The following is a 44,499-nucleotide window of genomic DNA, read 5'->3' as shown; positions in this document are numbered from 1 at the left end:
TCAAAAATATATAAGTGAAAATTTAAGATTAGGAGTGGGATATAATTTTTCTAAGTTTGATGATGACTTAAGAAGAGATGATTATGACTCTCAAGGATGGTTTATAAATATAGTAGGTGTATTTTAAAAAGAAAAATCCTTCAGAAATATTTCTGAAGGATTTTTGTATTTATGATAGAGAAAATAAACGAGGTTGACTAGTTGCCTTGGCTCTAGAATTATTTATAATGTTGTAAATATATTTATCTAAACTTTCATCATTACAAATTTTATAAAGATCTTTTTCAAAATCTATTTCCTCTTCAAGTTTGTCATCATTTTCCATATAAGTTTTTATTCTTGTTTTAATTAAAGCTCGAAACATTGAATTTATTTCCTCTTCAGTATAAGTTCCTTGCTTTAATCCTTTGTAAATAAGTTTTATTTCTTTTCTCAGTTCTTTTTTAGCTCTAAGAACAAGCTCTAAATATTTTCCATTTTTAATATAACCATACTTTTCTAAAAAATATTCTTCAATACAAATAACTCCCACAGTGAAAATATATTTAGCTCCATTTAGATTATTTAGAGTATTAAAAAATTCATTTTTTCTTAGGGTATCTTTATTATAATAAAGCATATTATGAATCATATCCTCTAAAATGTTTTTCAAAATAATTTCCAAATTAAAATTATCCTCATTGTATTTTTCCAAATGTTCACTAATATAGTTTTTCATTTTATGAGTTTCTCTTTTGTCATTTTTACCTTTAAATATTAGAGATATCTTTTGGATGTTAAATTGATTACCACTATTAATGTTTTCATCTAAATCTTTTAAAACTATAGGTATAATTTTTCCAATTCTATAGGTTAAAATTTTAGAGATATCATCTAAATCAAAATCAGTTATATTAATTTTAGGAATGGTAATATTATATTTTTCAAATGCATTTTTCATATTTTCCCTCTAATCAAATATAAGTTTATTTCCTGTGTTATTAGAAATATAATTTAAATTTTGTTTTTTTAATTCATTTATAAAATTTGCTCCAGTACAATGGGATGTACCTAAAAATTTAATATTATTTTCTTTAAAATAATCAATGGTTTTATTTATTCTATCTAAATTAGCTCTAGATAAATGAAGACCTCCAACTATTCCGTAAATATTTTTATGAGTTTTTTCTTTGATTTTTTCCACAATGTTTCCTATTCCTATATGGGAGCATCCGCAAACAATTAAATATCCCTTTGAAGTATCAATACCTATTGCAACTTCATCTTCCATTTTATCTACAATATTTTCATTGTTATTTTTTAAAATATATCTTTCATTATCAGGCTCAAAATTTGTAACATTTTTAAAGTTTGTAAATAATGTTGTTTTTTCAGAAAGTTTTAAGGTATCCTCTTTCATTTCCACAACATTTATATTATTTTCTATTAAATATTCTTTATTGAAATTATTACCAATAAAGGTTTCAACATTATTTTCAAGTTTATATTTTTCTTTGAAAAAATTAGGGTTAATATATAGATTAAAATCTTTATTAACTGTTTCAATTAATGATTTTAATCCTCCAGTATGATCAAAATGACTGTGACTAAGAACCACAGTTTTTAGATCCTTTAAATTAACATTTAATTTTTCTGCATTTTTTAAGAAAAGACCAGTTTGTCCAGTATCCAAAAGAAGTTGAATTTCTCCATCATCTATGTATAATGATAATCCAAACTCATTATCTAAATTAGAATTTATTTTTTTCTCATTTTCTATAATGATAGTTATTGTTATACTCATAGTCACTCCCTTATCTTTCTTTAATTACAAAAGATTTTCCTAATTTTGATTTTAGTAAATTTAAAAATTTCACTTTTTTAGTCATCATTAATGGGATTATAATTTGTTTTTTATCCTTTGTAATAATATCTAAAACTGTTTGCAATCTATTTCTTTTACCTAGAGATTGCTCTTTTAAAGTACAAGATTTTATATTTGAAAAGGATACATTTATTCCTTTGCTAATTAGGGAATTTTTATTAAAATCCAATATTATATGATAACTAAAATACATTTTAATATGTCTAAATCCTATAAATAATAGGACTATTCCAAAAATCATATTTTTTGTAGATGGTGTTTCACTTAAAGTAGAAATATATAATTCTATTAAACCTATAATAAAAAATGGTATTCCAGTTCCTAGCCAAATTAAGGTTTTGTTTGCTTCAAGAAAAAATCTTTCTCTTCCTTGAGCTTCAATATTTCCATCAATTTTTTTTATTAGTTCCTCATAAAATAACATAGAATACCCTCCTAAAATTTTTATTTTATAATCGCTTGTAAATGTTCATCTTTAAATTCAATGTTATGTATAGAGTTGATATATCTTATAGTTTTACTGCTTCCTCTAACTAATAAAGTTTGAGTTCTAGCAATATTTCCTTTTCTTTTTACACCAGTTAATAAATCTCCATCAGTAATTCCAGTTCCAGAGAAAACAATTTTATCAGTACTTACAAGTTCTTCTAAAATTAATTTTTTATTAACTTCAACTCCAGCTTCAGTACATCTTCTAAGTTCATCTTCAGATATTTTATCATTCTTGTCATCAGAACCTTTAACGTCGCTTCTTAGGATAAGTTTAGCTTGCATGTCTCCACCTAAAGCTCTTATAACAGCAGCTGATACTACACCTTCAGGAGCTCCTCCTATACCATACATCATATCAACATCAGAATCAACCATACAAGTTAAAATTGAAGTTGCCACGTCTCCATCAGGGAAAACATACATTTTAGCCCCTAAATCTCTGATTCTTTCTATAATTTTTTTGTGTCTAGGTTTTTCCAAAACAGCTATCATTAAATCTTCTATATTTTTTCCAAGAGCCTTTGCTACGTTTCTAATATTATTTTCTAGAGAGTCATCAATATCAATACACCCCTTTGCATCAGGTCCAACAACTATTTTTTCCATGTACATATCTGGAGCTTTTAGGAAATGTCCCTTTTGAGCTGCAGCAAGTACTGCAACAGCATTTGGTTGTCCAAGAGCAGTCATTCTAGTTCCTTCAATAGGGTCAACAGCAATATCAACTGGTTCTAAGTCAACATCTCTAAATTCTTCTATTTTTTTTGAATTATATTTTAAACCTACTTTTTCACCAATGTATAGCATAGGAGCTTCATCAATTTCCCCTTCACCTATAACTATTTCCCCATCGATTTTCAATCTGTTTAAAACATTTCTCATAGCTTGGACAGCTGCATCATCAGCTAAATTTTTATCCCCTCTTCCAACCCATTTTTGAGCGGCTAAAGCTGCTGCTTCTGTTACTCTAGCAAAATCTAGTGCTAATTCTCTCTTCATTAATCTATATCCTCCTTGAATTATTTAATAACCTTGTATATTTGTTCTCCTGGTTTAACCATTTTAAGCTGATTCCTAGCTATTTCTTCTTTATAATATTCTATTTTCAATTTTTTAATATCATCATTACATGTATTTATAGAGTCTAAAAGTTCTCTTTTTTCTTTTTTTAAACAGGCTAAACTTTTATTTAACTTTTGTATTTTTATGTAACTTCTATGTATTTTAGGAATAAAACTTGAATTTACACCGCAAAATATTAATATAATTAAAATTTTAGTATAATTATTTTTCATAGATTATCATCCCTTGTGCATTTATTTTTTAGTGCTGTTTTTAACTCTAGCTTTCTTCATAAGTTGTAATTTTTTAGATATCATTCTTCTAGATATTGGAGAGATTCTTTCAATAAAGAGAACACCATTTAAATGATCATTTTCATGTTGGAAAGCCTTTGCTAAAAATCCTTCCATTTCCTCTTCCACAATCTCTTTATTTTCATTTAAGTATCTAACTTTTATTCTATTGGCTCTTTTAACTTTTTTATAAATTCCAGGTACACTTAAACATCCTTCATCAGATTCATTACAGTCATCAGACATTTCAATGATTTCAGGATTAATAACCTTTCTAGGGCCGTTACCAATATCAATTACAAATAATTGTTTATTAACTCCAATTTGAGGTGCAGCAAGTCCAACACCACTTGTATCATACATTGTTTCTAGCATATCATCTAATAATTTTTTTGTTTCATCATCAACGTCTACAACTAATTGATTTAAATCAATTAAGCATGGATCTCCATAAGTTCTAATTTCGTATATCACTTTTAACACTCCTTTGTTATATAAGATTTATAGGGTCAACATCCACAATTATTCTACAGTCTTTACTATCAAAGGCCTTTAGAATAACCTTTAGTTCACATTTAAAATGTGTAATATCTTCTTTCTTTCCTTTAACGAAAATATTTTGTCGATACCTATCTTTAACTTTATAAACTAAACTTTTATTGGGACCATAAATTTCCACATAGTCTCTTTTAATTTTATTATATAATTTTTTTGATATGATATCTAAATTTTTTTCATCCTTAGAGGATATTCCAATATTTATAATTTTTGAAAATGGTGGGTATTCTAGAAGTTCTCTACTTTCAATCTCTTCATTATAAAATCCCTCATAATCATTATTTTTTATTTTGTCCATAACATAGTTTTCAGGCTGATAAGTTTGAATAACAACCTTACCCTTTTTACTTCCTCTACCAGCTCTTCCAGAAACTTGTGTTATTAATTGATAGGTTTTTTCAGTGGCCCTAAAATCAGGAAAACTTAAAATAACATCAGAATTAATTACTCCAACTAGGGTAACATTGGGAAAATGTAGCCCTTTAGCAATCATCTGCGTACCTATCATTATATCATATTTTTTATCTAAAAAATCAAAATAAGTTTTTTTATAGAAATTTTTTTCTTTGGAACTTTCAGAATCTACCCTTATCATAGGCACAGAAAAATATTCTTTTAATTTTTCTTCAACTTGTTCAGTACCCTTTCCACCAAAATTTAAATTTTTACTTCCACAATTACTGCAAACTCCACTAAATGTTTTTTCCCTTCCGCAATAATTGCATTTTAATTTATTAGTACTATTATAGTAACTTAATTTAATAGAACAGTGTTCACATTCTTCCACATGGCCACATTCTTTACATTGAATCATAGTGGAATATCCCTTTCTATTTAAAAGGATGATCACTTGTTCCCCTCGTATCAATGTATCTTTTATATTTTTTAGTAGTTTTTTACTAAAGAAATTATCCTCTTCTTCCTTCATATCAACAATTTCAATTTCAGGAAGGGTTGCGTTATTATATCTTTTTTCCAAAGTTATAAGTTTAAAATTTTTAATTTTAGAATAAAAATAATTTTCAATAGATGGAGTAGCAGAACCTAGGATAACCTTGCATTTTTCAATGTATCCTCTTCTTAGGGCAACTAACTTAGCGTTGTATCTAGGGTTTGTATCTTGTTTATAACTAGCTTCGTGCTCCTCATCAATTATTATATATTTTAAATTTTTAACAGGGGCAAAGATTGCAGATCTAACTCCTAAAACAATTCTCTTATCTCCCTTATTTATAGATAGCCATTCCTCTTCCCTTTCCTTATCACTTAATTTACTGTGTAAAATAGCAACTTCTTGGTTAAATTCCCTTTGAAATCTACTAACCATTTGAGGGGTTAAAGAAATTTCAGGAACTAAGAAAATACTTCCATAATTTTCAAGTAGGGCTTCTCTAACTAATTTTATATATATTTCAGTTTTTCCACTTCCTGTTATTCCTTTGATTAAATAATATAAATCTTTAGAATTGGAAATTTCTTCAATAGCCTTTTTTTGTTCATCATTTAAAACAACATCTTCAATAGTATCTTTCTTTTCTATATTGCTTACACTATTTTCCCTTGTTTTTATTAATTTTAAAAGTTCTATGGTTTTTTCTTTAACAGCTTGCTCAATTTCTTTTTTAGAGAACTTACCTTCCAAATGTTTCTTTGAAATTTTTAGTTTATCAGAAAAATAAACCTTAAGCCTATTATAAATAATTTTTTCTTCATCATTTAAAATTAAATTATTTTCATTTATTTTAAAATCAAAATAAATTTTTTTTTCAGGATTAACTACTAACACATTTTTTTCTATAAATAGATTAACTTCATTATTTTTAAAATATTTTCTCAAAGTAGCCTTAGTAACAATTTCCTTTTTTTTAAAATATTTTAAAATATTATTTTCAATGGAAATAAGGTTACAATGCTCAACTAATCTATAAAATTCATAATATTGAATTTTAATATTACCAGGAAGAGCAGCTAGAAAAACCTGCTGAAAAGTACATAAGTAATAGTCTTTAATCCATAAAAGTAGTTCAATATATTTTTCATCAAAGGAAATTTCATTTTCCAATTTTCTTTTAATAGGGAGAACCTTAAAGGGAAATTTATCTTTAATATCCTCTTTAATAATTATAGCTCCCCTTTCTTTATTTCTAAAGTTAACAGCAACTCTATCACCAATTTTAAAAGTTTCATCTTCATCAACATAGGTAAAAAAATCATTGGTACCGTCTACATATAAATTATAGTATTTCACTTTTTACCCCCTAATATTAAATGGATGGTCTTAGTATCTTTTAAGTTAGTTCCCTCTTTAGGATAAAAGTCCTCAATTAATCCAGTTCCTTTAATATCAAAATCAATGTCTTTACTTTCAAATAGAATAATTGCTTCCCTTGCTGTAAGACCTTTTAAATTAGGCATAGAAACAATATCAATTTTTTTGTGTTCAATTAAACTTGGAAAGTTTGTTTTGTTGATTTTTATTTTTTCAATTTGGTTAGACAAAATTTCCTTCTTCATGGTTATTCTTTTAACTACCTCTTTAAATACAGGAGCAGCAACAATACCACCATATTTCTTTTCAACCTCAGGTTTGTAAAAGGTTATAAAGGCAACATATTCAGGCTTATTTGCAGGGAAAACTCCAACAAAGGAAGTTAAAAAATCCTTCTTAATATATCCAGATTTACCTCCACTTATTTGAGCAGTTCCAGTTTTTCCACCAATTCTATATCCATTTAATTTAGCATGTTTTCCTCCACCATTATTAACAACATTTTCTAATAATTCTCTCATATAAGTTGAAGTTTCTTCACTTATAGGATGCCCTATAACTTTAGGAAGGTTTCTTCTAATAACAATGCCATCTTCATCAACAATTTTTTTAACTAAAAAAGGTCTATACAAAGTACCACCATTAACAATTGCTGAAAAGGCAGTGACCATTTGAACAGGGGTTACTGCAACACCTTGTCCAAAGGCAATTGTATTTTTCTTAAGCCCATCCCATTTATAACTAGGAGTGGTATAAGGTTTTTTTTCAAAGGGGAAATCAACGTTGGTTTTATTATAAAGACCATAATTGATTAAATACTCTTCCATTTTTTCATTTGAAAATAGATCACTAATCATTACCATGGCTACGTTACTAGATTTAGCTAGAATTTCTTTTAAAGTTAAAACTCCCTTTGTGCTTCTACTAGCCTCTTTAATAGTGTGATTATATTTAGTTATTTTTCCATCTTTAATGTCAAACTTACTTTTTTTATTTATAAATCCATCATTTAGAGCAGCAGACATAACTATTGGTTTAAATATTGACCCTGGTTCAAGTTGATTTTGAAACACACCATTTCTTAGAACCTTCATATTTTTTCTTAAATTAGAAAGGGCTAAAATTTCTCCATTGTTTGGATTTATTATAATAGCATAGGCCTCTTCTGATTTTGTTTCTTTAAATTTTTTTCTCATTTCATCATTTAGAATGTATTGAATATCATTGTCAATGGTTAAAAATAAGCTTTTACCATCTAAGTTAATATTCATTTCCTCTTTGGCCATTGGTAAAATCAGTTTTCTATTTTTGGCAAAGATACTTTTTTTAATAATTTTCTTTTCATTTAAATAGCTGTTATAATATTTTTCCAAACCAAAAACTCCAATATATTTCCCACTTTTATTGGAATATCCAAGCCTACCAATTGTTTCTTGGTAATTATTAATATTATAATATTTTCTCACACTGTTTTCTTTTATGAAAATTTCATTTCTATAAATTTTATATTTTTTTAAAATTTTATCCAATTTAATTTTTTCATTTTCATTTAGACCTTTGGTTATATTTTTGTATCTTCTTCCATTTTTTCCATCCTTTAAAACTGTTTTCATAAAATAGTTATAATTTTTATTAATTTTAAAAGTTTCGAAAATTTCACCAATTGCTTTTTTAGAAGGTGGATTAGAAATCACTCTTTTTGGATCTAAATAAAGATTGTAGGTTTTTAAACTGTAGGCCAATTCAGTTCCATTTCTATCTAATATTTTTCCTCTTTTACCTTTTAACTCATAATATCCCTCTATTTGTTCATTAACAACTTTTCTATATTTATCAACATCAATTATTTGAATTTTAATTAATCTTAAGCCTAAGATTAAAATAAAAAAAAGAATAATATCAGTACTAGCTAGGGTTTTTAATTTAAAATTGTCAGTTGTTTTAATTTTCTTCCACTTATGGAAAAGCCATAGAAAATATATGAAAAATACAAGGGCACTTACAGCAAAAAAGCTATTTTTAAAATGTAAAGCTATAAAAAATAACAAAGCATTTATAATAAGTAATGGTATTTTTAAAATTCTTTTTTTAGTCAATTTATTATTCTCCTTTTAGTTTTCATATATATTATATCAAATTTTAGCTATATTGAAAGATTTTTTATTAAATTTTTATTAAAAACTACACTAGCATATTTTTTTCAAATATTATATAATAAGTTGTATTGAAGGAGGGAACATGAAAAAATTAACACTTTTTATTATGATTCTAATGGGGACGCTAAGTTATTCTAAAGAGTTATTTAAAGTTATTGATACAGACTATGTATTGGAAAACTATTATAAATCCAAAAGTTACAATAATAGTATAAAAAAAGATTATAATAATTTATCAAAAAAATATAAAATAGATGTTTTTAATTTAGATTATAAAAAGATAAAGGATTCAGAATTAAAAAAAGAAATAATTAAATTAAGGAAAAATCAAAGGGAATATATAGACGAAATCAATGAAGATTTAGTAACTGCTATTTATATTAACTTTCCAAATGATACAGTTTTTCCAGTTGAAGCAATATTAACAGGGAAAACAATAAATATATCTGATAAAATATTGGATTTTTTAAATGATATGTATACTCCAGTGGTTCAATTAAAAAGGAAAGATAATCACTTAAATGATTATGTTGCAAATTAAAAAAAGAGGAAATTTCCTCTTTTTTTTTAATCTATAATATATCCAAGACTTAATTGGTATATAAATTCTTTTCTTTCATCATTGTGAGAAATTGAAAGGCTAATAGGCCCAACAGGGGACAAATAACCTAAACTAACTCCAAATCCTTGAAGATAGTCATCCCACAGTTCATTTACATTCTCTGAACTTTCAGATGAATAGTTATATTCTTTAAAAGTGGTGATATTGTATTCTCCAGTAAGATATAAATTTGAAATAAGTTCATATTGTATTCCTAATTTAAATAAAACTAAATCTTCCAAAAGTTTTTCTTGAGGAGCAAAACCTGCAAAGGAGAATTCTTTTTTATTTACATTGCTGAAATTTCCTCCAAGTTTTAAATATTCGTCAATTGGAATATTTGTTCCCTCAATTTTAGATATTGAAAGGGAAGATAAAATTGAAATCTTTTTAGTTACTGGAATAAAATTATCCATATTTAAAGTACTACCAAAAAATTCTGAAGAAGTTTTTTCAAAGGCCCCGCCCCAAAAATAGTTAGCAGTACCAATGAATCCTTTTTTAGGATAATAAATAGCATCTGCTTTATCCCAAAGAAATTTCAAATATCCTTGACCATAATTTTTTACATTTGAATTAAGTGTATCATCATAATCGTAACTACCTACACTTGTGGATAGTTTTTTATTTTTCATGGAAATTCCATAGGAAACTAAAATCTCATTTTTTAAATGTGTATTAACATTCATATCAAAATTAATAGTACTGTTTTTAAATGTAGCTTCCCTTTGATTGTTGTTATATAGAAATAAAGGGGACTCATCATAACTTAATCCAACACTAAGTCCAAATTTATTATTAAGACCATAGTAAAATAAGTTTCTAATTCCTACACCTAAATAGTCTCCTCCCTTTAAATAAATATTTGAATTAGATCCAAATTTACCAAAGGATTTTAAATCAGTGGCTATTTTCAACTGTGTATAGTAATTACTTCTATAATTAAAGGCAATACCAAGTGTGTTACTGGGACTTTCTTCAATATATAAATTAAGAGTATTTTTATCCATAGAATAAAATACCTTATCAACAAAGTCAAGACCATAGAGTCTCATTGACAATCTATTTAAATCTGAAGTATTAATATCCCTATCCTTATATGCTAATAAAATGTTATTAATGATAGCTGTTTTATAAGGATTGGTAATTCCGTGTATATAGGATTTTTTAACTACTATAGAATTAGTTTTAATTACAACTTTTTCTTTTGTTTTCTTAGGAAGAAGATTTAAAGCTTCAAGTTTTTTTTCAGTAGCTTCAATTCCAAGTTCTTCAATTTTTTTAGCCTCTTTATAGTCAATACTAGAATAATTTTCAAGATTTGGCTCTATTAAAATAGTGGCTAATTTTTTTTGAAAATCTGTACTAGCAGCACTTTGAATAGATAATATCTGTTCTGCTGTAGTAACAATATTGTATTTATCTCTGTTTTTTTTGCTAATATAAGCTCCAACATTAACACCAATTATCTTAGTAGCTCCCATTTCAATAGCATTTTCCACAGGAAAATTTCTAGTAACAAGACTATCCACATAGTGATAGCCGTCAATATTAACAGAAGGAAATATTGATGGAATAGCTGTACTAGCTAAAACTACCTTTGCTAAATCTCCCTTTTTAAAGGCTGTGGTATTTCCTGTATCTAAATTTGTAGCAACTATTCTAATTGGAATAGGTAGTTTATCAAAATCTGTAATATTGTTAACTCTTTTAAATATTTTCTTTAACTGAAGATAGTTTTTTTGACTATTTTTTAAACTTTTAGGAAAAGAAAAATTAAAATCTGAATCATATTTTAAAGAAAAAGCATATTTATTATTAGCTAGTCTTTCCTCTAGGGGAATGTCAGTTCTATTTGGATTGTCCTTGTTAAAGGAATCGTTCCAATCAAAGTTCAATAGGTAATTTTCAATTTCATCAGGGGTATAGCCTATTGAGTACATGGAACCAATAATAGCTCCAATACTAGAACCAACTATGTAATCAATTTTAATATTATTTTTTTCTAAAACCTTTAAAGCTCCTATATGTGCAAAACCTTTAGCTCCCCCACCACTTAAAACTAAAGCTATCTTAGCATTGGTTTTAACATTTTTTATTTCTTTTGTTTTTTTCAATATTTTTATTTTATTATTTAATAATTTTATTTGCTTTTCAAGTTTTAGTATTTCAACATCTTCCTTAGACAGTTGTTCACTGGCAAAGGAAGACCCAAAGGAGAACAAGCAAATACAAATAATAAAAAATTTATTCATTTACTCCTCCAGTATATAAATTTTCAAATACCTTAAAAAATGCAGGGAATGTTTTGTTAACACAAGTTGCATTTGTTATGATAATATCAGGAATTCTTAGTCCTGCAAGGGTGAAACTCATAGCTATTCTATGATCGTTATAAGTTTCAATAGAGCATCCTGTATAATTTTTAGTCTCCTTTGGAATTATTTTTAAACCATCTTTAAATTCAGTGGCACTACCGTTTATATTTTTAATTTCAGTTCTTATTGAGAATAATCTATCAGATTCTTTAATTCTAAGATTAGCTACATTATAGATTTCTGATGGAGTATTTGCAAAAAGAGCAACAGTGGCAAGGGTTGGAACTAAATCAGGTGTTGAATTTAAATCCAAAGAGAACCCAGGATAAGCTTCACAACCTTTAACAGTTACAGAATTATCATCCCTGTCAATTACTTCTAATCCAATGTCTTGCAATATATTTAAAATTCTAGAATCCCCTTGTATACTATCTTCAAAAAAATTATTTAATTTTATTGTACTGTTAGTAATAAGAGCAGCAGCTAGGAAGTAAGAAGCAGAAGACATATCCCCTTCTATAACATAGCCCTTAACATTGTTATATTTACCTTTTTTTATAAAATATCCATTTTCAGTTTTTTCAACATGAGCTCCAAAATCTTCAATCATATTTATTGTTGTATCCACATAGGATTTTGAAATAATTTTATTTGTAGTGATAATTTCAGTGTCATGATTATAGCAAGTAGCTGCAAGTAATATAGCAGAAAGGTATTGACTACTATTAGCTCCAGAAACTTTTACAACACTTTTTTTAGTTTTAGTTGAAATAATTCTTAAAGGAGGAAACCCAGATGCTTTAAGATATTCAATTTTTATTCCAAGATCTCTTAAACTATCTGCAAGTTCTTGTATAGGTCTTAAATTCATTCTAGAAGAACCTTCTAAAACCACTTCTCCAGTACCAGTTGCAATATAGGCTAATAAAAACCTCATAACAGTACCAGCATTTCCTACATATAGAGTTTTCTTTCCAAATTCTCTTTTTTTGTTACCGATTATTTTTATGAAACGTTTATCATCAGAAATCATAATTTTATTTCCTAATTTAATTAAGCACTCGATCATATGTAGAGTATCATCACTAAAAAGTGGGTTTTTTAAGATTACTGGATTTTCAGAAAGAGAGGCTAATATTAAAGCTCTACTAGTTATAGATTTAGAACCTGGTATATCAACTTCAGCAGAAAAATTATAATTTGGTTTTACTAAATATTCCTTCATTTTTTATTCAACTCCTCTGTATTATTTTGCTTCACATTATATTATATCATTTTTTGGTGTTTAGTTAAAGGTAGACTTACAAAAATCTTTTAAAGTTAGTAAAAATTTGATATTTTTCTTGGAAAGATTGAAGTATTTTAAAACTTCTTGGATTTTTTCATTATCATTTTCCATAAAAAATAGAAATAATAGGATTTTTTCCTTTTCTATCTGTTTAATATTTCTACAAAAAAAAGTATTTTTTAAGTTAAAAATATTATTAAAAGTTTTTAAAATATTTTCATAGGTATTTATTTCAATACTTTTTGTATTAAAACATGAAAAGACCCTGTATTTAATTATATTTAAAATTATATTTTCTAGGTTTTCTTCTTCAAAAAGATGAAATAGTTCGTTTTTAAACCTATCAGATGAAATATTGAGAATAAGATTTTTTGAAATAGCATCCTTTAAAAGAAATTCTGTTCTAGATTCTAAAGTATAGTTATATCTACTTAAAAATTTAATAGCTCTTAAAATTCTAGTGGGATCTTCAAAAAAACTTTTTTCATGTAAAATTTTAATTTTCTTCTCTGAAATATCACATAGTCCCTTAGCATAATCAATTAATGACAGTTCATTATCTAGTTTAATGTAAAGGGAATTAATGGTGAAATCTCTTCTACAATAATCCTTTTCTAGTATTGATCTTTCAACAATAGGCAAAGCTCCAGAGAAAGGATAGGTTTCAGTTCTAGGAGCAGCAATGTCAATGTTAATATTATTTGTTAGAAGAATATTAAAAGTTAGAAATTTTTCATTGAATCTAGAATATTTAACTTCAAATAAATTACATATGGATTCTCCTAATTTGTAAATATCCCCTGTATAAACAATATCAATGTCACAGGTATCTTGTTCTATAATTATATCCCTAACAATTCCTCCAACTAAAAAAATATTTTTATTTTCTTCTAGTGAAATGGTGTATAATATATCTAAAGTGTGCAGAATATTTTTAGATAAAAAACTTTCAAGATTCTTATTAAACTTTTTTAATTTATTTGTTATTTTCATAATGGGACCACCTAAATAAAATTTATACTTAAATTATATCATTTTTAATTAAATCTTGAAAGTAAAGATAAAAAGGAGGGAAATATTATGGACAGTATTGATAGTTTAGTAAAGATAGTTGAAGAAAGTAAATACATAGTTTTCTTCGGTGGAGCAGGAACCTCAACAGATTCAGGAATAAAAGATTTCAGAGGTAAAGAGGGTCTATACAAAACTTTATATAAAGGTTATAAACCAGAAGAAATTTTGAGCATTGATTTTTTTAACTGTCACAGGGAAATTTTTAGTGAATATGTTAAGGAAAAAATGTCTATAGAAAATATAAAACCAAACAAGGGGCATTACGCTCTATTGGAACTTGAAAAAATGGGAAAATTAAAGGCAATTATTACCCAAAACATTGATAATTTACATCAAGAGTCAGGAAGCAAAAATGTTATAGAATTACATGGAACACTTAAAGATTGGTATTGTTTAAAATGTGGAAAGAGAGATACTAAAGAGTTTAAATGTGAATGTGGAGGAGTTGTGAGACCAAAAGTAACTCTTTACGGGGAAATGTTAGATGAAACTGTAACATACAGAGCTATTGGGGAAATAGAAAAGGCAGATACCCTAATAGTATCAGGAACTAGCTTAACAGTTTATCCTGCTGCAAATTATATAACTTATTTTAAAGGTAAAAATTTAGTTATAATAAATGAGGATTTTACTGGTTATGATGCCCATGCAACACTTGCAATAAAAGGTAATTTTTCAGAAGTTTTAGATAAACTAGTAAAAAAATTAAAAAAAAATTAAATTTAAAAAATAGCAATTAAAACTTTTAGGAGGATATATGAAATATAAATTAGAACATGCTTGTATAAGGGTGATGGATCTTGAAAAGTCACTTGAATTTTACAAAGGAGCTTTAGAGCTAAAAGAAACAAGAAGGAAAGATTTTCCAAAATGGAAATTTACATTGGTATATTTAACAGATGCAGATGAAAATTTTGAGATAGAATTAACATATAATTACAGTCCTGAAAAACCATATGAAATGGGAAATGGATTTAGTCATTTTGCTTTAGTGGTAAAGGATTTGGAAAAATCCTATGATGTACATAAAAAATCAGGATATGAGGTAACAGATCTTAAGGGACTTCCAGGGGAACAACCTAGCTATTACTTTATTACAGATCCAGATGGATATAAAATTGAAATAATTAGAGCTAAATAATTTAATGTGGAGGTAGATTATGGAAAAGGTAACTTTAAACAATGGTGTTCAAATTCCTATTATTGGACTTGGAACATATAGAGCAAAGGACAAAGATGTATATAACGCTGTAAAAATAGCTTTAAGATCAGGATATAGACATATTGATACTGCTATGATCTATGAAAATGAATTGGAAATTGGAAGGGCAATTAAAGATAGTGGAATTCCAAGGGAAACACTTTTTATAACATCTAAATTATGGAACTCAGACCAAGGTTATGAAAGTACAAAAAAAGCATTTGAAGAATCATTGAAAAAATTAGGAACAGATTATCTTGATATGTATTTAATACATTGGTTCAAGGGTGAAAAAAAAGCTGCTGATTCATGGAGAGCAATGGAAGAGTTATATGAAGCTGGGAAAATAAAAGCAATAGGAGTTTCAAACTTTACTGAAACTCACATTAAAACACTTTTAAAAACAGCTAGGATAAACCCTGTAGTAAATCAAGTTGAAATTCATGTGGGACTTCCCCAATATAATTTACAAAAATATTGTGATTCAAAGAATATAAAATTAGAAGCCTATGCTCCTATGCAATCAGGGGGAATATTTTCCAATGAAGATATGAAAAAAATTGCCATTAAACATAATAAAACAGTGGCTAATATAGGATTAAAATTTTTAGTTCATAGGGGAATTATTGTTCTTCCAAAATCTGTAACAGAAGAAAGAATAATATCTAATAAAGATATTTTTGATTTTTCATTGGATGATGAAGATTTGAAACTTTTAAAAAAACAATGTAATGGAATGAGGTTATTTCCTGATCCAGATAATTGTTCATTTTAATTTAATAAAAATAGGGGGAAATATGATAGTAGTAGTTGCAAAAAACGTTGTAAAAAATAATAAGGTGGAAGAATTTAAAAGTCTAGCAAAGGAGCTTATAGGACATACATTAAAAGAAAATGGATGTATAGAATACTGTGCATATGAGGATTCTAAAAATAAGAATATTCTAACATTTATTGAAAAATGGGAAAATATGGAAGTTTTAAAAGCACATTTTGAAACAGCTCATTTTAAAAGAATTGTACCTCAAATTGATGGAATAACAAAAGATGGAGATATTAATATATATAATAAGATCTAAAAATATTAAAGCATAAAAGAAAAGAGACAATTCCTATATTTTATAGGAATTGTCTCTTTTTAATTTCTATTAATTATTTTACACTTTATATTTTTTAATTTTAGAAAGGAATAAAGTTATAGAAACAACTGCAAGTATTAAACCAGAGCAGTTACCAACTATTTCAGGTAATCTAAATCCTTCAGGGGCAATTAAAATATAAGAAGTAACTACAACTGTCATGAAAGTAGCAGGTATTGCTGCAATCCAGTAATTCTTATGTTCACCTGCAAGATAAGTAGCTCCAGCCCAAAGAGCAATAGTAGCAAGAGTTTGGTTAGACCAAGCAAAATATCTCCAAATAATTGTAAAGTCCATGAAACAAAGACCAATACCAATTGCAAATAAAGGAAGAGCTATTAAAAATCTATTTTTAATAGGACCTTGTTTAAAGTGAATAGCATCAGCTATTGCAAGTCTAGCACTTCTAAAAGCAGTATCTCCTGAAGTAATAGGACAAGCTACAACACCTAATATTGCTAAAATTCCTCCAAATTTACCAAGCATAGAATTTGATATAACATTAACAACAACAGCAGGGGAACCAGCCTTTGCAAGTCCTTCAGTTCCACCAAAGAAACTCATAGCAGCAGCAGCCCATATAAGAGCAATAACACCCTCTGCAATCATAGAACCATAAAATACTTTTCTACCTTCTTTTTGATTCTTTAAACATCTAGCCATAAGTGGTGATTGAGTTGCATGGAATCCAGAAATTGCTCCACATGCAATTGTTATAAATAGGTAAGGGAAAACTGAAGTTCCTTTAGGATGCATATTTGTAAAAGAAATTTCAGGGATATTATATCCATTTACTATTAATGATACTCCAATTCCAACACCCATAATAAGAAGACAAGCTCCAAATAAAGGATAAATTCTACCAATTAATTTATCAACAGGAAGAACAGTTGCAAGAATATAATAAACAATAATGATACTAACCCAAACTAAAGATTTTACACCAGTCATATTAGCTAAAATACCAGCAGGTCCTTTAACAAAAACAACTCCAACCAATACTAGTAAAACCACTGAGAAAACTCTCATAATATTTCTAGGTACTTCTCCTAAATATTTACCAACAATTTCTGCTATAGTTGCTCCGTCGTTTTTAACAGATAACATTCCAGATAGGTAATCGTGTACACCACCAGCAAAAATACATCCAAATACAATCCATAAAAAAGCAACTGGTCCCCAAAGTGCTCCAAGAATAGCACCAAAAATAGGTCCAAGTCCAGCAATATTTAAGAATTGGATTAAGAATACTTTTTTCCAATCCATTTCAATATAATCTACCCCATCTGCAAGTTTAACTGCTGGAGTCGGTACATTTTCATCAATACCAAAAATTCTTTCTACAACTTTACCATAAGTCATGTAACCAATAACCAAAGCGATTAAAGCTACTATAAAACTAATCATACAAAACCTCCCTAAAAATTTATTAAAATTATTAATACGATAGTATTATAGAATACTTTAGAGATTAATTGTTGTAAAATGATGTGAAATGTATTTTATTGGTTCTAAAATGCAAAAAATAAGTGTGAATAACTTATGTTCAAATTAATATAATTTACCTTAGAAGAAATATATGTTAAAATATTTAAAAGATAAATTTAAAAAGGAGAAGGAATGTTTAATTTAGGTAGGGCGTTGGTAAACAATTTAGGATATATAATAGTTATCTCATTTTTTTTTGCAAGATTTACAAAGTCTAGATCTTTGTTTTCAAAGGAAAAATACAAAAAAAAAGAGATAATATTTTTGTCTTTATTTTTTGGATGTCTGGCAATATTAGGGACTTATTCAGGGGTAGATTATAAAGGTGCCATTGCCAACACAAGAAACATAGGAGTAATAGTTGGAGGTATATTAATTTCTCCAACAGTTGGGATAATTTCAGGGATAATAGCAGGGACCCATAGATATTTTATAAATGCAGGGGAGGTTACAAGTTTAGCTTGTACAATTTCTACTATTTTTGGAGGCTTTCTTTCAGCTTATATATATAAGTACAAAAACGAAAAGAATATATATTTTTATGGATTTTTAAATGGATTTATAGTTGAAAATTTAAGTATGTTTCTTATTTTGGTTTTAGCAAAGGACCAGGCAGTTGCAAAGGAAATAGTTGAAAAAATATATTTTCCAATGATATTATCCAACTCCCTAGGAATTCCAATAGTGATTTATATTATAAAAAATATTATAGATGAAAGGGAGTCATTAGCAGGGAAACAAGCAATGTTGTCCTTGGAAATAGCTAATAAAACCTTGCCGTATTTTATGAAGGGAAACAACTTAAATGAGGTTTGTAAAATAATTATGGAGAGCCTAGGAGCAAAGACGGTTATTTTATCTAATAAAAAAGAAATAATATCAAGCTATTGTTATAATGATTCCTATAGAATAGAACATTCAGAAATAAAAAGTGATGTTGTAAAGAAGGTTATGGAAAGTGATAGACTTTTTATTTCCAATAGAATTTTCAATAAAAATGAATTTCTATGTGTTAATGGAGATGTTAAATCTTGTATAATAGCTCCTCTTCATAGGGGAAAAAAGGTTTCAGGTACTATAAAAATTTATTTTGATAAGTTTGAAGGGATTACAGAAAGTAATAGGTTATTGGTGCTAGGTCTTTCTCAACTTATTTCAACTCAGCTAGAACTATCTAAAATAGAAAAACTAGAAGCCATGGCAAAGGATGCAAATTTAAAAATGTTACAAACTCAAATAAATCCGCATTTTTTATTCAATGCTTTAAATACAATTTCTTCCTTTGTTAGAATGAATCCTGAAAGAGCTAGAAAAATAATTTTAGATCTTTCTGTATTTTTGAGATTTAATTTAGATGAGTTAAATACAGAGGTTACTGTTATAAAGGAATTAGAACAAGTTAAGGCATATGTAAATATTGAAAAGGCAAGATTTGGAAATAAGATAAATATTGAGTATAATATAGATAAAGCTTCCTTTAATTTAAAAATTCCTAGTTTAATAATACAGCCTCTAGTGGAAAATAGCATAAAACATGGAATCCTGAAAAATCCCCAAGGGGGAACAGTTATAATTGAAATAAATTTCTTTGACAAAAAGTTATTAAATATAAAGATAAAGGATGATGGAGTTGGAATTGATGAGGATGTTGTAAAGAAAATAAATGATGATAAACAAGGGAAGGGTATAGGACTTAAAAATGTTCATAATAGACTGAAATTAATTTACGGAAAAGGTCTTGAAATAAAGAAATTAAATCAAGGAACTGAAATATCCTTTCAAATAAAATGTGAATAAATAAGGAGAAAAAATGTTGAATTATATAATAGTTGAAGATGAAATGCCAGCTAGGGAAGAATTAAAATATTTCTTGAAAAAATGGGAAGAACTAAGCTTAAAAAAGGAATTTGATAATCCATTGGAGGCCTTAAAATATTTTCAAAATAAAAATGAAGTGGATGTTATATTTTTAGATATAAATATGCCAAGTATTGATGGGGTTAGTTTAGCTAAATTATTAATTAAGTTAAAAAGTGATATAAAAATTATTTTTATAACAGCATATAAAGAGCATGCTATAGATGCTTTTGAAATAAAAGCCTTTGATTATATATTAAAACCCTATTCAGAGGAAAGAATTGATAAGGTTATATTGGATCTACTTTGGGAGAAAAAGGAAAAGCTAGGAAACAATAATTTTACAGTGAAAAAAATAGCTGTACATGACGGGGATAAATTAAAAATTATTTTTCTAAATGAAATTTACTTTATTGAAGTTTTAGATAAGGAATGTATAATTCATACAGAGGAAAAATCCTATGTTTCCAAATTAAAATTATCAAAATTTGAGGAAATTTTACCTGGGGATAAGTTTTATAGATGTCATAGATCATATATAGTGAATTTAAACAAAATAGTGGAAATTGATGCGTGGTTCAATGGTAGCTATTATATAAAGCTAGAAATATTAGACGATAAGATACCAATTAGTAGGGGAAATATGAAAAAATTAAAAGAAATATTTGTAATAAAATAAAAAATTTTTATTCCAAAGTTGATTTTTTTTGAAAATATGATATACTAATTTAAAAAGATTTTAAGTTCAACAAAAAATAATTAAAGTTTTATTTAAATGTGTTTGGAGGTTAGATATGGCTGGAGCGAAAGGGAGAAGTGGAAGAAAAAGTCAAGGAAAGATAAAGAAGATGTTTGGATACAGGTATACTGAGGAAGAATATGCTTATTTAAATGACATACTATTTAAAGCTAGGTTCACCTATAAGACAACATCTAGATCTATTTTGGAAATATTTAAATATTATGATGAAGAAATGAGCAAAAAAAGAATTGACAAAATATAAAATTTTTAGTAGAATTATTTCAACTTATATATGCTTGTAATTGGACAAGCGTTTCTACGACTAACCGTAAATTAGTTACTATAAGTGGATTCTATTTTATATATTTAAAAATTTATCCAAAATACTTAAGGTGTAGGGATTATTTTTATTAGAATATAATTGTCCTCTTAAAGTAATTAGTTTTGTGTTAGCAATAAAACTTTAATTATTTTTAGGAGGACTTTTTGTATGAGAAACTATTCACCCTATGAGCTGGATGGAAAACCGAGATTATTAGACGCAATACCATTAGGATTACAACATGTACTTGCAATGTTTGTAAGTAACATAACTCCAGTTATTATTGTTCTTGGAGTTTTAAATGTTCCCTTGGAAACAAAAACATCTCTTATTCAAGCTTGTATGTTTGTTGCTGGAATAAATACTTTAATTCAAAATTATACACTAGGACCATTTGGATCTAAGCTACCTGTGGTTATGGGTTCTAACTTTGCTTTTGTTCCTGTATGTATATCTGTTGGATTGAAATATGGGTTAGAGGGAGTTTTAGGAGCTGTCCTTGTGGGAGGATTATTTGAAATAGTTGTTGGAATATTTATTAAAAGAATTAGAAAATATTTCCCACCAATTGTAACAGGGGTAGTTGTTCTATCAATAGGTCTTTCTTTAATACCTATTGGAATAAATTCCTTTGCAGGAGGATTTGGAGCAAGTGATTTTGGAAGTTACTCAAACTTATTTATAGGAGCTTTAGTTTTAATATTGGTAATAGTATTTAAACAGTTTGGGAAAGGTATGTGGTCCACAGCATCTATATTTGTAGCTACAGTTGTAGGTTATGGAGCAGCTTTATTTTTAGGGAAAGTCGATTTATCAGGTGTTGCTCAAGCAGGATTAGTAAATATTCCTAAACCCTTTGTTTATGGAATGAGCTTCCATATAGACGCTATTTTAGCTATGGTAGTTATGTTCATAGTTTCTGCAGTTGAGACTATGGGAGACATGTCAGGAATCACAATGGGTGGAGCAGACAGAGAGTTAACAGATAGAGAATTATCAGGTGGAATTATGGGAGATGGATTAGGATGTGTAATAGCTTCTTGCTTTTCTGTTTTACCAACTACTTCCTTCAGCCAAAATGTTGGAATTATAGCTATGACTAAAATCATGAGTAGATTTGTGGTTGTAGTGGGATCTTTAATATTAATGTGTGGAGCTTTTTTCCCTAAATTAGGAGTAATATTAGTGGCTATTCCTCAAAGTGTCATTGGTGGAAGTTTAGTTATGATATTTGCAATGATATTTATAAGTGGAGTTGAGCTAATTACAAAGGAACCTTTAGGAAATAAAAATTCTACAATATTAGCAGCTTCATTGGGAGTAGGTTTTGGTTTAGGAGCTGTCCCAGAAGCAATTCAATTTCTTCCAGAGGGTATCAAACTTCTATTTGGAGGATCTGGAATAGCAGTTTCAGCTGGAATAGCAGTTATTTTAAATATTGTATTACCAGATGATAAACCTCAAACTTCTAAGGTTAGAGATGCTAAGGAATTTGAACCTAAAGAAAAAAAATCTAAAAATTTACAAGGAGTTGTTGTAAATTCTCAAGTTAAATAACAGAAGTATAATTATAAAAAAAGGGCTTATATGAATTTTCATATAAGTCCTTTTTTTTGTTCAATTTCTAAATTTTTAATTTTAACATATTCTCTTCTAAGGAAATACATTGTGATGCTTAAAGCTAATATGTCAGCTGTTGGAGCAGAAAAGAATATTCCTTCTATTCCAAATATCATAGGAAGAAAAATAATCAAAGGTAATAAAAATAGGAATTGTCTAGTAATAGCTATAAATAAACCAATTTTTCCTCTTCCAATTGCACTGAAGAAATTACCTGCAAAAATTTGAATAAAGTTAGCAAAGGTAAAAAACATAAATATCTTAAAGAACTTTTCAGCAAAAAGAAAATATTCTTCAGTACCTGTTCCAAAGATGGAAATAATTTCCCTTGGAAAGGTTTGAAATAGTATAAAGGCAGTTATTGAAACCACTGAATCACATTTAAGTGCTAGCTTAATAGTTTTAATAACCCTATCATATTGCTTAGAACCAATGTTATAGCCTAGAATAGGTTGTGCCCCTTGGGATATACCAATTATAATATACAAGAATAGTATATTTATTTTTAAAATAATTCCTACACAAGCAAGGGGAATTTCAGCTCCATATATGGAACGGGACCCATAATAGGTAAGAACGTTATTCATGGTTATTTGCACAAGCATAAGTCCAAGTTGATTAGCTGACTGGGACATTCCCAATAAAAAAATATGTCTAATTATATTTAATTTAGGGAATATAAATGAAGCTAATGTTATTTTGAAACTTTTAAATCTTTTTGTTAAATAAAAAAGTGCTAAACATGCAGATAAGAACTGCCCTATAATAGTGGCCAAGGCTGCTCCAGCCATTCCTAAATCAAATCCAAAAATGAAAATAGGGTCCAATATAATATTTGTAATGGCTCCAGTTAAGGTTATTCCCATGGCAAATTTAGGACTTCCATCAGCTCTAACCCAGAAAGTAATAGCTGAAAAAAATATTAGAAATGGAATTCCCAAAGCTGTTATTTTAGTATAAGTCATAGCATAGGGGAGAATATCCTTTGTTGCACCAAAAATTAATAAGATTTTCTCTATGTTCAAGAGTAGAAATATGGTAAATGAAATAGAAAAAAAGATATTTAAGAACAATCCATTTCCAATAATTTCCTTTGTCTTTTGTGTGTTCTTTTCCCCAAGGGCAATACTAAAGCAAGCTGAAGTACCTATTCCTGTAAGTAAAACAATAGAGGTGCAAATACTAATAATAGGAAAGGTTATATTAGTTGCAGCATTTCCTAAAAACCCAACGCTATGCCCAATAAATATTTGGTCAGCTATGTTGTAAATTGCTGTTGTTATTAAAGCTATTATAGCAGGGATGGAAAATTTTAATAAAAGCATGGATATTTTGTTTTTTCCCAAAATGTTCTCTGTGTTTGAATCCAAAATTATACCTCCTAAAGGTGATCTCTACTTTTAAGTTTAGCTAATTTAATTAAGAAAGTCAATAAATAAAAATAAGCTGTCATACACTTACATATGACAGCTTTCCTTTTATTTGTTTTTTAAATGAATGATTCTTTGATTTCGTGATCCTCTAAATTTAAGAGTAATATCTTTTTCTTCCTCTATAAAGGGTCCGTCTATTAAAACATCTATGTAATGTAAAAGTTCATCAGTTACTTCACAATATTTTTTTCCATTTGGTATTAAATCTTTATCATATACATATCCTGTGTAAAACCATAGGTTTTTTTCTGGAAACTGAGATTTAACTTTTTTAATAAAGGGTAATAATCTTCTTTGATTTTCCTCTTCAAAGGGTTCTCCTCCTAAGACAGTTAATCCACTAATATATTTTTCCTTAAGTAATTCTAAAATATAGTTTTCAGTTTCTTGTGTAAATTCTTTTCCATATTTAAAATTTTGAGTCTCAGGATTAAAACAATTTTTACAACGATTTCTACAGCCAGAAACAAAGAGAGAAACCCTTACCCCTTTTCCATTGGCAATATCAACTTTTTTTATATTTCCATAGTACATAATAAACTTCCTTTTTATAAGTGTAGAACTCTCTCTTTAATTTCTTGAGTTCTTCCTTGATTCCAATATTGAGTTCCAATATATCCACAAGTTCTTCTAGCAACATTCATTGTAGTTTGATCAGTATTTCCACAGTGAGGACATTTCCAAATTAGTTTTCCATTTTCATCCTCTTGAATTTGAATTTCTCCTGTGTAACCACATTTTTGACAATAATCACTCTTTGTATTTATTTCAGCATACATAATATTATCATATATATGTTTAAGAACAGCCATAATTGCCTCTAAATTATCTTCCATATTTGGAGTTTCAATGTAACTTATTGCTCCACCAGGGGATAATTCTTGGAATTTTGCTTCAAAACTTAATTTAGAAAAAGCATCAATGTTTTCAGAAACATTAATATGATAGCTGTTAGTAATATAGTTTTTATCAGTGACACCTTCAATTATTCCAAATCTTTTCTTAAGTAATTTAGCAAATTTATAAGTTGTACTTTCAAGTGGAGTTCCATAAACAGAAAAATCTATATTATGTTTTTTCTTCCATGTGGCACAAGCGTCATTTAAGTGTTTCATTATTTCCAAAGCAAAAGGTGTAGCTTCAGGATCAGTATGAGATTTTCCAGTCATGTATTTAATACATTCATAAAGTCCAGCATAACCTAAAGAAATTGTAGAATATCCATTAAATAATAATTTGTCAATAGTTTCACCCTTTTCAAGTCTAGCTAGGGCTCCATTTTGCCATAAAATAGGAGCAACATCAGATATAGTTCCCTTTAAACGATTATGTCTAGCCATTAATCCTCTATAACAAAGATCTAAACGTTCATCAAAGATTTTCCAGAATTTATCTCTGTTCTTTTCTGAAGAACAAGCAATGTCAACTAAATTAATAGTTACAACCCCTTGATTAAATCTTCCATAAAACTTAGGCTTATCATTTTCATCATGATAAACTGTTAAAAAAGAACGACAACCCATGCAAGTATAACAATTACCATCTTTTAATTCTTTCATTTTCTTTTCTGAAATATAATCTGGAACCATACGTTTAGCAGTACATTTTCCAGCTTTTTCAGTTAAATAATAATATGGAGAATCCTCATTAATATTATTTTCTTGTAAAACATAGATTAATTTTGGGAAAGCAGGGGTAACCCATACTCCTTGTTCATTTTTAACTCCTTGATAACGTTGGTCTAAAACTTCCTCAATTATCATAGCTAAATCCTTTTCCTCTTGTTTGTTTTTAGCTTCTCCTAAGTACATAAATACTGTTACAAATGGAGATTGTCCATTTGTTGTCATAAGAGTTACAACTTGATATTGAATAGTTTGTACACCACGATTAACTTCATCTCTAACTCTTTTTTCAACTAATTGATTAAATTTTTCTTCAGTTATTTCAATGCCAATTTCATTAAAATTTTCCTTTAATTGTTTTTTTATTTTATTTCTACTAACTTCAACAAAGGGAGCCAAGTGAGCAAGGGAAATGCTTTGACCTCCATATTGAGAACTTGCAACTTGAGCAATTATTTGAGTTGCAATGTTACAAGCTGTTGAAAAAGAATGAGGCTTATCAATTCTAGTACCACTAATTACAGTTCCGTTTTGTAGCATATCCTCTAAATTTACCAAATCACAATTGTGCATATGTTGAGCAAAATAATCAGCATCATGAAAATGTATAATTCCCTTATCGTGAGCATCTACAATATCTTGATCTAGTAAAAAACGTTTTGTAATATCCTTACTAACTTCCCCAGCCATGTAATCCCTTTGAACACTTACAACTGTGGAATTTTTATTTGAATTTTCTTGTTTAATTTCTTCATTTGAACTATTAAGTAAACTTAAAATTTGAGCATCTGTAGAGTTAGATTTTCTAACTAAAGCCCTTTGATATCTGTAGGTAATATATTTTTTAGCCACAGAAAAGTGTTTACCTTTCATCAAATTTAATTCCACAAGATCTTGTATATCTTCAACATTTAACGAATGATCTGAATTTAAGCAAATGCTTTCAACAGTGCCAGCTAATTTCAAAATATCTTCTTTAGAAATTTTTTCAGTTTCTGGAACTTCTTTATTTGCCTTTCCAATAGCACTGATGATTTTGTTTATATTAAAATCAACTTCCATCCCACTTCTTTTAATTATTTTCATAAAATCGCACCCCTTAATATAAAATTGAATCTAAGGTATAATACCATATATGGCGTTTTTTTTCAAGAGAAACAACTATATATTGTGTTTATGTTAGCTGTGCACAGGTGGAATAGTTGTATTTATAGGGTTATATTTATATAAAATTTTATAAAAAAAAGGGGATATTTCCCCATTTTTTATAATTTTTGTCTTCCTTCAATAGCTTTACTAATTGTAGCACTATCTGTAAATTCTAAATTTCCACCCATTGGGATACCACTGGCTAATTTTGAAACTGTTAAACCAAAGGGTTTTATTAATTTTGTTAAATACATAACAGTTGTTTCCCCTTCTAAATCAGAACTTAAGGCGAAAATAACCTCTTCTATAGATTCATTTGCAATTCTATTTAAAAGAGATTTAATATTTAATTTATCTGGTGTAATTCCATTTAATGGAGCAATTTTTCCATTTAAAACATGGTAACTTCCATTATATTTTCTAGTTTTTTCTATTGGAAGAATATCTTTCCCATCTTCAACAACACAAATAATTGAATTATCTCTTGTTTCATCTGAGCAAATATTACAAATTTCATTTTCACTAAAATTTCCACAAATCTTACATTTTTTAACATAAACTTTTACATTTGTTATTGCCTTTGCAAAATTATTAACCTCTTCTTCCTTTAAATCCAATACATGAAAGGCCAGTCTAGTAGCGGATTTTTTCCCTATTCCAGGAAGTTTGTTAAATTCCTCTATTAAAATTTCTAAATATTTAGATGACATTGGTTCTCCTATTCAACAGGTGTATTTTTTATTCCAGCTTTTCTCAAATCTCCAATTATATTTTTTCTTTCCTTTTCAAGATCAGCAATACTAATAGTGTGATCACTAACTCTTTCTTCATAATCTAATTTCATATTTTCAACTATACTTACAAAATCTTCATAAGTCATAGTTGGTTTAATATATTCTTCTAAATTATTAAGAAGTAAAACTCTTTTTTTATTATCCCTTACTTTTTTTTCGTGATCTTGGATTTCCCTTTCTATTTTATTTTTTCTTCTAGCTTTTCTAACTATTTCTAGTGCTTTATCCATTTAAAAATCCCCCTTAAATAAATTTATTATATTATGTATTCTATACCAATATTTTTAAATTTGCAATTTTTTTTAAAAAATGTAAATTATTGAAAAAAAAGAATATATATGCTAATATAAAGATAGGTGTGAGTACTATTTTATGGAGGGAATATGGGGATTTTTAAAAAATTATTTAGAAAAAAAGAAACTGAAGTAGAAGAGAAGGTTGAAAAGAACAATATACCGATTGAAGAGGATAATATACTAATAGATGAAGAAAGTAGTAAAAAAATAAATTTATTTAAATCTTTAAGGGAAAAACTTTTCAGAACAAGGGAAGGTTTCTTTGGAAAAATAAAAGATATTTTTTCAGGAAAAGATGTAATAGATGATGGAATGTATGAAGAATTAGAAGAATTGTTAGTGCAATCTGATATTGGAATGGATATGACTATGAAGATAGTGTCATCTCTAGAAAAGGAAGTTAAGAAAAGAGGTTTAAAGGATCCAAAGGAAATCTATGAAGTTTTAAGATTGGTTATGGAAGGTTTCTTAATTAAAGAAAATAATGAACTTGATATTAGAGATGGAGAATTAAATGTAATATTAGTTGTGGGAGTAAACGGAGTAGGAAAAACTACAACTATAGGGAAGATAGCAAATCAATTGAAAAAAGAAGGAAAGAAAGTTATAATTGGTGCAGCAGATACATTTAGAGCTGCAGCTATAGAGCAACTAGAAGAATGGGGTAAAAGAGCAGAGGTTGAAGTTATAAGTAAAGAACAAGGAAGTGATCCTGGAGCAGTTGTTTATGAAACTATTTCCATAGCTGCAGCTCAAAAAGCAGATGTGGTTATCATAGATACAGCTGGAAGATTACACAATAAAGCAAATTTAATGAAAGAATTGGAAAAAATAAATAATATTATAGTTAAAAAAATAGGAAGCGAAAGATACGAATCAATCCTAGTGTTAGATGGGACTACAGGGCAAAATGGATTATCCCAAGCTGAAATGTTTAACGAGTCAACTAAATTAACAGGATTTGTTGTGACAAAGTTAGATGGAACAGCTAAAGGGGGAATTATTTTTAGCATTTCAGAAAAAATTAAAAAACCAATTAAATATATTGGAGTGGGAGAAAGTATTGAAGATCTTAGGAAGTTCAACGCTAAAGAATATATTAACGCAATATTTGATTAAAAATTAATCGTTTTATTTGCTTTTTAGTTAGAAAAAAGAGCGAAAAAAAGCAAAAAAAAAATTGTAAATATTTGTAAAATTTGTTAATATATAGTTGAAGTTTAAGAAAAATAGTTAAATTACGTTTAACAACAGTTAATGTTATAAATAAATTATTATTAAATCTTTGAGGAGGACTAAAGTGAGTTTTTTAGGAAAAGTAAGAAAAAAAGCCTTAGTATCAAACAGTAGGATTGTGTTACCAGAAGCACATGATGAAAGAGTAATGAGAGCAACAGCAGAAATATTAAAGGAAAAATTAGCACGTCCAATATTAATAGGAAGTGCAGAAAAAATAGCTTTAGATGCTAAAGCCTATGAAATTTCAATTGAAGGGGCTACTATAGTTGATCCTGAAAATTTTGAAAAAATGGATGCATATGCTACTAAATTAGCAGAAATAAGATCAAAAAAAGGAATGACTTTTGAACAAGCAAAAGCAAAATTAATGTCTGATAAAGATTTCCTAGGAGCAATGTTAGTTAAGATGGGAGATGCAGAAGGAATGGTATCTGGAGCAACTGCACCAACAGCTAACGTATTAAGAGCAGGAATTCAAGTTATAGGAACAAGACCAGGAGTAAAAACAGTTTCTTCTGTTTTTGTAATGGAATTAACTCAAAAGAAAGATTTATTTGGAAGCATCTTATTATTTGGAGATTGTTCAGTTATACCAAAACCAACTTCAGAACAATTGGCTGATATAGCTACTTCAGCTGCTGAAACAGCTATAACAATAGCTGGAATAAATCCAAGAGTTGCATTAATGACTTTCTCAACTAAAGGTTCTGCACATCATGAATGTGTTGATTTAGTTAAAGATGCAGGAAAAATATTAAGAGAAAGAAAAGTTTCTTTCAGATTTGATGACGAATTACAAGCAGATGCTGCTTTAGTTAAATCAGTAGGAGAAGTTAAAGCTCCTTTATCTGATGTTTCTGGAAATGCAAATGTTTTAATATTCCCAACTTTATCAGCTGGTAATATAGGATATAAATTAGTTCAAAGACTTGCAGGAGCAAATGCTTATGGTCCAATAATTCAAGGTTTAAATGCACCTATAAACGATTTATCTAGAGGATGTTCAATAGATGATATAACTGTTTTAGTTGCAATTACTTCAGCTCAAGCTTGTACTACATGTACAATAGCAGCACAAGATTAATAAGTATTAATAAATATAAAAAAGTAAAAGGAGTTTATTTAATGAAAGTATTGGTAATAAATTGTGGTAGTTCATCTTTAAAATATCAATTATTAAATCCTGAATCAGGTTTAGTTTTTGCAAAGGGACTTTGTGAAAGAATAGGAATAGAAGGATCAAGAATGGAATATGAAGTTCCTTCAACTGATTTAGAAAAAGAATTTAAACAAGCAATGCCTACACATAAAGAAGCTTTAACATTAGTAATAAATACATTAACTGATAAAGAAATAGGAGTAATTGCTTCAGTTGATGAAGTTGATGCATTAGGTCACAGAGTAGTTCATGGGGGAGAAGCATTTGCAAAATCAGTATTATTAACTGACGAAGTATTAAAAGCAATTGAATCAAACAATGAATTAGCACCACTTCACAATCCAGCAAACTTAATGGGAATAGATACTTGTAGAGAATTAATGCCTGGGAAACCAAATGTATGTGTATTCGATACTGCATTTCATCAAACAATGCCAGCTAAATCTTACATGTATGCACTACCATATGAAGATTATACTGAATTAAAAGTAAGAAAATATGGATTCCACGGTACATCTCATAAATTCGTTTCTGAAGAATGTATCAAAGCAATGGGAAATCCTGAACATTCAAATATAATAGTATGTCATTTAGGAAATGGAGCATCAATCTCAGCTGTTAAAGATGGGAAATGTATAGACACTTCAATGGGTCTTACTCCATTACAAGGTGTAATGATGGGAACTAGATGTGGGGATATTGATCCTGCAGCTGTTTTATTTATAAAAGGAAAAAGAAACCTTTCTGATAAAGAAATGGATTCAAGACTAAATAAAGAATCAGGAATTTTAGGAATATATGGAAAATCTTCTGACTGTAGAGATATGGAAAATGGAGTTGAAGCAGGGGATGAAAGAGCAATACTTGCTGAAGAAATGTTCATATATAAAATTAAAGCTTACATAGGAAACTATGCAGCACAACTTGGTGGAGTAGACGCAGTTTGCTTTGCTGGTGGAATTGGAGAAAATGCAGCAGGTGTTAGAGAAGCAGTTTTAGAAGGATTAGAGTTTATGGGAATTAAAATAGATAAAGAAATAAACTCAGTTAGAAAAAAAGGTATTGTTGACTTAACAGCAGCAGACTCTAAAGCAAAAATCTTTAAAATACCTACTAATGAAGAATTAGAAATTGCAAGAGATACTTTTAATATAGTAAACAACAAATAAAATATTAACAAAAGGCAAGCTAATAATATTGAAAATATTAGGAAGGTATTGGAATACTCTTCTAATATCCAATGTGATTAATAAAAACTCAAAAGGTTTAAAAAGGGAGGAAACAAAATGGCAAAACAAATGCAAACTATGGATGGGAACCAAGCAGCAGCTTACGCATCATATGCGTTTACTGAAGTAGCAGGAATTTATCCTATCACACCATCATCACCAATGGCAGAATATACTGACGAATGGGCAGCAAAGGGTATGAAAAATATCTTTGATGTTCCAGTAAAATTAGTTGAAATGCAATCAGAGGCAGGAGCAGCGGGAACTGTTCATGGTTCTTTGTTAGCAGGGGCACTAACAACTACTTATACAGCTTCTCAAGGGTTATTATTAAAAATACCTAACATGTACAAAATAGCAGGGGAATTATTACCAGGTGTTATACATGTATCAGCAAGATCATTATCTACACATGCATTATCTATCTTTGGAGATCACCAAGATATATATGCAGCAAGACAAACTGGATTTGCTATGTTAGCATCTAACTCAGTTCAAGAAGTAATGGACTTAGCAGGGGTTGCACATTTATCAGCTATAGAATCTAGTATACCATTCATGCATTTCTTTGACGGATTCAGAACTTCACATGAAATTCAAAAAGTTGAACTAATGGATTATGATGTATTTAAAAAATTAGTTAACAGAGATAAAATTGAAGAATTCAGAAAAAGAGCATTAAATCCTGAATTCCCAGTAACAAAAGGAACAGCTCAAAACGATGACATTTACTTCCAAGGAAGAGAAGCTCAAAATAAATTTTATGATGCAGTACCTGATGTAGTAGCTCATTACTTATCAGAAATTTCTAAAGCAACAGGAAGAGATTACAAACCATTTAACTATTATGGACATCCAGAAGCTGACAGAGTAATAATTGCTATGGGATCTGTTTGTGAAACTGCTGAAGAAGTTATTGACAATTTATTATCTAGAGGAGAAAAAGTTGGTTTAGTTAAAGTTCACTTATACAGACCATTCTCAGCTAAATACTTCTTCCAAGCATTACCTGAATCAGTTAAAAAAATTGCTGTTTTAGATAGAACTAAAGAAGCTGGATCAGTTGGAGAACCTCTATATCTTGACGTTGTATCTTTATTCAACGGAAAAGAAAATTCACCAGTAATCGTTGGTGGAAGATATGGACTATCATCTAAAGATACTAATCCTTCTCAAATATTTGCAGTTTACAGCGAATTATTAAAAGACAAACCTAAAAATAGTTTCACAATTGGTATTAATGATGATGTAACATTTACTTCATTACCACTTACTGATCACACAGTTGTTTCTAAAGAAGACGTAAAAGCTTGTTTATTCTACGGACTAGGAGCAGACGGAACTGTTGGAGCTAACAAAAACTCAATAAAAATTATAGGTGACAAAACAGATTTATATGCTCAAGCATATTTCGCTTATGATTCTAAAAAATCAGGAGGAATCACTAGATCTAACTTAAGATTTGGTAAAGAACCTATTAGATCTACATATCTAGTATCTGCACCTTCATTTGTAGCATGTTCTCTTGCAGCTTATGTTGGAAAATATGATATGATTTCAGGATTAAAAAATGGTGGAACATTCCTATTAAATACTGTATGGACTGAAGAAGAATTATTACACAATGTTCCTAACAGCTTTAAAAAAGAATTAGCTGAAAAAAATGCTAAATTCTACATAATTAATGCAACTAAATTAGCTGAAGAAATTGGACTAGGAAACAGAACTAATACAATAATGCAATCTGCATTCTTTAAATTAGCTGACATCATTCCATTTGCAGAAGCTCAACAATATATGAAAGATTATGCTAAAAAATCATATGCTAAAAAAGGTGACGACGTAGTTAAATTAAACTGGGATGCAATTGATAAAGGTGCTGACGGAATTCAAGAAATTAAAGTTGATCCAGCATGGAAAGACCTTCCAAACGATATCTCTTGTGAATCAGAATGTGGAACTTGTTGTGGATCTTGTGACTGTGGAAGTGTTGAAGATAAAACAGCAGCATATGCTAAAAATATCTCTGATGCAGTAAACCACGTTAGAGGAAACGAATTACCAGTTTCAGCATTTAACGGATATGAAGACGGTACAATTGAAAACGGTTTAGCTTCTTTAGAAAAAAGAGGAGTAGCAGTAAATGTTCCTGAATGGCAAGTAGAAAATTGTATCCAATGTGGTCAATGTGCTTATGTATGTCCACATGCTGTAATTAGACCTTTCTTATTAGATGAAAAAGAAATGGCTAATGCACCAGAAGGATTAGAAACTAAAAAACCACTTGGTAAAGGTTTAGATGGATTACAATATAGAATACAAGTATCTATAATGGATTGTACAGGTTGTGGATCTTGTGCTAACGTATGTCCAGCAAAAGAAAAAGCTTTAATTATGAAACCAATTGACGAAGAAAAAGCAAAAGGTCAAGAAGAAAATGCTAAATATATGTTTAACGAAGTAACTTACAAAGATAACTTAATGGCTAAAACTACAGTAAAAGGATCTCAATTTGCTCAACCATTATTTGAATTCAATGGAGCTTGTCCAGGTTGTGGAGAAACACCTTACATTAAAGCAATAACTCAATTATTCGGAGATAGAATGATGGTAGCAAATGCTACAGGATGTTCTTCAATTTATTCAGGATCATCACCTTCAACTCCTTATTGTAAAAATGCTCAAGGAGAAGGACCATCTTGGGGATCTTCATTATTTGAAGACAATGCTGAATATGGATTTGGTATGCGTGTTGCAGTTGAAGCTTTAAGAGATAGACTTCAAGACATTATGGAAAAAAATATGGATAAAGTAGATGCTAAAGTTGCTGCTTTATTTACTAAATGGATAGAAAACAGAAAATCATCTGAAATAACTAGAGAAGTAAAAAATGAATTACTTCCATTGTTAGAAGCTTGTGGTTGTGAAGTTTCTAAAGAAATTCTTTCTTTAAAACAATACCTAGTTAAAAAATCTCAATGGATCTTTGGTGGAGACGGTTGGGCTTATGATATTGGTTATGGTGGAGTTGACCATGTATTAGCTACTAACGAAGATGTAAACATACTAGTTATGGATACAGAAGTTTACTCTAACACAGGAGGACAAGCTTCTAAATCAACACCTACTGGAGCAGTTGCAAAATTCGCAGCAGCAGGAAAATCTTATAAGAAAAAAGATTTAGCAGCTATAGCAATGTCTTATGGACATATCTATATTGCTCAAGTATCAATGGGTGCAAATCAACAACAATATCTAAAAGCCTTAGCTGAAGCTGAAGCTCATGATGGACCATCTTTAATCATTGCTTACTCTCCTTGTATTAACCACGGTGTTAGAAAAGGAATGAGCAAATCTCAAACTGAAATGAAATTGGCTACTGAATGTGGATACTGGCCAATATTCAGATATAACCCAGCTTTAGAAGCAGAAGGTAAAAACCCTCTAACTCTAGATATGAAAGAACCAAACTGGGATAAATATCAAGAATATCTAATGGGAGAAGTTAGATATGCTACTCTTAAAAAAGCAAATCCAGCTCATGCTGAAGAATTATTCGCTAAGAATAAATTTGACGCACAAAGAAGATGGAGACAATATAATAGACTTGCAGCTATGGACTTTTCAACAGAAAAAAAATAGTGTCTATTTAAATAATTAACTAAATTCCCCTAGCTTAGGCTGGGGGAATTTTTAATTTATCCCTTAGGTTTTTCATAAAGCTTGACTTTTAAAATGAATAGTGTTAGAATACAAAAAAACAGAAAAAAGGGGAGATACAAATGGAAAAGTTAAATAAAAGCTATTTAAATAAAATATCTCTTAAAAATATATTTTCTTGGTATTGGTGCTAGGAAAAAGTTTATGCTTGTTTTAACAAAACAGATATAGACTTTTTTTTGCTAAACAATTAATTGGCTAAGAAAGTGTATCTGTGATATGGAATTAATATAAATTTATTAATTTAAACCTCAGATTACATCTGAGGTTTTTTTATTGTAGTTTACATATGGAAATAATTAAACAAAAATAATTAAACAAAAATAAAATAAAAATTATTTGCATTTCATATGCCTTGTGTGTTAATATATACAAAATAAAATATTTAATAGGTTTTAAGAGCTTATTATAAATTTATTATATAGGTTTTTAATAATTAATGTTTATTTTTTATTGTTTAAAAAATAAAGTAATATATGTTTAAACATTGAAAATTTTTCAAGTTTTAATAAAAAATAAGCATAAAATTCTAAAATACCGAACAAATTTATACGTATTTTTTCTATAAAGCTAAGTAAATCAATGGCCTTGTAAAAAAAAAGCGACAAAGAAAATAAAAATATTGTTATCTAGAATAAAATGGTTAAAAATGATAATATTATTTAAATAAAAAATTAAACAAAGAGAGGGGAAATAATATGATTGTAGTTATGAAAAACGGGACGCCTGAATTGGAAATAAAAAAAATAATGAAAGAATTGGGGAAAAATGGATTTCAAGTAAATGAAATAAAAGGAGTAAATTATACAATTTTAGGACTTATAGGAGATACTGTATCTATAGACCCAAGGGATATATCAGTAAATGTACATGTTGAAAAAGTAATAAGAATTGAAGAACCTTATAAACAAGCTAATAGAATATTTCATCCAGAAAACAGTATTATAGATGTTGCAGGGATTAAAGTTGGAGGGGAAAAATTAGCTATAATTGCAGGTCCTTGTTCAATAGAAACAAAGGATCAAATGAATGAAGTTGCAATGGAAGTTAAAAAATCAGGAGCTTCAATGTTAAGAGGTGGAGCTTTTAAACCAAGAACATCTCCATACTCATTCCAAGGTCTAAAGGAAGAAGGTTTAGACATGCTAGTTGAAGCAGGTAAAAATAATGGACTACCAGTGGTAACAGAATTAATGTCCATAGAAAAAATACCTTTATTTGAAGAAAAAGTAGATTTAATTCAAGTTGGAGCAAGAAACATGCAAAACTTTGAATTATTAAAGGCAATAGGAAGGGGAACAACTAAACCTATATTATTAAAACGTGGATTATCTGCAACAATAGAAGAATGGATAATGTCAGCAGAATATATTATAGCAAGTGGAAATCCAAATGTTATCCTATGTGAAAGAGGAATAAGAACATTTGAAAACTATACTCGTAATACTTTGGATTTAAGTGCTGTATTAGCAGTTAAAAAATTAACTCATTTACCTGTTATTGTGGATCCTAGTCATGCAGCAGGAAAATGGTGGATGGTTGAAGGGTTAGCTAAAGCAGCTATAGCAGTTGGAGCTGACGGATTAATGATAGAGGTTCATAATGATCCTAAAAATGCTTGGTGTGATGGGGCACAATCATTAAAACCAAAACGTTTCAATAAATTAATGGAAGAATTGAGAAAGATAGCAAAAATTGTAGGACGTAGCATGGATTAGGAAATAATGATATAATAAATTCAAAATATAAAGGCTAGGGGGATATATGACAAATGAAATTTCTATTTTAGAAAAAAATATAGAAGATTTAGTGTTTGCTATTGTTGGAGTAGGTTTAATTGGAGGATCTTATGGTAAATATTTAAGAAAGTTTAAGGTTAAAAAAATAATTGGAATTGATATTAATGAAGATTATTTAAATGAGGCTTTAGATGAAAATATTATAGATGAAGCATATAAAAATCCAAATGAAGCTTTAAAAAAAGCAGATGTTATAATTTTTTCCATATATCCAAGTACCCTAGTTAATTTTATAAAAAATAATGTTAAATATTTTAAAGAAAATGTACTATTAACAGATGCAACAGGAATAAAGGGTAAGTTAATAAAAGAGATAGAACCACTTTTAGGTGAAAATATGGATTTTGTTTTTGGACATCCAATGGCTGGAAGAGAAGGTGTTGGAGTTGGACAATCAACAGGGGAAATGTTCAAAGGTGCAAGTTACATACTTATTCCAACTTCTAGAAATAAGGAAGAAAACATTATTTGGATGGAGAATTTTATAAATCTCTTGGAATGTAAAGATTATATAAAGGTTTCCCCTGAAAAGCATGATGAAATTATTTCTTACACAAGTCAACTTCCCCATGTTATGGCTGTGGCCCTGGTTAATAGTAGCAATATGGATGAGGATGCAAGTTATTTTATAGGTGGTGGTTATAGGGATACTACCCGTGTTGCAGATATTAATGAAGATTTATGGGCTGATTTATTTTTAGATAATAAAAAATTTATAGTTGAAGAAATAAAGAAGTTAGAAATTCAATTGGAAAACTGGAGAAATGCATTGGAAACAGAGGATGCAAATAAATTAAAAAATATGATGAAAATGGCAACAATAAAAAGAAGAGGGATAATAAATGCAAAAAATAAAAATTAATTTAGGACCAAAGACATATGATATAGAAATAGAAGCAGGAATTTTAGAAAAAATAGGTGGAAAAATTAAAGACTTTGTACATGGGGAAAAAATAGCTATAATTACAGATACTAATGTGGATCCTATTTATGGGGAAATTTTAGAAAATTCATTGAAAAAGGAAGGCTATATTGTACAAAGGATAGTTTTCAAAGCAGGGGAACAAAGTAAAAATTTGCAAGTTTTAGAAAAAGTTTATAGTGAATTGTCAGATTTTGGGCTAACTAGAAGTGATTTGATAATAACTTTAGGTGGTGGAGTTACAGGGGACCTTGGAGGATTTGCAGCAGCTACTTTTTTACGTGGCGTTGACTTTATACAAGTTCCAACTTCATTACTTGCTCAAATAGACAGTAGTGTTGGGGGAAAGGTAGCTGTGGATTTACCTAGTGGAAAAAATTTAGCAGGTAATTTTTATCAACCAAAGGCAGTATATATAGATCCTAAATTATTAAAGACTCTACCTAAAAAATATCTACATGATGGTTTTGCAGAGGCTATAAAATACAGCTGTATAAGGGATATTGAACTTTTTGAAAAATTTGAAAGTATGAATACAGATGAGGATATAATAAATAGTTCAGAAGAAATTATTTTTAGATGTTGCTCAATAAAGGGAAAAATTGTTGAAGGTGATGAATTTGACAAGGGAGAGAGAATGGTTCTTAACTTTGGTCATACAATAGGACATGCAGTGGAAAAATACTATGGCTTTAATAAGTATACCCACGGAGAAGGTGTTGGAATAGGGATGATTAGAATCACTGATACAACTGAGAAATTAAATATTACAGAAAAGGGAACAACTGAAAGGATAAAAAACCTACTTGAAAAATTTAATTTACCAACTTCTGTAACATTAAAGTCATGTGAAATTCATGAGATTATTAAAATGGATAAGAAAAAATCTGGAAGTAAAATAACTATAGTTCTTCTAAAAAAATTAGGACAAGGTGAATTATTAAAAATAGATTTTAAAAATATAGGGGAATATATTATTTAATATACAGAAAGGAGAAAGTATTGAAAACTTTAAAAATAATACCAAAAAATTTAAAAGGAAGCATTTCCATTCCTTCTTCAAAGAGCATGGGACATAGGGAAATAATCTGTGCTGCCCTTGGAAGTGAAGAAAGTATAGTAGATAATATTAGTATTTCAAAGGATATAGAAGCAACATGCAAGGCTCTAATTAATTTAGGTGTGGAAATAAAGGAAGTTAAATCAAAGATTCAAGGAAGAAAAGCTTTTAAAATTAAGGGAACAGATGGAAAATTTAAAGTTACTCATAATATAATAGATTGTGGAGAATCAGGATCTACTCTTAGATTTCTAATACCCTTTGGAGCAACATGCAATGAGGAAGTTATATTCACAGGACATGGGAAACTAGTATCTAGACCATTAAAACCTTACTATGATATATTCAATAGGAAAAAAATAAAATATGAGACTAGTGATAATGAAAATCTTCCTGTAAAGGTTAATGGAAAATTAGAAGCTGGGGAATATGATCTTCCAGGGGATGTTAGTTCTCAATTTATAAGTGGACTTTTATTTATATTACCTACTTTAAAAGGAGATTCAATACTAAGAATAACTTCAAAACTAGAGTCTCGTAGTTATATTGATTTAACACTTTCTTCTTTGGAAAAGTATGGAATAGAAATAGAGCATGATAATTATATGACCTATAGGATTAAAGGTTCTCAACATTATAAGAGTAAAGATTCCATTGTTGAAGGGGATTATTCTCAAATTGCATTTTGGTTAGTTGCAGGGGCTCTAAATAATAGAGAAAATAGCATTCTTTGTAAGGGGATAAATTTAAATTCTCTACAAGGGGATAAAGTTATAATAGAAATATTACAAAGAATGGGAGTATCCTTAAATATAAAAAGAAAACTAAATGAAATAGAAGTTTGTGGAGGAGAAGAAATTCAAAACACAGTAATAGATGCAAGGGATTGCCCAGATATAATTCCAGTACTTACAGTACTTGCAAGTATAGGGAAGGGTACAACTGAAGTTATAAATGCAGGAAGGCTAAGAATAAAGGAATGCGATAGATTAAAGGCAATAACAACTGAACTAAACAAAATAGGTGCAGATATTACAGAACTACCTAATGGACTTATAATCAATGGAAAAGAAAGGTTAACAGGTGGGAAGGTAGAATGTTGGAATGATCATAGGATAGCTATGAGTTTAGCAGTTGCATCTATTAAATGTACAGAACCTTTAATTTTAAATGGAACTGAATGTGTTAGCAAATCCTACCCTGAGTTTTGGAATGATTTTGCAAAATTAGGAGGAAATTATGAGTAGTATATTTGGAAATAAAATAAAATTATCTATTTTTGGAGAATCTCATGGACTTGGAATTGGAGTTATTATTGATGGATTTCCTGCTGGTTTAGAAATAGATTTAGAAGAAGTAAAAAGAGAGATGCAAAGAAGAGCTCCTGGAAGAAATAAAATGTCTACTCCAAGAAAGGAAAAGGATGAAGTAATAATTCAAAGTGGTATTTTTCAAGGAAGAACAACAGGAACTCCCATATGTGGAATGATATTAAATACAAATCAAAATTCCAAGGATTATGGATATTTAAAGGATATAATGAGACCTAGTCACGCAGATTACTCTGGGAAAATAAAATATAAGGGATATAATGACTACAGGGGAGGAGGCAGTTTTTCAGGAAGATTAACTGCACCTTTGGTTTTTGCAGGGGCTCTTGCAAAACAATATTTAAAAAGATATGAAATATTTATAGGAGCACATATTTCATCCATTGGTAAAATAAAGGATGATAGTTTTAATTCTTTAAATGAATCAAAGGAATTATTTGATACATTGAGCAAAAAAACTATCCCTGTAATAAATGATGAGGCTCTACTTAATATGGAAGAAGAAATAGCTGTAGCTAGGGAAAATAAAAATTCAATTGGTGGGGAAATAGAGTGCATGGGAATAAATATTCCAGCAGGAATAGGGGAACCTTTTTTTGACTCTGTGGAAAGTAAATTATCCCATATGCTTTTTTCAATTCCAGCAGTTAAAGGGGTAGAATTTGGTTTAGGTTTTGGGATTTCTGAAATATATGGAGATGAAGCTAATGATTCTATGTATATAGATGACAATGGTGAAGTGAAAACAAAAACCAATAATAATGGTGGAATACTTGGGGGAATAACAAATGGAATGCCTATTTTGTTTAGAGTTGGAATTAAGCCTACTCCTTCAATAGGGAAACCTCAAGAAACAATAAATTTAGAAACAGGTGAAAATACAACACTTGAAGTAAAAGGGCGTCACGATCCTTGTATAGTTCAAAGGGCAGTGCCAGTTGTTGAAAGTGTAACAGCAATTACAATATTAGATTTGTTACTTTCAAGTGATTTAAAATAAATTAATTATAATGGAGTACTTATGGAAAATAATAAAAATAGAATACATATTGGTTATCAAGGTGTAGAAGGGGCCTATAGCCATTTAGCAATAGAAGAATATTTTAAAAATGAAAATATTGAAGAATATAATTATTCCATATTTGAAGATGTTTTAGAAGCAGTTTCCAAGGGAGAAATAGAATATGGTATTTTACCAATTGAAAATTCTTCAACAGGGGGAATAACAGAAGTTTATGATTTAATAAGACAGTATAACTGTTTTATTATAGGGGAAAAAATTATAAAAGTTGATCATAATCTACTAGCTTGCCCAGGAACAAAACTAGAAGATATAACAGAAGTTTATTCTCATCCCCAAGGTTTTGCCCAATGTGGGAAATTTTTTAAAGAAAATCCTAAAATGAAAAAAATCCCTTACTATAATACAGCTAGGGGAGCAAAGCTAGTTAGTGAAGAACAAAAACCATATATGGGTGCAGTTGCAGGAAAGCAAGCTGCAAAAAGGTATAATCTAGAGATACTAGCTTCTAATATAAATGCAAATAAAAATAATTATACTAGATTTTTTATAATTTCAAAAAAAATGCTTAAGAATAGTGCAGCAGATAAAATAACTATGGTTATAACTTTAAAACATGAGCCAGGTAGTTTATATAAACTTTTAGGATGTTTCTATAATTTTAATATGAATATGGAAAACATAGAGTCTCGTCCAATTGAAGAAAAACCATGGGAGTATTTTTTCCATATTGATGTAACTGGTAATTTAGAAGATAAAAATGTTAAGAAAGCTTTGGAAAATATAAAGGAATTTGCTGCAGAATACAAAGTTTTAGGAAACTATATTGGAGAAAAAAGAAAAGAAGGGGATAATTATGATTAAACTTGGCTTACTTGGAAAACATTTAGGGCATAGTTTGTCTCCTAAAATTCATAAACTATTATTTAAAGAATTAAAAATTCAAGGAAGTTATGACTTATTTCAAGAGGAAGAAAAAAATGTACATGCCTTTATTGAAAGAATATCCAAAGAAAATCTAGGAATAAATGTGACTATTCCATATAAAATAAAATCAATTTCCTCCTTAGATTGGATTTCCAAGGAGGCTAAAAAGATAGGTGCAGTTAATACTATCTTTTTTAATAATGGGAAAAAATATGGATATAATACAGATTATTTTGGATTTTCAAGGTTATTAGAGTACAATAATATAGAAATATATAATAAAAAAGTTGTAGTTCTTGGAGCAGGGGGAGCAGCTAGAGCAATAATAACTTGTGTGAAAGATTTAAAGGCTAAAGATATAATAATTGTAGCTAGAAACATTGAAAAAGCAACTTCTCAGCTTGGAAGTTTAATAAATAAAAATATAAAAGTAATTAGTTTCAATGATTTTGAAAAAGGAAACATTGAAGCAAAAAAAGATGGAGAAATTGTAATAAACTGTACTCCAGTTGGTATGTTTCCAAATGTAGATGAATCTCCAGTTAGTGATAACGTAATTAGAAATTATGAAGTCTTTGTTGATTTAATATATAATCCCATTGAAACTAAATTTTTAAAAAAGGCTAGGATTCTTGGGAAAAAATCAGTTAATGGTATGTTTATGTTAGTTACTCAAGGAATAGCTTCTGAGGAAATATGGCTTAACAGGAAAATAGAAAATAATATAATTGAAAAAATATCTAAAAAACTAAATGATAAAATAAATATTGTCCTTATAGGAATGCCTGGATGTGGAAAATCTTTCCTTGGGGAAAAATTAGCTGGAAAATTAAAGATGGAATTTATAGATTGTGATAAGTATTTAGAGAATAGGGAAGAAAAATCAATTTCAGAATTATTTGAAATAGGTGAAGAATATTTTAGAAATATTGAAACGAAATATATAAGAGAAATTTCTTTAAAGGAAAACATAGTAATTTCCACAGGGGGTGGAGTTGTTAAAAGCCCTGAAAACATGAAATTATTGAAAAAAAATGGAATTGTTATTTTTATTAATCGTCCTTTGAAAAAAATAATAGAAGATATAGATACAAAATCAAGACCTCTTCTTTTAGAAGGAAAAGAAAAACTTTATAATCTCTATAAGGAAAGGTTAGATTTATATGAAAGTTATTCAGATTATATTATAGAAAATAAAAATAGTGTAGATGAAGTCCTAAATGATATAATTAATATTATGGACAAATAAAGGGAGGACAGTATGAAAATATTAGTTATAAATGGTCCTAATATAAATATGCTAGGAATTAGAGAAAAAAATATTTATGGAACAGGGGATTATTCTTTTCTTTGTACTTTGTTAAAAGAAAAAGCAAAGGAAGAAAATATTCAACTGGAAATAAAACAGAGCAATTATGAGGGAGAAATAGTTAATTTTATTCAAGAGGCCTATGGAAATGTAGATGGGATAATAATAAATCCAGCAGCTTATACTCATTATAGTATAGCTATTTTAGATGCCTTAAAAGCAGTTGATATTCCAACAGTTGAAGTACATATTAGTAATATTCATAAAAGAGAAGAAATGCGTCACAAGTCTGTAACAGCAGCAGCTTGTGTGGGACAAATTTCAGGTTTTGGTCTTAAGGGTTACCTTCTAGCTATGGAAGGATTAATTGATTTTTTTAAGAATAAAAAATAAAAATTATTTTATTTAAAGGTAGAGTTTACTTTTTTAAATTTATGAGCTATACTAAAAATAGAAGGTGATTCAATTTTAACTAAGTGTTTAATAGGAGGAGATGTATATGAAGAAAGTACTTATTCCATTAGATGGTAGTGAAAGAAGTTTACATTCTATTTCATTGATGAAAGAGTTATATAAGCCTACTGATGCAGAAATAATTTTAATGTATGTTGAAGAGGGAACAGAGGAAATTTATAAAGATCTAGATGAAACTCTAAAGGGTAAAACCTATGAAGAGGGTAGGAAAATATTTGAAAGTCATGATTTAAAAGGTAGAATTGAGGCAAAATTAGATGAAACTTTGAAACTTGTGGAAGGTTATTCTGTAAAGAAGGAAGTTTTTTTTGACAAGAAAGTTGGAAAAGAAATTTTAAAAGTAGCAGATGACAATGAAGTTGACTTAATTATTATGACTAAATCTACAAAAAAAGGATTTGAAAAGATGATAGGATCAGTAACTAGCTATGTTGTTAAACATGCTAAATGTATAGTGCTTATAGTTCCTGAATAAACATATACCAAAAGAACCCGACTTGTAGTGAACCCATTTTCTTGGACATGAAATTTAATATTTAATTGGTTCTTTGTCAACTGGTGTTGGTGGAGAAAAATAAAAAAATAAATAATGTTTTTGTTCCTTCAGCTTTATGCTGAAGGAATTTTTATTTTTGTTAAATTGCTATAAATTAAAATTCTATTTCTTA

The 44,499-nt window shown here is 28.6% G+C and carries 39 protein-coding genes and 1 riboswitch; of the genes, 22 read left to right on the top strand and 17 right to left on the bottom strand.

Annotation, left to right across the window (positions count from 1 at the left end; genetic code table 11):
- Positions 1–169 precede the first annotated feature (169 nt).
- The 8 genes from GIL12_RS06265 to GIL12_RS06230 are packed head-to-tail and all read right to left on the bottom strand — an operon-like array spanning position 170 to position 8,634.
- Positions 170–940, bottom strand: coding sequence for a hypothetical protein (locus GIL12_RS06265; RefSeq protein ID WP_163469645.1), 771 nt, complete (start codon positions 938–940; stop codon positions 170–172).
- Between the two features lie 9 nt (positions 941–949).
- Positions 950–1,783: an MBL fold metallo-hydrolase gene (locus GIL12_RS06260; protein WP_239056071.1), complete on the bottom strand. Its 834-nt coding sequence runs from the start codon at positions 1,781–1,783 to the stop codon at positions 950–952.
- 10 nt (positions 1,784–1,793) lie between these two features.
- On the bottom strand, positions 1,794–2,288 hold the full coding sequence (locus GIL12_RS06255; protein ID WP_163469644.1) for a hypothetical protein: 495 nt from the start codon (positions 2,286–2,288) through the stop codon (positions 1,794–1,796).
- Positions 2,289–2,308: 20 nt separating this feature from the next.
- On the bottom strand, positions 2,309–3,355 hold the full coding sequence (gene glpX, locus GIL12_RS06250; RefSeq protein ID WP_163469643.1) for a class II fructose-bisphosphatase: 1,047 nt from the start codon (positions 3,353–3,355) through the stop codon (positions 2,309–2,311).
- A 20-nt stretch (positions 3,356–3,375) separates the two neighbouring features.
- Positions 3,376–3,651, bottom strand: coding sequence for a septum formation initiator family protein (locus tag GIL12_RS06245; RefSeq protein WP_163469642.1), 276 nt, complete (start codon positions 3,649–3,651; stop codon positions 3,376–3,378).
- A 21-nt stretch (positions 3,652–3,672) separates the two neighbouring features.
- Positions 3,673–4,185 (bottom strand): peptide deformylase, encoded by a 513-nt coding sequence (gene def, locus GIL12_RS06240; protein WP_163469641.1) that lies wholly within the window; start codon positions 4,183–4,185, stop codon positions 3,673–3,675.
- 16 nt (positions 4,186–4,201) lie between these two features.
- A complete protein-coding gene (gene priA, locus GIL12_RS06235; protein WP_163469640.1) occupies positions 4,202–6,517 on the bottom strand; it encodes a primosomal protein N' in 2,316 nt (771 codons plus the stop codon).
- On the bottom strand, positions 6,514–8,634 hold the full coding sequence (locus GIL12_RS06230; protein ID WP_163469639.1) for a penicillin-binding transpeptidase domain-containing protein: 2,121 nt from the start codon (positions 8,632–8,634) through the stop codon (positions 6,514–6,516). Before GIL12_RS06230 ends, priA begins: the two co-directional genes overlap by 4 nt.
- A gap of 142 nt (positions 8,635–8,776) precedes the next feature.
- Between GIL12_RS06230 and GIL12_RS06225 the strand changes: the two genes are divergently transcribed.
- Positions 8,777–9,235, top strand: coding sequence for a hypothetical protein (locus GIL12_RS06225; RefSeq protein ID WP_163469638.1), 459 nt, complete (start codon positions 8,777–8,779; stop codon positions 9,233–9,235).
- 26 nt (positions 9,236–9,261) lie between these two features.
- On the opposite strand, the gene GIL12_RS06220 is transcribed toward GIL12_RS06225, so the two are convergent.
- From GIL12_RS06220 to GIL12_RS06210, 3 genes are read right to left on the bottom strand one after another with little or no spacing between them, the layout of a single operon-like run.
- Positions 9,262–11,550, bottom strand: coding sequence for a patatin-like phospholipase family protein (locus tag GIL12_RS06220; RefSeq protein WP_163469637.1), 2,289 nt, complete (start codon positions 11,548–11,550; stop codon positions 9,262–9,264).
- A complete protein-coding gene (aroA, locus tag GIL12_RS06215) occupies positions 11,543–12,838 on the bottom strand; it encodes a 3-phosphoshikimate 1-carboxyvinyltransferase (protein WP_163469636.1) in 1,296 nt (431 codons plus the stop codon). The genes GIL12_RS06220 and aroA (GIL12_RS06215) overlap by 8 nt, the downstream gene beginning before the upstream one ends.
- A gap of 60 nt (positions 12,839–12,898) precedes the next feature.
- Positions 12,899–13,894 (bottom strand): CCA tRNA nucleotidyltransferase, encoded by a 996-nt coding sequence (locus GIL12_RS06210; RefSeq protein WP_163469635.1) that lies wholly within the window; start codon positions 13,892–13,894, stop codon positions 12,899–12,901.
- Between the two features lie 87 nt (positions 13,895–13,981).
- Between GIL12_RS06210 and GIL12_RS06205 the strand changes: the two genes are divergently transcribed.
- The 4 genes from GIL12_RS06205 to GIL12_RS06190 are packed head-to-tail and all read left to right on the top strand — an operon-like array spanning position 13,982 to position 16,255.
- Positions 13,982–14,695 carry an NAD-dependent protein deacylase gene (locus GIL12_RS06205; protein WP_163469634.1) on the top strand — a complete coding sequence of 238 codons (714 nt, stop codon included), beginning with the start codon at positions 13,982–13,984 and terminating at the stop codon, positions 14,693–14,695.
- A gap of 37 nt (positions 14,696–14,732) precedes the next feature.
- The gene (locus GIL12_RS06200; RefSeq protein WP_163469633.1) at positions 14,733–15,116 is read left to right on the top strand and encodes a VOC family protein; all 384 of its coding nucleotides are present in this window, start codon (positions 14,733–14,735) and stop codon (positions 15,114–15,116) included.
- Between the two features lie 19 nt (positions 15,117–15,135).
- Positions 15,136–15,951: an aldo/keto reductase gene (locus GIL12_RS06195; protein WP_163469632.1), complete on the top strand. Its 816-nt coding sequence runs from the start codon at positions 15,136–15,138 to the stop codon at positions 15,949–15,951.
- Positions 15,952–15,973: 22 nt separating this feature from the next.
- The gene (locus tag GIL12_RS06190) at positions 15,974–16,255 is read left to right on the top strand and encodes a putative quinol monooxygenase (RefSeq protein WP_163469631.1); all 282 of its coding nucleotides are present in this window, start codon (positions 15,974–15,976) and stop codon (positions 16,253–16,255) included.
- 78 nt (positions 16,256–16,333) lie between these two features.
- Here the strand turns inward: GIL12_RS06190 and GIL12_RS06185 are convergent, their stop codons facing one another.
- Positions 16,334–17,722, bottom strand: coding sequence for a carbon starvation protein A (locus GIL12_RS06185; RefSeq protein WP_163469630.1), 1,389 nt, complete (start codon positions 17,720–17,722; stop codon positions 16,334–16,336).
- A gap of 213 nt (positions 17,723–17,935) precedes the next feature.
- Between GIL12_RS06185 and GIL12_RS06180 the strand changes: the two genes are divergently transcribed.
- The 4 genes from GIL12_RS06180 to GIL12_RS06165 all read left to right on the top strand — a co-directional run bounded on the left by GIL12_RS06180 (position 17,936) and on the right by GIL12_RS06165 (position 22,281).
- Positions 17,936–19,600, top strand: coding sequence for a LytS/YhcK type 5TM receptor domain-containing protein (locus GIL12_RS06180; RefSeq protein ID WP_163469629.1), 1,665 nt, complete (start codon positions 17,936–17,938; stop codon positions 19,598–19,600).
- Between the two features lie 13 nt (positions 19,601–19,613).
- Positions 19,614–20,339: a LytTR family DNA-binding domain-containing protein gene (locus tag GIL12_RS06175; protein WP_163469628.1), complete on the top strand. Its 726-nt coding sequence runs from the start codon at positions 19,614–19,616 to the stop codon at positions 20,337–20,339.
- Between the two features lie 115 nt (positions 20,340–20,454).
- On the top strand, positions 20,455–20,664 hold the full coding sequence (locus tag GIL12_RS06170; RefSeq protein ID WP_163469627.1) for a hypothetical protein: 210 nt from the start codon (positions 20,455–20,457) through the stop codon (positions 20,662–20,664).
- A gap of 4 nt (positions 20,665–20,668) precedes the next feature.
- Positions 20,669–20,765, top strand: a riboswitch (purine riboswitch).
- Between the two features lie 127 nt (positions 20,766–20,892).
- Positions 20,893–22,281, top strand: a complete 1,389-nt coding sequence (locus tag GIL12_RS06165) for a uracil-xanthine permease family protein (RefSeq protein ID WP_163469626.1) — start codon at positions 20,893–20,895, stop codon at positions 22,279–22,281.
- Positions 22,282–22,319: 38 nt separating this feature from the next.
- Here GIL12_RS06165 and GIL12_RS06160 read toward each other — a convergent pair whose 3' ends face one another.
- The 5 genes from GIL12_RS06160 to GIL12_RS06140 all read right to left on the bottom strand — a co-directional run bounded on the left by GIL12_RS06160 (position 22,320) and on the right by GIL12_RS06140 (position 27,575).
- A complete protein-coding gene (locus GIL12_RS06160) occupies positions 22,320–23,714 on the bottom strand; it encodes an MATE family efflux transporter (RefSeq protein WP_163469625.1) in 1,395 nt (464 codons plus the stop codon).
- A 108-nt stretch (positions 23,715–23,822) separates the two neighbouring features.
- The gene (nrdG, locus tag GIL12_RS06155; RefSeq protein ID WP_163469624.1) at positions 23,823–24,311 is read right to left on the bottom strand and encodes an anaerobic ribonucleoside-triphosphate reductase activating protein; all 489 of its coding nucleotides are present in this window, start codon (positions 24,309–24,311) and stop codon (positions 23,823–23,825) included.
- 14 nt (positions 24,312–24,325) lie between these two features.
- On the bottom strand, positions 24,326–26,488 hold the full coding sequence (gene nrdD, locus GIL12_RS06150) for an anaerobic ribonucleoside-triphosphate reductase (protein WP_163469623.1): 2,163 nt from the start codon (positions 26,486–26,488) through the stop codon (positions 24,326–24,328).
- 179 nt (positions 26,489–26,667) lie between these two features.
- Positions 26,668–27,261 carry a recombination mediator RecR gene (gene recR, locus GIL12_RS06145; protein ID WP_163469622.1) on the bottom strand — a complete coding sequence of 198 codons (594 nt, stop codon included), beginning with the start codon at positions 27,259–27,261 and terminating at the stop codon, positions 26,668–26,670.
- Between the two features lie 8 nt (positions 27,262–27,269).
- A complete protein-coding gene (locus GIL12_RS06140; RefSeq protein WP_163469621.1) occupies positions 27,270–27,575 on the bottom strand; it encodes a DUF496 family protein in 306 nt (101 codons plus the stop codon).
- Between the two features lie 153 nt (positions 27,576–27,728).
- Between GIL12_RS06140 and ftsY the strand changes: the two genes are divergently transcribed.
- From ftsY to GIL12_RS06075, 13 genes are all read left to right on the top strand, one after another.
- Entirely contained in the window at positions 27,729–28,760 is a 1,032-nt protein-coding gene (gene ftsY, locus GIL12_RS06135; RefSeq protein WP_163469620.1) for a signal recognition particle-docking protein FtsY, read from the top strand.
- A 181-nt stretch (positions 28,761–28,941) separates the two neighbouring features.
- Positions 28,942–29,964 (top strand): phosphate acetyltransferase, encoded by a 1,023-nt coding sequence (gene pta / locus GIL12_RS06130; protein ID WP_163469619.1) that lies wholly within the window; start codon positions 28,942–28,944, stop codon positions 29,962–29,964.
- A 41-nt stretch (positions 29,965–30,005) separates the two neighbouring features.
- On the top strand, positions 30,006–31,208 hold the full coding sequence (locus GIL12_RS06125) for an acetate/propionate family kinase (protein WP_163469618.1): 1,203 nt from the start codon (positions 30,006–30,008) through the stop codon (positions 31,206–31,208).
- A gap of 117 nt (positions 31,209–31,325) precedes the next feature.
- On the top strand, positions 31,326–34,910 hold the full coding sequence (gene nifJ / locus GIL12_RS06120) for a pyruvate:ferredoxin (flavodoxin) oxidoreductase (protein ID WP_163469617.1): 3,585 nt from the start codon (positions 31,326–31,328) through the stop codon (positions 34,908–34,910).
- A gap of 776 nt (positions 34,911–35,686) precedes the next feature.
- On the top strand, positions 35,687–36,706 hold the full coding sequence (gene aroF, locus GIL12_RS06115; RefSeq protein ID WP_163469616.1) for a 3-deoxy-7-phosphoheptulonate synthase: 1,020 nt from the start codon (positions 35,687–35,689) through the stop codon (positions 36,704–36,706).
- A 46-nt stretch (positions 36,707–36,752) separates the two neighbouring features.
- The gene (locus GIL12_RS06110) at positions 36,753–37,649 is read left to right on the top strand and encodes a prephenate dehydrogenase (RefSeq protein ID WP_163469615.1); all 897 of its coding nucleotides are present in this window, start codon (positions 36,753–36,755) and stop codon (positions 37,647–37,649) included.
- Positions 37,630–38,691: a 3-dehydroquinate synthase gene (gene aroB, locus GIL12_RS06105; RefSeq protein WP_163469614.1), complete on the top strand. Its 1,062-nt coding sequence runs from the start codon at positions 37,630–37,632 to the stop codon at positions 38,689–38,691. Before GIL12_RS06110 ends, aroB begins: the two co-directional genes overlap by 20 nt.
- Positions 38,692–38,711: 20 nt before the next feature.
- Complete coding sequence (gene aroA, locus GIL12_RS06100; RefSeq protein ID WP_163469613.1) at positions 38,712–40,016, top strand: 3-phosphoshikimate 1-carboxyvinyltransferase; 1,305 nt, start codon at positions 38,712–38,714, stop codon at positions 40,014–40,016.
- Entirely contained in the window at positions 40,009–41,100 is a 1,092-nt protein-coding gene (gene aroC / locus GIL12_RS06095) for a chorismate synthase (RefSeq protein WP_163469612.1), read from the top strand. The genes aroA (GIL12_RS06100) and aroC overlap by 8 nt, the downstream gene beginning before the upstream one ends.
- A 21-nt stretch (positions 41,101–41,121) precedes the next feature.
- Positions 41,122–41,985 carry a prephenate dehydratase gene (pheA, locus tag GIL12_RS06090; RefSeq protein WP_163469611.1) on the top strand — a complete coding sequence of 288 codons (864 nt, stop codon included), beginning with the start codon at positions 41,122–41,124 and terminating at the stop codon, positions 41,983–41,985.
- Positions 41,978–43,297, top strand: coding sequence for a shikimate dehydrogenase (gene aroE / locus GIL12_RS10140; protein WP_163469610.1), 1,320 nt, complete (start codon positions 41,978–41,980; stop codon positions 43,295–43,297). The genes pheA and aroE overlap by 8 nt, the downstream gene beginning before the upstream one ends.
- Before the next feature lie 12 nt (positions 43,298–43,309).
- Positions 43,310–43,750, top strand: coding sequence for a type II 3-dehydroquinate dehydratase (aroQ, locus tag GIL12_RS06080; protein ID WP_163469609.1), 441 nt, complete (start codon positions 43,310–43,312; stop codon positions 43,748–43,750).
- A 106-nt stretch (positions 43,751–43,856) separates the two neighbouring features.
- Entirely contained in the window at positions 43,857–44,306 is a 450-nt protein-coding gene (locus tag GIL12_RS06075) for a universal stress protein (RefSeq protein ID WP_203522549.1), read from the top strand.
- Positions 44,307–44,499 lie beyond the last annotated feature (193 nt).

Source organism: Fusobacterium sp. IOR10, assembly GCF_010367435.1.
GTDB lineage: Bacteria > Fusobacteriota > Fusobacteriia > Fusobacteriales > Fusobacteriaceae > Fusobacterium_B.
The sequence above is the reverse complement of the archived record's forward strand: the minus strand, read 5'-3'. Positions and strand labels throughout refer to the sequence as shown.

Bases quoted from the DNA above. Each gene is read 5' to 3' on its own strand.
- GIL12_RS06225 (WP_163469638.1), top strand. From the start codon at position 8,777: ATGAAAAAATTAACACTTTTTATTATGATTCTAATGGGGACGCTAAGT.
- GIL12_RS06210 (WP_163469635.1), bottom strand. From the start codon at position 13,894: ATGAAAATAACAAATAAATTAAAAAAGTTTAATAAGAATCTTGAAAGT.
- GIL12_RS06140 (WP_163469621.1), bottom strand. From the start codon at position 27,575: ATGGATAAAGCACTAGAAATAGTTAGAAAAGCTAGAAGAAAAAATAAA.
- pheA (WP_163469611.1), top strand. From the start codon at position 41,122: ATGGAAAATAATAAAAATAGAATACATATTGGTTATCAAGGTGTAGAA.
- GIL12_RS06185 (WP_163469630.1), bottom strand. From the start codon at position 17,722: ATGATTAGTTTTATAGTAGCTTTAATCGCTTTGGTTATTGGTTACATG.
- aroC (WP_163469612.1), top strand. From the start codon at position 40,009: ATGAGTAGTATATTTGGAAATAAAATAAAATTATCTATTTTTGGAGAA.
- glpX (WP_163469643.1), bottom strand. From the start codon at position 3,355: ATGAAGAGAGAATTAGCACTAGATTTTGCTAGAGTAACAGAAGCAGCA.
- aroQ (WP_163469609.1), top strand. From the start codon at position 43,310: ATGAAAATATTAGTTATAAATGGTCCTAATATAAATATGCTAGGAATT.
- GIL12_RS06220 (WP_163469637.1), bottom strand. From the start codon at position 11,550: ATGAATAAATTTTTTATTATTTGTATTTGCTTGTTCTCCTTTGGGTCT.
- GIL12_RS06190 (WP_163469631.1), top strand. From the start codon at position 15,974: ATGATAGTAGTAGTTGCAAAAAACGTTGTAAAAAATAATAAGGTGGAA.
- GIL12_RS06205 (WP_163469634.1), top strand. From the start codon at position 13,982: ATGGACAGTATTGATAGTTTAGTAAAGATAGTTGAAGAAAGTAAATAC.
- nrdG (WP_163469624.1), bottom strand. From the start codon at position 24,311: ATGTACTATGGAAATATAAAAAAAGTTGATATTGCCAATGGAAAAGGG.
- GIL12_RS06265 (WP_163469645.1), bottom strand. From the start codon at position 940: ATGAAAAATGCATTTGAAAAATATAATATTACCATTCCTAAAATTAAT.
- GIL12_RS06175 (WP_163469628.1), top strand. From the start codon at position 19,614: ATGTTGAATTATATAATAGTTGAAGATGAAATGCCAGCTAGGGAAGAA.
- GIL12_RS06255 (WP_163469644.1), bottom strand. From the start codon at position 2,288: ATGTTATTTTATGAGGAACTAATAAAAAAAATTGATGGAAATATTGAA.
- GIL12_RS06260 (WP_239056071.1), bottom strand. From the start codon at position 1,783: ATGAGTATAACAATAACTATCATTATAGAAAATGAGAAAAAAATAAAT.
- GIL12_RS06195 (WP_163469632.1), top strand. From the start codon at position 15,136: ATGGAAAAGGTAACTTTAAACAATGGTGTTCAAATTCCTATTATTGGA.
- nifJ (WP_163469617.1), top strand. From the start codon at position 31,326: ATGGCAAAACAAATGCAAACTATGGATGGGAACCAAGCAGCAGCTTAC.
- GIL12_RS06245 (WP_163469642.1), bottom strand. From the start codon at position 3,651: ATGAAAAATAATTATACTAAAATTTTAATTATATTAATATTTTGCGGT.
- aroE (WP_163469610.1), top strand. From the start codon at position 41,978: ATGATTAAACTTGGCTTACTTGGAAAACATTTAGGGCATAGTTTGTCT.
- recR (WP_163469622.1), bottom strand. From the start codon at position 27,261: ATGTCATCTAAATATTTAGAAATTTTAATAGAGGAATTTAACAAACTT.
- GIL12_RS06200 (WP_163469633.1), top strand. From the start codon at position 14,733: ATGAAATATAAATTAGAACATGCTTGTATAAGGGTGATGGATCTTGAA.
- GIL12_RS06075 (WP_203522549.1), top strand. From the start codon at position 43,857: ATGAAGAAAGTACTTATTCCATTAGATGGTAGTGAAAGAAGTTTACAT.
- ftsY (WP_163469620.1), top strand. From the start codon at position 27,729: ATGGGGATTTTTAAAAAATTATTTAGAAAAAAAGAAACTGAAGTAGAA.
- GIL12_RS06165 (WP_163469626.1), top strand. From the start codon at position 20,893: ATGAGAAACTATTCACCCTATGAGCTGGATGGAAAACCGAGATTATTA.
- aroF (WP_163469616.1), top strand. From the start codon at position 35,687: ATGATTGTAGTTATGAAAAACGGGACGCCTGAATTGGAAATAAAAAAA.
- GIL12_RS06170 (WP_163469627.1), top strand. From the start codon at position 20,455: ATGGCTGGAGCGAAAGGGAGAAGTGGAAGAAAAAGTCAAGGAAAGATA.
- GIL12_RS06110 (WP_163469615.1), top strand. From the start codon at position 36,753: ATGACAAATGAAATTTCTATTTTAGAAAAAAATATAGAAGATTTAGTG.
- aroB (WP_163469614.1), top strand. From the start codon at position 37,630: ATGCAAAAAATAAAAATTAATTTAGGACCAAAGACATATGATATAGAA.
- GIL12_RS06125 (WP_163469618.1), top strand. From the start codon at position 30,006: ATGAAAGTATTGGTAATAAATTGTGGTAGTTCATCTTTAAAATATCAA.
- nrdD (WP_163469623.1), bottom strand. From the start codon at position 26,488: ATGAAAATAATTAAAAGAAGTGGGATGGAAGTTGATTTTAATATAAAC.
- GIL12_RS06180 (WP_163469629.1), top strand. From the start codon at position 17,936: ATGTTTAATTTAGGTAGGGCGTTGGTAAACAATTTAGGATATATAATA.
- aroA (WP_163469636.1), bottom strand. From the start codon at position 12,838: ATGAAGGAATATTTAGTAAAACCAAATTATAATTTTTCTGCTGAAGTT.